Genomic DNA, 46,747 nt, shown 5'->3' with positions numbered 1-46,747 from the left:
AGCCCGACTGCGCAGATGGTACTGCAATTTGTGGGAGAGTATGTCGTCGCCTTTCTTTTGAAAACCCTTCATCATTTACGATGAAGGGTTTTTTGCTTTATAGCACTATTGGTATTGTTAAAAGCTCAGGCCTTTTGAAATCCTGTCCGGTGTAATAGGGTTTTTTGTTTTATAAATGTTTTTACAAGATAAATGTTTATATGAGTTAAAACCAAATTAGTATTCATTACGTACTATGTAGTGATAGTTATAGATTGCTGATTTTTATGGTTGCATATTTTTAACTTAACTTAAATTTGACTAATATTAGCATATATTTAACTGTTATAAAGTTTTCTTATGGAGCTATTGTTGTTTACAGGTGACTCTTGTTTTAAGAATTATAAATCATTGTGTTGTTTTTTATTCGTATTTCTTGCATTCTCTGTATCTGCATATGCACAACTTCAGGATTTTGATATAGAAATCACTGTTTCAGATGAAACCTGCAACGGAAATGGGAGTATGTTATTTACAATAAATAATGCTACACCGGGCTCCGGTTTTGAATATACCGTATACAAACTTCCTGATCAAACAAATCCCATTTCTATTTCTTCTGCTAATACTTTAGGTAGCTTGGCTGAAGGTGAGTATAAAGTTGTTGCTGTTCAATCATTGGGACAAGAGAGTAATACCGAAATAGCACAGGCTACTATTGTAAAGATTCCTGCACCATTAGATTTTTATGTTAGTGCTACAAATCAGGCTTGTGTAGAAGGTGCTAACATGATCGTAACTGTGACGGAGGGTACCGGTGTATTGTATGAAATAACATCGGGACCTGTAGTAAGACCAGCACAAAATTCGAATGTATTTGAAGGTTTACCGGCAGGTATATATATAGTTAGGGTGTTTAATGAATGTGGGAATGCCGATGTCACGACTTATACGTTAGCTGCCAGTCCAGGCCCGCCAGCTATTTCTGCTCCTGAATATAATAGTGATGTTAACGGGGATTGCGATACGGTTACTGTGGTAAATACTATTTCTTATGGAGAGGGTATTGCTATAACCTATCCTTTGACTATAGAGTACACATTCACTCCTTCAAATGGTGAGCCTCCCACTGTAATTGAGCAAACTTTTGAGAGCGGTGATTCAATTGAATTATCATTGTCACAAACATTTTCTGTTGGAGATTCAGAGTATTCTTATACGTTGAAAATTACAGATGGATGTAATAGTGAATATACCAGCGATGCTATGAGCTTAAATCCTGAGGCCTCGATCAGTCATGTTCCTAATATAATCCTGCCGTGTGGTGAACATTACCTTACGATTTCTGTGGCAAATTTTGTTCCTCCTTTTACCATAAATTTTACTGATTCTCCTGAAGGATTTGATCCAACTGCTTTTAACAATACACACCCGGGACCTTTTAATGAAAATGGAGCCATTATATATGGTGATCCGGAGACGGCTGTTCCGGAAGGAGAATATGCAGTTGAGATTATTGATCATTGTGGGAATACCATGTCGTACGAGTTTGAGATAAAAGATGAAATTGTTGAACCTTCAGCGGGGGGAAGTAACAATGATTGTTATTCCGAGTTTGGAAGAATTGCTGTTGCTGTACCTGATCGTAAAATTGTGTCTGCTTTTGTCATTGAAGCACCGGATGATTATGAGGCTTCTAATACCCTGCCTAAAGATGTATCGGCCAATATTAATAACAATGGTAATTTGATCCTGACTAATATTCCAAAAGGAGAATATAAATTGAAAATTACTGATGAATGCGGAAAAGAATATGAAGTAACTGTTGTGATTCCTGATTTTGAGGAAAAGGATTTTTTAGCTTCTTCTGTTAGTAGTTGTATTGAAAATAGTGGCGGAATAAGGGTAAGTAGTGGAAATGGAAAGCTGACGTCTTTAACGATGACTGATGCGCCTGCTGAATTTGACCAGACATTGCCTTTTGATGTAACTAATTATATTGATAGTACAGGCATATTCTTTATGGATGGTTTACCTGCCGGAAGCTATACATTTACAGGTATCGATATTTGTGGCATTGAAAGAACGGTTTCTGTAAATATAAAAGATAGTTCATCTGCTGGTAATGCAGTTACTTTTGTGCGTAATTGTGGTAACTATGATTTGAGTCTAACGGATAATGTTACTAATAATTTAGGGGATCCGCCTACTTACTGGTTACAGAAATTAATTGATCCTCAAACTAACATATGGGGGCATCCTGTAACCGGGGTTATTTTTACGGAAGGTACCGAACCTACAGCAAATAATTCGATGTCATTAGTAAATGGACAAACTTTAACCGCCCTCGAATATGAAGGAATGTTCAGGGTAATTAAATATTTTGAAAATTATGTGAGCCCTCAAAATATCAAGTCTTGTTTTGGCGCTCTTTCAACATTTGAATATACCGATGGTGTTAATGTAAAAAGCGTTTATAATCTTTCCTGTTATCAAAACAGTAATGATATTTACGTAGATGCTACAGGACTTGCGCCTTTGCATTATAGTGTAATCAATAAAGATGATATGCCATTTTCTTTAGATAATGGTAATAATAATATATTTTCAGGTCTCGATCCTGGTAAGTATGAATTTTTGGTTGAAGATGCCTGTGGTTTTGTCGGTAAAATAGAAGTTGATATCAGGCAGTTGCCGGAACTAACTAATGCACATGATCCGGGCGATATGGTTTTGTGTGTTAATGTAACTGACAGTATGATATCCGAATTTGATTTACAAACACAAACGCAACTGATCTTAGAGAACCAGCCGGCGGCAATATATACTGTAACGTATTATTTAAGTGAAGAAGATGCTGAGAATGGTATTAATGCCATACCAACCCTGCATACCAATACAACTAATCCAGAGACGATATACGCCCGTCTTATCCATAATCATATTCCATTATGCCATGATGTTGTTTCGTTTCAATTGAGGCTCTCAGAATATCCCGAGATTAAAATGAAGAAAGACTATATTCTTTGTTCGGATGATAATAGTGTAACTGTTTCTGCTGATCAGGGTTATAATAGTTATGAATGGTCTACGGGTGAGACTACACGTACGGTTAAAATAACTCAACCGGGTAGCTACTGGGTTAAAATTGGTAATATGTATGACGGGATTGTCTGTGCCAAAGAGGCTACCATAACAGTAACTCTATCCGGGCCACCTGATACATGGTCTTTAGATATTCAGGACTGGACAGACAATCAGAATTCCATAATAATTAATGCAAGTGGCCCCGGCAGTTATGAGTATTCACTTGACAATGACACATATCAGGACAATCCTTATTTCAACGGACTTAAGCCGGGTATTTATACTATATATATCAGGGATAAAAATGGTTGTGGAGTTGTTTCGGAGGAATTGGTACTATTGAATTATCCAAAATTCTTTACACCTAATGGTGATGGAATTAACGAAAAGTGGCGCCTTGAGTATTCCTGGTTTGAACCTGAAGCAAGAATCTTCGTCTATGACAGATATGGTAAACTATTATCTGGCTTTACGCCTACTGATCCAGGATGGGATGGTACTTTTAATGGAAAGCCATTACCTGCAACAGATTACTGGTTTGTGGTAATCAGGAAAGATGGTAAAGTTCATAAAGGACATTTTTCAATGATCCGTTAACTATTAAAAGTGTGGAATTTCTACAGCAAGTTGTGGAATTCTACAATTATGAGATATTGTTGAAATTTTATTTTATCTTCTTAATTGCTTGTTTGTTAGTTGTTTATGTGTATTTCATGCTTTGTTCTCTTTTTTGGTATGGTTATTTCATATGTATTAAGTATCAAAGCAGGAATGATTTATGAAAAACTTTTTATTCTCAATATTTATTGTAGTAAGTTTTTCATCCTACAGTTCTGCTACGGTAAATGATATTAAGTTGTTTTACTTATTTCAAGAGGTTCTTTTTAAGAAGATTGAAGCTAATCAAATACCTTCGCAGGTGTTAAAAAAAGCAAGTGCCAGGTATAGCGGTTATTCTCTTAATGAAGTCTTTGTGAATGAAAACAATGAATATAAACTAGTGTTGAAAAAGAATGATAAAATAATTAATGTTTATTATAAAGACACTGGTGGTTTTATAAAAGAAGAAGCTAAGTAAGCTAAAAATATATAGTAAGGTGATTGAAGAATTTTTTCTTCGAATAGAAGGAGACGGGAGCGTCTCCTTTTGTTTTTTCTTAACATCTACTAACCCCCAAAACAGTTACATTTGTAGATATTATTTTTATAGCTCATGAGTTCTAAGATACTGGTAATTGATGATGATACTGCTTTTTGTGTAATGTTGAAAACCTTTTTGCAAAAAAAAGGTTTTGATGTCACAAATGCATTTAACGGACAGGAAGCAGAAGAATACATCAATAAGCAGGTTTTTGATGTTGTTTTAACAGATATAAGACTTCCTGACAGCGATGGTCTCAAAATACTTAAACGGGTTAAAGAAATCTCTCTCGATACTCAGGTTATACTCATGACAGGATATACCGATATTAAGACAGCGGTAAATTCGATTAAAACAGGAGCTTTTGATTATGTTGGCAAACCGATTAATCCTGATGAGATACTTCACACCATAGGTTTGGCGCTTACCAAAAAATCGGCCAAAGAAAACCCTTCGGTCAAAATCAAAGAAAAGAAAAATGCTACTTCTTCTTTGTCTTTTGTAAAAGGCATAAGCAGTGATTCATTACGATTGCATGAACATATTGAGCTTGTAGCACCAACCAATATGTCGGTGCTGATTATAGGCGATAGTGGAACCGGAAAAGAATATATCGCACAATCCATACATTTGCTTAGTAAAAGAGCTAAAAAGCCTTTTATTGCTGTAGATTGTGGTGCAATACCCAAAGACCTTGCGTCGAGTGAATTCTTCGGTCATATTAAAGGTTCATTTACAGGAGCTGTTAATGATAAGACGGGGCATTTTGAGGCGGCTAATGAAGGAACTTTATTTTTGGATGAAGTTGGTAATCTTTCGTATGAAGTACAGGTACAGCTTTTAAGAGCGCTTCAGGAACGAAAAATAAAACCGGTTGGAAGTAATCAGGAAATTCAGGTAGACATAAGAGTAATTGCAGCTACCAATGAAGATCTTACAGAGGCTGTAAAACGTGGCGATTTTAGGGAAGACCTATATCACAGGTTAAATGAATTTTCTATTAAGGCACCGCGCCTTTCAGAAAGAAAACAGGATATCATGATGTTTGCTAATCATTTTCTGGCTCAGGCCAATAATGATCTGGAAAAGGATGTCGAAGGCTTTGATGCAGATGTTACAAAACTCTTTAAAAGCTATGAATGGCCAGGTAACTTAAGAGAGATGAAGAACATTATCAAGAGATCTGTTTTGTTGACAAAGTCAAACCTGATCCATTTAGAAGTACTGCCTTATGAAATGCTTGAAGCATCTAAAGATGAAGGCTCACTTTCCGGTTACGCTAAGGCAGATGAAGAACAGGTGATACGACTTGCACTCGAAAAGGCTAATTTCAATAAATCTAAAGCTGCCGTTTTACTGAATATTGACAGGAAAACGCTTTATAATAAATTAAAGCTTTATAATATAGAGCTTTAATTCATTTCATTTTCATAGGCTTCGCACAATACAACGAGTCGGCTGCAAATATCGTTTACATAGTTCTGGATTTCGGGCCATGTCATCTCATGGGTTCTGTCCTCTAAGGGTTCCAATAATGTATAGATGCTGTGCACTTCCATTTGCTTAAGCATAGGAATCATTTTATGTGCAGTTTCAGATAACTCTTGTTCGTTTTGGGCTTCAACAGCATTTTGTAATGCGCTGCAATTTTCCTTTACACTTTCTATAAATGTCCTCAGTATTGTTTTCAGGGATTCAGGGTCATTGTAAGTAAATTGCGCGAGACTTCGTAAATTATATAGTGGTGCTTCTTCAATTTCGTGCTCAATACTTTCTTTGACTACAATAGCTGTTTTACTAACGGCTGCTCCACTTATAGTTTCCGCAATTAAGTCAAGTAATTGTTTTAACTGAACAGGTTTTGGGTGGCTTGCATTAAATCCTCCATCAACAAAATCTTTTTGCGTAAGATCTCTTTTGCCGGATAATGCAATAACAGGGATTGATGCTACGTCCTTATCAGGATTGGTGCGAATCAGCCGTACCAACTCGAAACCATCGATAGAAGGCATTTGGATGTCTGTAAGTATGACGTCGAAATATTCTTTTTCCAGTATGGAAATTACTGACGAAGCATTTATTTCAGTTTGGACTACAGCAGGATAGTTTAAAAATAATTCTTTCATTAGCGCCAGCTGCATATTGTCGTCATCTACGATCAGGATTTTCTTTCCTTTTAAGTACGAATAATTATCATCTTCATCTTGTGATGCGTTTTCGCTGACAATGAAATTAGACTCAGAAGGTGTACACGGTATTACGATAGTAAATATTGAGCCCTGGCCTTCCTCGCTCTCAAGAGTAATTTGGCCGCCAAGAAGGTCAATTATTTTTTTAGAGATAGTAAGGCCTAATCCGGTACCTCCAAATTTCTTTTCTATACCGGAATGTGCCTGAGTAAACTCCTTAAAAACATCATCATGTTTTTTTCTTGAGATTCCTATACCGGTGTCAATTACTGAAATAGTAATATTTTCTTCGTCGATCTTAGCAGTTACTTCAACCGATCCTTCAGGTGTAAATTTAATAGCGTTGCTAACAAGATTTGTCAGTACCTGCTTAATGCGGTAAGGGTCTGAAATAAAATTAGCATTTAGGTCTTCTGTAATGTACCAATTAAGCTCAATGCCTTTATTTGTAGCCATTGGCTCGAGGGTTTTACAAGTATTCTCTATAACATTTTTAATGTTGAAAGGTGTCTTTTCTATAGATATCCTGTTGTTTTCAAGTCTTGAAAAATCTAAAAGATCATTTACTAGCTTAAGGATATAGTTTGCGGATTCATTAATGTTATTAAGATACTGCTTTTGTTTACCGGTTACCGCTGTGTCTTTAATAAGGTCATGGAAACCTATAATGCTGCCAAGAGGAGTTTGCAGGTCGTGCGTTACAGTAGCCATTAACATGGTCTTTGTTCTCAGGAGTTCTTCATTTTCCTGGTTTAAAATCTCAAGTTGCCTTCTGTACTTTTGGTTTATGCTCAAATCACGTATAATGATCCATGCAAACGTAATTAAAATAAGTAATGCCAAAGCTCCTATCCAGGCAACGTTCTCAACCAGTTTTTGCATGCTTAACTGAGATTTTCTTATTTGCTGATATGACTTTTGCAGAAACTCTTCTTCAACTGATGTCAGGATTTTTCTTAACTGATCTGATATAATACGGTTTTCATCCAGTAAATGTTGTTCCTTTTCAAACATCATTCTGTCTTGTTCTTTCTCTTTTAAAATAAGGTCAATAAGCACTTTTGAGTATGCCATTGCCAGAGAATCATTCGGTACGGTAGGTTTGCTTAATGCTTCTCTCAAACGAGGAGAAAGAATAGCGTTTACGGATTGTTTACCCGGGTATGATTTTGTAGCCTGAATAGATTTTTTAGTATTTACAATTGAATCTTTAGTATGGTAAATACCTTCAATGGCCTGGCTGATATTTTTTTTTCTGCCGTATTGCTTATGGTAGGCTATAATTTCGCTGATACTGTTTCGCTTGCGGTCTATCAGTAATTTTATAGAATCAAATTTGGCTATCTGTACAGGGTCAACATCCTTTTTAATGGAGTCAATTTCAAGGTGTATGTTGTCTATAAGAATACTGTAATTCTGAAAATCGGCCTTTTTCTCGGTAAGGATAGAATTTCGTCCAATAGCTTCAGAGGCATAAAGATTTGCTATTGTAGTACTGATGCGAAGAATCTTTTGTTCTTCGTTAGTTTTTGCAGGGTTGGCAAGTTTAGAAATCTCTGTGTATACAAGCCAAACGGATAATACTGCCATTGCTAATAGCAGTACGTATCCGGTTATAATCTTATATTTTACAGCTTTTGGTTTTTGTACCATCAGATAAAAGTAGTAGTTTTTAATATCTTATAAAAACGGTACAAAAATATTTAAAGTATAATTTTTAGCCTTAGCTTTTTACCATTATCCTTAAAAAATTGATTTCATCTTTAAGGTGCTGAATCTCTGCTCTCAGGCTTTCAACAAGGATGTTGTAAACTTCTTTATTCGCGCCATTTAGCATTTGGCTATCGTCAGAGTCAATTTCGGTAATAGTTTCGTTAAACATGTAAGAGATGTTTACGTTAAGTATCCTGGCTATCTTAAGAAGCTTTACAACGTTTAGCCTCCTGTCATCTTTTTCAAGACGGCCATAGTTACTTTGTGTAACATCAAGCTGTTGCGCCATAGTTTCCTGAGTTATGCCTTTATCTTCTCTTAGTTTTTTAATTCGTTGCCCAATAATGTTCATAAAAGTTATTTTTAAAGATGCTTAATAAGTAAGGTTTGACATAAAAGTAGAAAAGAAGAGTATGTCAGAAAAAGTATCGGACAAATATTCGATATAATGCACTTTTTTTCCCACGAACGGTAGATAAAAAATAATTATATATCTATTTTTTGATAGTTATAAATTAATTATTCTTTTGGGGTTGCGTTTTATGGAGTTAGTTAGTTGATGCTTTATCTGGTGAAAGAATATTAGAGAATGATTTTTTTATCTCTTACAAATTGTTGGTAAGTCTTTGTTTTTAAGTCTTTTTTAATCTCTAAGAATCGGTGTTTCTGTGATTGATTTCAGACTATATATAATAGTATTGAATGTTTATTGCTAAAGGGAGGCTAGCCTAATATAAAAAAAGCGTATTTTTTTAATATTTAATAAATGATTTTTTAAGCGATAAGTTTTAGATGAGACAGATTCTTTTTTTTGCTTTAAAGTAAGCATAAAAAAAACCCGCATTTGCGGGTTTTTTTTATTGTGCGATAATTGATCTTGAAATTACGATTTTCTGTATCTCAGATGTCCCTTCGTATATCTGGGTGATTTTTGCATCACGCATAAGTCGTTCTACGTGGTACTCTTTTACATATCCATTACCTCCATGTATCTGTACGGCTTCGATGGTAGTATCCATAGCAACCTGAGAAGCGTATAGTTTAGCCATAGCACCACTTAAATCGTAGTTGTTGTGCTGATCCTTGTCCCAGGCAGCTTTAAGGCAAAGGTGGCGTGCAGCTTCGATAGAAACAGCCATGTCTGCAAGTTTGAAAGCGATTGCCTGGTGGTTACAGATTTCTGTACCAAAAGCTTTACGCTCTTTAGAGTATTTTAAAGCTAACTCATAAGCTCCTGAAGCAATACCCAAGGCCTGTGAAGCGATACCGATTCTACCTCCGGCTAATGTTTTCATTGCAAACTTGAAACCAAATCCTTCTTCGCCAATCCTGTTTTCTTTAGGAACTTTTACGTCAGTAAACATTAATGAGTGAGTGTCAGATCCACGAATACCAAGTTTTTGTTCTTTTGGACCTATTTCAAATCCTGGCATGCCTTTTTCAACAATAAGTGCATTGATACCTTTATGTCTTTTCTCAATATCTGTCTGAGCGATTACAAGGTAAACATCTGCAGTACCACCATTAGTGATCCAGTTTTTAGTACCATTTAAAAGATAATGGTCTCCTTTATCAATTGCAGTTGTTTTTTGTGAAGTAGCATCACTACCTGCTTCCGGCTCAGAAAGACAGAAAGCACCAATTACTTCACCTGTAGCGAGTTTTGTAAGGTATTTTTGTTTTTGTTCTTCAGTACCAAACGTCTGAAGACCCCAGCAAACAAGAGAGTTGTTTACCGACATAACTACTGAAGCTGAAGCATCAATTTTAGAGATTTCTTCCATTGCCAGTACATAAGAAATTGTATCAAGGCCGCTTCCCCCATATTTAGGGTCTACCATCATACCAAGAAATCCAAGTTCTCCCATTTTTTTAATTTGTTCAGTCGGGAAAATCTGTTTCTCGTCTCTTTCAATTACACCAGGAAGTAATTCGTTCTGCGCAAAATCACGCGCAGCTTGTTGAATCATCAGGTGCTCTTCAGTAAGTTTAAAATCCATAATAATTAAATTATATTTTTTGTTTTATTGCGTCCAAATGTAGCTATTAAATGTGAATTTTTCAATATGAATGCGTAATTTTAGCCTCGCGATGAAAGAAAACTATAACGTTATAGGAGTAATGTCAGGAACTTCGCTTGATGGCGTAGATTTGGCACATATTTTTTTTACTAATAATAATGGTAAATGGGAGTTTGCAATAGCGGAAACTATTACAGTTCCATATTCCGATCTATGGGTAAAACGCCTTAAAGAGGCTGTAGGGTATAGTGAAGATGAATTGACCCTTCTTAATAAAGAATATACTGCATTGCTTGGCAGTGTTATAAAGTCGTTTATAGAGGGTAATGGAATTAATGATCTAGATGCTGTTTGTTCTCACGGTCATACTATATTACATCAGCCGCATAATGGTTTTACGTTGCAGATAGGCAATCTTCCTGAAATCGCTTCTATTATTGGAGTGAAGGCTGTTTGCGATTTCAGGGTGCAGGATGTTCAGCTCGGGGGGCAGGGTGCTCCATTGGTACCGATAGGAGACAGAATACTTTTTTCCTCGTATCGCTATTGTCTTAACTTGGGCGGCTTTTCAAATATTTCATTTGAAGAGAAGGGCCAACGTATTGCTTTTGATATCTGTCCGGTAAATACCGTTCTTAATTATTATGCTAACCAATTAGGTTTGGAGTATGATGACAGGGGGTTGATAGCTGCAAAAGGGAAGATATTGTTGCCGCTTCTTTCAGAATTGAACTCGCTTGAATTTTACAAACTTCCGTATCCCAAATCTTTAGGGTTTGAATTTGTTAAAGAAATGATATTGCCCTTAATGGATAGCTATAATGCTTCTGTAGAGGAAATAATAGCAACTTTTACTGAGCACGTTGCCCAACAGATAGCTAATACGGTTATGGGTATAGGCCAGGGAGAACTTTTGGTAACAGGGGGAGGAGCCTATAATGATTTTTTAATCGGAAGGCTAAAACAATTGCTTCAGGATACAGTCATAGTTGTTCCGGATGATAAAACCATACAGTTTAAAGAGGCGCTTATTTTTGCCCTACTTGGTGTATTAAAGTTGCGAGGTGATGTAAATGTTTTAAGCAGCGTAACAGGAGCAGCACACGATCACAGTTCTGGTTCTGTATATGAGTCTTAAAGTATTCCCATTTTCTTAATAGCCTCAATTAGCTCGTGGTCATCACCGCCTTTTCCCTGAAGCAGCATGTTTTTCATTTGTGCTTTTCTTTTTTCAATGGCACTTAAGGAAAGCGGTACATAATTAGGGATGTTTTTGGTTAATATACCTTCGGATAGACGCATAAGTATCTGCTTGTCATAGTTGTCAAGCTTATAATTGTCAAATACTTTGTCTTTTAAAGATTTTACAATTTTATTGCTAAGGTAAGTGTCACCTCCATAGATTATCTTAAATGCATTTAGAAACTCATCTATGTCAATGTCGCTTTTGCATAATATTCCCTGAGGATTGATTTCTTTAATGAGTCTGTCCACCAGCGATGCTTCGCTATGCATTGTTAATATAATTATGATACAGTCAGGTATTGTTTTACGGATAAGTACTCCTAAATCAAGTCCTGAAAATATATTTTGCTCCGGATAAGGAGGAAGGCTAAGATCCAGGTAAGCAACATTAAATGCCGTACCGCCGTTTTGAGATGCGGTAATAAGCTTGTAGGCCTGTTCACAATCCAGTGCTTTAGTGAAAATAAGATTGTGGTCTTCGAACTCTTCGTCCGATAGTACATTTACATATCCGTTAACGGTCATTGGATGATCGTCAACAATTAAAATATTTAAATCTTCTCGCATAAGCTTCTCATGGTTCCAACAAAATTAACAAAAATTACGGGAAAACCGTAAAATTGTCAGGTCAAATGTTTTTAAATTGCGCAAAATTTTCTCTGTTAAGAAGTGCAATATTCATACCTGATAGTAGATGATAACAAAGATAATGCCAAGGAAACCTTAAAGAAATTTGAGGATTTCCCGGAATTCTATTGCGTTGGAGTTGCTGAAAACAGAGAGGATACAATCAATAAAATTTTGGAGCTGCAGCCACAGTTGGTTTTTCTGGAAATCTGTCCTAAAAACAAGAAAAGCAACCTTTCTTTGGGTATCATCTCTGAGTTGTACCGTTATATAGATAATGTCCCATATTTTATTGCTTTGACGGCTTCACCTAAGTATGCATTTGAAGCAATTCAGGCAGGTGTGTTTGATTATTTATTGGCTCCATTGAATCAGTTCGATTTAAGAAAAAGCCTTTTGAAGTTCCAAAAAACGAATCCTGCTGTTGCTAATAGTACAATTTGTATAAAATCATACGGAGATTATCAATTTGTTTCTTTGCACGATATAGTTTATTTGAAAGCTGATAATAACACCACTGATTTTCATCTTCAAAACGGGCGCAAACTTACGGCGTATAAAACCCTGAAACATTATGAGGCTAATTTGCCGTTTTATTTTTTCAGGATTCACAATAGCTATATTGTGAATAGTAACTTCATTTCAAGAATTAATACGGGTAAATCATTATGCTACTTGAATAATAGTGATTTGTCTATCTCTTTCTCTAAAACTTTTAAAGATAATATTGATACTATTATCAGGAAGATAGCTCCCGATTATCTTTAAAGAATCCAGCCTTTAAGAATTTTAACTAAAAATTATTACGTGTTTTTAAATCGTAAAAGTTTTTTGGACTCTATTCATTTGTTTAATAGTGTTTTGTATTGATGTTTTAAGTTGTGCTGTTTTTGTTAATTAACATTTTTTTTAGATTACAATTCTTCATTTACCCTTCAAATCGGTCGAGTTACTCGTGTATGGGTGTGTTCTACTAAACCTGCTGTAAATCATTGTGTCAGTACGGTTTTAACGAGTAGTTTTGCTTCAGAATCAAACGGGAAATACGAGGTTCTGAACAAAGAATTTAAAAAATCATAACATCTAATAAAAACCTTACTATCATGAAAAAAATTATCCTTACACTTTGCTTAGTTGCTTTTGTTGGCTCATCTCTAGTTTCTTGTTCTGCTGATGACAGCGAAATCCAGGATACTAAAGCAGGATCTTTTGATATAACTCTCCCTATTGATAATGGTGATAAAGATCTTCCAAAACCTCCAATCAGAGCGTAACTATATAATATAAAAATCATTATTTTTGAGGCTGCAGTTTATTATAAACTGCAGCCTCAAAAATTATAATGATACGCCAACTTCAATTATTATTAATAGGGTTATTGCTTTTTGCCACTTCATGTAAAAAAGCAACTGTCCAGAATGGAAGCTCTGATAGCCATTTGGATAGTATGGTTATGTTGTCTCGTAGAGATGATATAGACAGGGAAAAAAGAGTAGCCTATGCTGATACGCTTTTTAATGCTGTTTCCGATAACAGAAATGATTCTCTTACTCGCTATTATATGAGGGAGGCGGTAGTGAGTTATTATAATCTTGATGAATATGATAAGTCAATACATGCCAGTAAAAAGGTTTATGACTTTGGTAAAAGAGCCAATGATACTTTATCTATGGCTAAAGGGCTTCACTTTACAGGTGTTTCTTATTATGGAAAAGCAAATAACGATAGTGCTCTTTATTATTATAAAGATGCAGAAGATTTATATGTAAAGTTTAAAGGAGCAGAGGCCAGGTCGGTAGGCGAAACCATTTTGTATAAGGCTTATGTTTATTATGATGCAGGTTTGTTTGCAATGTGTGAATCAGAGGCTTTTAAGGCTCAAAAGTATTTACGTATTGACAATAAAGCTACAGATTTATACAATTGTTATAATCTTATTGCTTCTTCTCTGGATGGACAGGATGATAATGATGAAGCGATAAAATATTACGAGATGGCCTTTGATGTTATCGATGATTTTGAGAAAGAAGGATTTAGTGGTGGCCAGATTGCATTAAACAAAGCTTCCTGTTTTAATAATATGGGAGGTGTTTATGTGAAAATGGGGCAAAACAAAAAGGCTATCGAAATTTATAACCAGGCGTTAGGTATGCCGGGCGTTAAGGAGCAATCAGGGCTTTATGCAAAACTGCTTAATAATCTGGCAACAGCCAAATATAAATCGGGTGACAATTCTCAGCTTCCTGAACTTTTTTATGAATCGCTTGCGATACGTGAGGAACTTGAAAAAGAAGCCGGGATTATCGCGAGTAATGTGAGTCTCGGTGAATATTTTTTGTATAAAAAAGATACTGTAAAAGCAATCAGTTATCTTACAACAGCCTATGCTAAAGCGAAAGCTAATAAAAGTAATTCTGATATATTGTCAAGTCTTAAGCTTCTTACGGCTATAGATAAGGTTAATAATGATTATTATATGCGGAGGTATATAAAAGTTAACGATAGCCTTCAGAAGATTGCGCAGAATACCAGGGATAAATTCGCGCGAATTGAATTTGATACTGCCAGAATTACAGATGAAAAAGAGGCTCTGGCTAAAAAGAACAGCTTTATTATAGGGGTTTCCATAGTAGTTGTGTTATTTATTGCGGCGATATTTATAATCTATTACCTAAATTCAAAAAATAAAGAACTTTTGCTTGTTCAGGAGCAGCAAAAAGCAAACGAAGAGATTTACGAGCTTATGTTTGAGCAGCAGGGGAAAATAGAGTCGGCAAGAACTGAGGAGAAATCACGTATTGCTATGGAACTGCATGATGGTATTTTGAATAATATATATGCAGTCCGGCTGAATCTCGAGTTTATCAATAAAAAAGCAGATGAAGAATCTGTTTTAATGCGAAAAGGGTATATTAAAGAGTTACAATCCATTGAATCGGAGATACGGGGAGTTTCACACGACCTTAGCCGAAATGCACTTTTCAATCAGGAGCAAAGTTTTGAAAGTATGCTGGGCTTTATGATTACCTCACAAAAAAATACATTTGATACAGAATTTGAAGCGGACATTGATCCATCTATAGATTGGGAATTGATGTCTAATATTTGTAAAGTAAATGTGTACAGAATAATCCAGGAGGCATTACAAAATATAAATAAATATTCGGGGGCAAGCCATGCAAAAGTAACGGTTAGTCATAAAGATAATAATGTTATTGTTACGGTTGCTGATAATGGAGTTGGTTTTGTTCCTGAAAAAGCTAAAGGAGGAATCGGTTTAAGAAATCTGAAGAAACGTGCCGATGCTCTTCAGGGAATATTGCAAATTAAATCGCAGCCAGGGAAAGGGGCGGTTGTTGAATTCTCATTTCCGGTTTAATTATTCTGTTTAAAATGAAGAATTCACATTTATATGTTTCATATATTTGTGCCGATTTATAAAAATACAAACAAATGAAAGATTTACTAAGTAAATTTGAAAATAAACAACCTGAAATAGTATTCAACTGGAAAGATTCTGAAACGGAAGCTGAAGGATGGACAGTAATTAACTCCCTTAGGGGTGGTGCTGCCGGTGGTGGTACAAGGATGAGAAAAGGACTTGATATGAACGAAGTGCTTTCGCTTGCTAAAACAATGGAAGTGAAGTTTTCGGTTTCCGGTCCTGCAATCGGTGGAGCTAAATCGGGCATTAACTTCGATCCTGCCGATCCTCGTAAAGAAGGAGTTCTTAAAAGATGGTACAAAGCGGTTTCTCCACTACTAAAAAGCTATTACGGTACAGGTGGTGACCTTAATGTAGACGAGATACATGAGGTTATCCCAATGACTGAAGAGTGTGGTGTTTGGCATCCGCAGGAAGGTGTTTTTAACGGACATTTCAAACCAACTGAAGCTGATAAAATCAACAGAATTGGGCAGTTACGCCAAGGTGTTGTAAAAGTTATCGAAAACCCGGCTTTTTCTCCTGATGTAAACAGAAAATATACTGTAGCCGATATGATTACAGGTTATGGTGTAGCAGAGGCTGTTGGTCATTACTACAAAATTTACGGAGGTTCTATCGAAGGTAAAAAAGCAATCGTTCAGGGCTTTGGTAACGTAGGTTCTGCAGCGGCTTTCTACCTTGCTAAAATGGGTGCTAAAGTTGTAGGTATCATCGACCGTGATGGTGGTGTTATGAACAGTAACGGATTCACTTTCGAAGAAATCACTAAATTGTTCCTTAATAAAGATGGTAATAAGCTTGTTGCTGATAACATGATTCCGTTTGAGACAATCAATGAGGAAATATGGAAAATGGGTGCTGAGATATTCGCTCCATGTGCTGCATCAAGACTTGTAACTAAAGAGCAGGTAGATAACATGATCGCTAACGGTCTTGAGGTTATCTCTTGTGGTGCTAACGTTCCGTTTGCTGATAAAGAGATCTTCTTTGGTCCAATTATGGAAGCTACAGATAGCAAAGTGAGCCTTATTCCTGACTTTATTTCTAACTGTGGTATGGCAAGGGTATTTGCTTACTTCATGGAGAAAAAAGTTAGCATGACTGATGAGGCTATTTTCTCAGATGCTTCAGAGATCATTGGTAAAGCAATTGCTAATGTTCACGCTCTTAACTCATCTAAGCAAAACATAAGCCACACGGCATTTGAAATTGCACTTAAGCAGTTAGTATAAGTTATACGATAAATAAAAATAGTATTTTTGAATGACAGATTAACCTCTGTCATTTTTTTATTTATGACATACAAAGAAACTACAGAATGGATGTTTGCCCAGCTGCCAATGTATCAGCTTCAGGGGGCATCAGCTTATAAAATAGATCTGACCAATACAATTCTGCTGGCAGAGCATTTAGGGAATCCTGAAAAGGACATTAAGACAATTCACATTGCGGGAACCAATGGAAAAGGCTCGGTGTCGAATATGCTGGCTTCTATATTCCAGGAGGCCGGTTACAAAACAGGATTATATACTTCGCCGCATTTAAAGGACTTCAGGGAACGTATTAAGATTGATGGAGAAGATATCTCTGAAACATTTGTTGTTGATTTTATAGCAGCTAATAAAACCTTTTTTGAGGCCAATCATCTTAGTTTTTTTGAGATGACTGTTGGTTTGGCTTTTGATTATTTCAGAACTCAAAAAGTTGATATAGCAATCATAGAGACAGGTCTTGGAGGAAGACTGGATTCTACGAATATAATTACCCCTTTAGTGTCGGTTATTACCAATATAGGCATGGACCATACACAGTTTTTAGGTAATACGCTGAACGCAATTGCAGGTGAAAAGGCGGGTATTATAAAAAAAAGTATTCCTGCGGTTATTGGGGAGTATAACGATGAGACAAAGCCTGTTTTTGTAGCTAAGGCTAAAAAGTGTAATGCTCCTTTGTATTTTGCCTCTGATGAGGTTGTTCAGGATTATCCGTCAGATCTAATCGGTGATTACCAATCACAAAACAGGAAGACGGTACTAAAGACTATTGAGCTGCTACAGGATGAATTTCAGATTTCTGAAAACGCTGTAAAAGAAGGGTTGCTTCATGTTGCCCGAAACACAGGCTTTATGGGCAGATGGCAGCAGCTGCATAGTAAGCCTACAGTAATTGCCGATACGGCTCACAATAGTCATGGGTTAAAGATTGTGATGTCGCAGTTGCAAAAACAGGAATACGAAACGTTACGCATTGTTTTTGGGGTTGTGAATGATAAAGACCTGACAGAAGTTTTGCCTTTAATGCCTAAACGGGCAGTTTATTATTTTTGCAGGCCGGATATACCACGCGGACTGGATGCAAAAAGTCTTAGTGAAGCAGCCAAAGGATTTGGATTGAATGGTAAAATTTACGGATCTGTACCGGAAGCATATCAAAAAGCACTGGAAGATTCGGTTGAAAACGACTTTATTTATGTTGGAGGAAGCACTTTTGTGGTGGCTGAGGTCTTATAGCTACTAAGGTGATAAAAAAAATGCATTTTTTTTCACTTCGTAATGTTTGTGCATTGTGTTTTGTAACAGAAAGTTATTGAAAGCTTAACGGATAAAGCGGGTTTGGATTGAAAAATAATTAATTTTTTTTCCGGATTATGTTTGCAAATATCAAAAACCGCCCTATATTTGCACTCGTAATAATGAAGCAAACATCGCGACTGAAGTTACAAAATACGGGCGATTAGCTCAGTTGGTTCAGAGCATCTCGTTTACACCGAGAGGGTCGGGGGTTCGAATCCCTCATCGCCCACAAGAAAAGCCGAAACGCAAGTTTCGGCTTTTTTCATTCTCAAAAGTGTGGAAAGATTTCTTTCAGACACTTTTGAGAATGAAAAAGTGACCCACCCATAAGGTGGGTTTGGCTTTCTTGTAGCATTAACTTCTTTTGGGATGAACGGAGTTAATCCTCATTGCCTATCACTTATAAACTCTTCAGGAAACTGAAGAATTTTTTGTTTTATTAATTACTCTCTACAAGTTCTATATCCATAGTTTTTATAAGTCTGTCTTCAAAGGTATAAACGTGCTTTACTGTTCCGTCAAACATTAAATTTCCTTCAAGGTCTTTTACGTTCTGATGTACTCTCACTTCCAGGCTTCCGTTTTCTCTTTCGGAAAAGCCGACAGGTTCAACTTTCGGGTTTATTTCCGTCCACTGCCTTGTCCAGTATTGTTTTATTTCCTCGTGGCCGCTAATATAACCACCTTCCCATGCTTTAGACCATTGAACGTCTTCCTGCATGGTTGCAAGTGCATTGTCAATGTTCCTTTCGTTAAATGCGGTGTATGCTTTATCGATAGTGTCTTTGAATTTTGTCATTTTGATTGATTTTGATTTCTGCTAAGATAGGAATTATCCATTTTTGAATATGGGATCAGTGTATTGTTTATAATCATTTCCTCAGATTATTCCTATACGTATAAGTACGCGTTTTTGCTGTTGCGTACAAACCCCTGTTTTTAATCATGATGGTTTTAGGTAGGTTTTTTTATCATAAGTTTACCGTGGATTGGTAACACTTTCCGGTATTCAACTAACTTTAAATTACTAATTTATGAAACAAAAAATTACTTTTCCAACTTCCTTTGTTGTGTTGGCAGCTATGGCATTTGCTGTATGTAGCTGTCGTAAAAACGACAATACTGAGGAAGGTAAAGAACTCACTGCTATGGCTGAAACTCCTGTTAGCGGTGCATTTCAAAACCACCGTGATTCAGTACCTACTAAGGATCAGTATGGTAATCCTTTATTTGTTCTGAGCCATGATTATCCTACAGAGGTTAAAGATGTCGTTAATCCTTCGTGGCAGCAGGCGCTTAAAGGTAAACCTATCTCCGAATCGAATGTGTTTGCGTATATGGATTCATTAAAAAGCTATATAGCTCCTAACGTCAAACCTTTTTTTACTGATAATAAGAATTGGACGTCGGCTAAATATGGTTGGTTTAATGAACCCTGGATAGGTTCTGAGAGAGAGGCTATACTAGGGGCTTATCTGGGCAATGGCAATCCGGCGGGAATGTTTAAAAGCCTAAAAGAAGATGAGGCCGGGTATGCATTAGTGTTCTACGATTCTGTTGCCGCATATACTGTAGGTCAGCTATGGGGTAAAACGGGTGAGAAAGTTAATCTTACTAAAGAATCGGGGCAGTTTAAAGAAGGAAGTATTGTTGTGAAACTTGCTTTCTCAAATATTAATGCGCCTAACTGGCCTGTACTTAAAGGGGCTGAGACCTTAAGTGTTTATGATACTATTGCAACTGCTGAAAATCCTAAAAAAGGGTATCAGGTTCGCAAAGTGAGCTTCTTCCAGATGGATGTGATCGTTAAAGACAGTAAGACTGCACCTAAGACAGGTTGGGTTTACTCAACTTTTGTGTATGATATGGATGCCAAGGGTGATTTTTGGGATAAAATGGTGCCACTTGGCGCTATGTGGGGCGACGATCCGGATGTAAACAGTCCTATTACTCCTCCGTATCCTAAGTTGAAAGAAACGGTAATCAATCCTAAAGCGCCTTTTTATAGTAAAGAAACCCTTGGTTGGGGCGGAAGGTTAAGTGGTCCTAACGATGGTGCTGTAGCTCTGGAAGCTGTTGATGTAACAACGGGTAAAGTTTATAAGAATCTGGCATTGTCTTCTTGTATGAGCTGTCATAGCCCGGCTCAGGCAAAACTAAAATCGTTCCTGCTTCCCGGTCCTAAGCAAACTACGAATAACTTAATGGTATACACACCGGGTAGTGCTGACTGGATGCTTTGGTTCAGGGATAATTATGGTGATGTTCCTTTTGATGAAGGACAAATAGCACTGGATTATGATATGGCAATGGCTGCCAAATCAATTCCGGCTTATAATGCGGCTATGGCGAAAACGGCTACATCGGCAAAGAATGCCAGAGTTGCTGCTGTTGACAATGAGACAGCTGCTACCGTTAAGGCTTTTACAAAATACAGGCATCGTAATATGAAAAAATAGGTAGTGCCCTATTATTGGTTGTTTATTGATTAAAACCGCCCTGGCAGAATTGTTGGGGTGGTTTTTTGTATCTTGTCTTGTTTGTTAAAACTCCTCTTTAGCTTCAAAAGTCATAGTTTTTCGTGTAACCGGATGCACGAACTCAAGATAGGCAGCATGCAGGTGCAGCCTGCTGGCAGCTGTGCCATACAGGTCATCGCCCACAATAGGTGCATTTAGTCCGAGTTCATGGGCAGCGTGCATACGTAACTGATGGGTGCGTCCTGTATGTGGCCAAAAATGGACTTTCGTGGTTGTTTCTGTTCGCTCAACCGCTTTCCAGGTAGTATGAGCCTTTTTTCCAAAGTCAAAGCAAACTAACTGTCTTGGCCTGTTGTCAAGGTCGCCACGCAAAGGCAGTTTTATTTCTCCATCATCTTCAGCAATCACTTTTGAGAGTACTGCCGAATAGCGTTTGTTTACGGTGCGTTTCAGGAATTGTTTCTGGATGTCTTTGTGTGCATCTTTCGTTTTTGCAACTACTAATAATCCTGAAGTTGCCTGATCCAGCCTGTGGATGATAAGCGGTTCGATACCGTTAAGTATATATTTTAATCGTGTATAAACCGAATCGTTTATCAATATTCCCGGAACCGATAAAAGGTCGTCAGGTTTGTTTACTACTACAAAACTGTCGTCTTCATAGATTATTTTAAGTTCTTTGCCTTCTCCGATATTTATCAAAAACGGATTTTCATCGGTTTCTATGCCTTCGAGCATATGTTCTAATATAGGTTTGCATTTGCCGTTGCATGCCGGGTAGAACTGTTTGTGTTGGCGTATCTCCGATTTAGGAGGAGAACCCCACCAAAATTCCGCCATGGCTAAGGGTTTATAACCATGCAGGAATGCATATTGCAAAAGTTTTGGAGTGGCACATTCACCTGCTCCTGCAGGTGGTTTTCCAAATACAGTATTCCCAAATATTGACTGAAGGCTTTTAGTTTTGCCGTCTTTGTTCAAGAAAGAATATTGTTCAAAGAGTTGTAATTGTAACGCGGCAGATTTCTCTTTACGATCTTTTTTTAATGTTTCAATTCGATCCTGATATATTGAAAGTTTCTGCTGAACTTCTTCCAGTTTTAGTTTCCATTTTTCGGTAAGTAACCTGAACTGATGATTGTCATAATGACTAAAGCGAATTAGATATGCGTCAAAACGATTATAGTCTTCTTCGCTGATAACATTCTTTCTTCGTTCACGTAAATCTTTACGATAGGCTTTGTTTATTTTGAGCTGTTTCTTAAAAGTCTCAGTTTCTTTAGCTGCCTGTAGGGTAAATGATTCTAAATCGACTTTGAGTGACAGATACTGTTGATCTGCTTCAATTGTTTTTACTTCGTCATTAATGCTGTTTAGTATATACTGTTCTTTTAAGAAAAAACTATCTTCAAGAAGCATATCAAAAACAGGCGGGACAAACTTTGGATGATCGTTAGAATCTGCAAGTTTTCCTGAGAAAGCTGACAAGTATCCTAGTTTACCTTCGCTGTCCTGTATTACAAGAACACCAAACATTTTGCCTATAACCAATCCTTGCTGATCTTCTTTAAGCCCAAAATTATGGTCAAGATCGGTAAGACTTTCCAGATATTGCTGCAATTCTTCGGCGGCAATTTTAGTCAATGGATGAGGTTCGTAAAGAAACGGGAACGTAAAGCGTTCCGGTAAAGCTATGCCTGTTATTGTTTCTTCGTTAAAATATGTAATCCTTTCGGAAGCGTTCCTGCTCAATGTGAGTGTGTTTAGGCTGCGAAATTAATTTATCTGATTCATTAATTCAAATGGCTTTTTAGTTTTAACAGGCTTGTGGTTTGGAGTGTCTTTATTTTATAGTATTTTGGCTAATGATACCTGAATGATTTTTTATATGGAGGATGAAAAATTCATTTTCTGTCTTGAAGCAGTTGATGATATTGAAAAAACCGGGGTTACTGAGGTGGTAACAATTCTCGAAAAACTTGCTTTTGAGCAGGGGATAGGCAGTATCTATAAAACCTGTGATACTATTGAAGGGCTTGAGGATAGCCTAAATGCTCTTTTGTATGATGATCATAATTTTAAGAATTATGAGATCATCTATCTTGTGATGCCGGGAGAGCAGAATACAATTTGTCTTAATGGTTATTATTATAGTATTGAAGAAATTGCTGAATTATTTGAAGGGAGATTAAGAGGTAAGATCCTCCATTTCGCTAATGAAAAAGCTCTTGATCTAAGTTCGGATGAAGCACAGTATTTTTTAGATATTACAAATGCAAAAGCAATTTCGGGCTATGGTCATGCTTATGGTAAGCAAAGCAGCAGCGGTCTTGACAGGGTGTTCTTCGGACTATTTGAAGATAGCGATGATGTTATTGATATTGTGGAAGAACTGCATCAAAAATATTATGCGTTGTGCAAATTGCTTGATTTCAGATTGTATTATTAATAGAAATGCTCCTAAAAAAGGAGCATTTCTTTTATATCAGTTCAAGGGTTCTTTCGAGAGCCATGCCTCGGGAGCCTTTGATAAGTATTGTTTTTTTCTCAGGTTTTAAACTGCTAAAGTTCTCCTTAAAGGTGTCATAATTTTCAAAGAAATGCATGTGGGTTGCCTCAGCTTTACTATTGTAAAAATCTTTACCGACAAAATAAACTTCAATTCCTTCTTCATTCACAAGCGACTGAACAATTTTAGCGTGTTCTTCGTGACTTTCCTGACCTAATTCAAACATATCTCCCAGAATGGCGATTTTGTAGCTTTCTTCAGTGTCAAGCTGAAGGAAGTTGGCGATAGCGGCCTGCATACTGCTTGGGTTGGCATTATAGGCATCCAAAATGATATTGTTGCTATTCTTTTCAAGTAATTGCGAACGGTTATTTGAAGGAATATAACCTTCAATAGCATCTTTTGTTTTTTCATCACTTACTTTAAAGTGATGTCCGATAGTAATGGCAGCGCTTATGTTTGTCGCGTTATAAATACCTATGAGGTGTGATTTTATATCCTGTCCGTTATATTTTATCGTAACCATTGGATTGGCTGATGCAGCATCAATTCTTACGTCGCAGTTGTAGTTATCTATTGCAAATGTATAATGCGACATATCTTTGGTCTTTTCACGCTGAATAGGGTCGTCAAGATTTACAAAAGCAGTTTTGATATTCTCCTTCAGATAATCATATAATTCGCTTTTGCCTTTAATAACGCCTTCATAGCCTCCAAAACCTTCAAGGTGCGCTTTTCCAAAATTAGTTATATAGCCAAAGTTTGGTTCTGCTATAGAGCATAAAAAGGCAATTTCCTTTTGGTGATTAGCACCCATTTCTACGATACCTATTTCAGTTTCGTGGGTAAAGGATAATAGGGTAAGAGGTACTCCGATATGGTTGTTAAGATTGCCAATTGTGGCAGTAGTGTTGTATTTTTTTGAAAGAACAGCGTTGATAAGTTCTTTGGTGGTGGTTTTTCCGTTGCTGCCAGTTAAGGCTATTACCGGAAGGCCAAGTTCACGACGATGATGACGTGCAAGATTTTGTAATGCCGTAAGGCTGTCCGGGACCAAAAGCATATTGTCGCCTGTTTTATAAGCAGGATTGTCAATCACTACATATTTTGCACCTTTTGAGAGCGCTTCAGCAGCAAAGGTATTGGCATCAAAATTATCTCCCTTCAGGGCAAAGAATAACGAGTCCGGAGCTATTTTTCGGGTATCTGTTGCTATGCTTTTACATTGCAGGAAATAGCTGTAAAGTTCTTTGGTTTCCATGGAAAGTATATAAAAAAATAAAAGCCCTAAGATAGGGCTTTTATTGTATTTACATAAGATGAAACTTAATTAGTTTCTAGCTTTCTTTTTGCTTGATTTTGGACCTACTTTAGACATAGCGCAACGGAATCCGATGTAGTCTGTAGCCATATCCTGTGGGAAGTATCTTCTTTGTGCAGGGTCTAGCCAGTAAGCTCTGTCTCTCCAAGATCCTCCTTTGTATACACGAACGTTATCGTTTACAAGAGTAGTTCTTTTTGAAGATTTGTCATACTCTCTTAGCATGTTACCAAGGCTATCTTTAGTTACAAGGTGTTTTGGAGAGTCATACATTCTTTCTGATTCTTTTTCAGTACCTTTTTCTTCATCAGTACCACTAAAATCGTAGTAACGTGTAGATTGTCTGTCACCATCTCTGAAGTTTCTGTTGTCACTTCTTGTATAGTTTTGTCTTAGGTATGTATCGTCAGTTGTAATTTGCTCCTGAGAGATTTGACCAGGTAGGTTTCTGTATTGGATTTTACCGTTAGCAAGTGTATCATACTGAATGTTGTCAGTAGTTACGATCTCAGCTCTTCCGTCTTCACCAATTTTGTTTTTCATATAAACGTTTCCTCTGTAGTAGTTGAAGTCGTTAGCTTCGTCATCTACGATAGGACGATAAACGTCAGCTACCCATTCTGCAACGTTACCAGACATGTCATACAGACCAAAGTCGTTTGGTGGGTAAGATTTAGCCGGAGCTGTGATATCAGCGTTGTCATCAGACCATCCTGCAATTCCTCCGTAATCACCTTTACCTTGTTTAAAGTTAGCAAGCTGATCACCTTTAGAAGTTCTTTTTCCACTACGAGTGTAAGAACCTTTCCAAGGGTATTTTTTATCTCCTCTGTAAAGGTTGTACTCACGGTTACCTACAAGAGCAACAGCAGCATATTCCCATTCAGCTTCAGTTGGAAGTCTGTATTCAGGAAGAATTATACCTGAAGTTCTTTGTGCATATACGTTAGTAGCACCTTCTTTGTTTGCTAATTTGTTTCTTTGGCCTTTAAGAACGATTTCCTCGTTACCACCGTACGATTTAGTAGGGCTTTCTAGGTAAGCCTCAGTACTGAATGTAGTTTCAGCAGTTACGTCAAGTACTTTTGCGTCTCTTTTAAGGTATCCTTCTCTTTCAAGTACAGATTCGTTAACACGGTCTGTTCTCCATTTAGAGAATTCTACAGCCTGTATCCAGTTAACACCTACCACCGGGAAGTTAGAATATGCCGGGTGTCTTAGGTAGTTGTTTGTCATTGTTTCATTGTAACCAAGAGCACTTCTCCATACTAAAGTGTCCGGTAAAGCACCAACATAAATGTTTTTATAGTTCTCTTCTGTTGGAGGGAAAACCCTTTTTAACCAGTCAAGATACTCCATGTACATTACGTTAGTAACCTCAGTTTCGTCCATAAAGAAAGACTGAACGTGCTGCTGTGTTGGAGTGTTGTTCCAATCGTGCATAACATCGTCCTGAACTTTACCCATAGTAAATGTTCCACCTTCTATCTCTACAAGCCCCGGAGCAGTTTCCTGCTTTTTGTACTTAGAGTTGTGTTGGAATCCACCTTTCTTGTCATTGATCTTCCAGCCTGTAGCAGTGGAATTACCATTTGACCCTTTTTTACTGCACGCAGTAAAACCAAATGCCATCGCAAACGCGAGAAGCAACTGTAAAGCCGTGATTTTGTTAACTTTCATCTTTCAGTAGGTAAATAAATTTCGTGGCGCAATATAATAATTAACCGTTAAACCGCAACACGTTTTTAAAATTTTTGTAAAAAATCTAAAATTATGTTAAATCTCTTATTCTATAACGCCTATTTTGAAGTAATATTGCAGGCGGACAAAAGAAAAAATTTTCCTTTTGCTGTAATATATCTCGCATAGCTGCGTTCTCTCAATGATGAAAAACAGATTATTCTTTTTTACTCTACTATATTCAATTGTTTCTTTTGCGCAGCAAAGGGGTGAAATTGTCTTGAACTGGACAGATAATGTTAAGTCTTTTCTTGTAGAAGAGGCTTTAGTTTTGCCGGAATTTCAGGCTCAATATCTCGATTATGACGCGAATACAAAACAATTGTTTTTCTCTTATTCTTTTCCTGTTTCCGGTCCGGTAGATCAAAAATCATTGCAAATCACTAATGTGGTTTATGAAAGTATGGCTTCGGATAAGTTGGGGACACTTTCTGCATCATCTGTCCCGTCGGCTATTAATGCTTCAATAGCTGCTTCGAAAGCAAGAGATAAATGGATGGCCGGAATTAGGCTGTCTCCTATTATAAAAGAAGGTGGGGGGTATAAAAGGATCAAATCGTTTACCTATAGTTATAATGCTTTTGCCGGAGAAACGGTTACCTATGGGGTTAATGATTTTAATGTTATTTCAAATTCAGTACTTTCTTCTGGAAGCTGGTTTCGTTTTTATGTAACAAAATCAGGAGTGTATAAAATATCACGTGGTTTTCTTCAGCAATTAGGTTTAGATGTTAATGTAGATCCCCGTAATATTAAAATATATGGTAACGGCGGTAGAATGGCACCTCTTAGGAATAGTGTTGATTACCCTGCCGATCCGGAAGAAAATGCGATAACTTTTATTGGTGAAGAAGACGGTAAGTTTGATAGTGCTGACTATATTCTTTTTTATGCTGAAGGTGTTGATAACTGGAGTCAGGAAAACGGCTCGCACAATAATCTGTATGCGGATAAGTCATACTATTATGTTACATCGCAGGGTGGTCCGGGTAAGCGTATAACAACTATGGGGCAGCCTTCGGGAGCGCCTACACTTACTACGGCAGTGTTTGATGAATATCAATACTATGAAAAGGATCTTGTTAATATCGCGCGACTTGGACGTAAATGGCATGGAGATCCTTTTAATGTAAATAATGAACAGGAGTTTAAATTTACCATTCCTGATATAGAAGCTGTCGCAGCTACTGTAAAAGTTAGTGCGGCTGCAAATGCTCCTGTGCAAACCTCTATGGTAATAAAAGTAAATGGTCAGGATCTTGGTGCGCTTCGCTTTAAGGTGCCTGGTGAACATGATGCTGCTGATGACGGAGGTGTTACTGTTAATGTGGGTGATAATGGTCCGGTGTCTGTTTCGTTCACTCCCTCAGGAAATGATATAACTGTAGGGCTTACTTATAATAACAATGGTGCTCCGAGTGCTAATGCGTGGTTAGATTATGTTGTGGTTCAGGCTAAGAGAAAATTGCAGGGTAACGGGAAGCAATTTCGTTTCCAGTATAATGATGCAGCGACCAATAATGGAGTAATACAGTATAATCTGTCTAATGCGACAGGAATAAATCAGGTTTGGGATATTACAGATATATATAATGTAGGTAAAATACAAAACGAGGGACTTCAGTCGCAATTTTCGTTTAAGTCTACATTAGGAGAGGTAAGGAAATATATTACGGTAGTTTCGTCAGATTATTATACGCCTCTGCGCGATAGTCAGACACGTGTTGCAAACCAAAATATAAAAGGAACTATTTTTAATGGTGCTAATGGGCAGTTTCAGGATGTGGATTATCTTATTGTTACTTCTGCCAGTCTTAATTCTTCTGCCGAAACCCTTGCAAATCTTCATCGAAAAGAAGGCATGAATGTAAAGGTTGTTAATCTTGAAAATATCTATGCAGAATTTTCTTCAGGAAAACAGGATATTGCTGCTATTCGAAATTTGGTTAAGTACATTTATTTGAATGCATCGTCTCCGGAGAAAAGAATAAAATATGTAAATCTTTTCGGGGATGCGTCGTTTGATTATAAGAACAGGATTCCGAATAATACTAATGTAGTGCCCATAATGCAGGGGTATGATCCTTCACCTTCATTTTTAAATTATAGTACAGTAACGACATTTACATCTGATGATTTTTATGGCCTCATGGATCCGGAAGAGGGTGCTATGCTTGATTCCGGGAGCGAAGGGCTTGATGTCGCTGTTGGAAGGATGCTTGTGAATGATAAAAAGCAGGCGGATGAGATGGTGAATAAGGTTGCGGAATATAAAGCGTCTGAGGCGTATGGCAGATGGCGTAATGATTTTATTGTTATTGCCGACGATCTTGATGGTAGCGGTTCTTTAGGTTTTGTGGATACGCTGGATGATATGACGAATGAGCTTATTGCGGCAAGGCCTTTTGTGAATGTCAGGAAAATATATACAGATTCTTATGTGCAGGAGTCTTCGGCGGGAGGGCAGCGCTATCCTCAGGCTAAAGAGGAATTGATAAGGGCGATTAATTATGGTGCTCTTATTGTTAACTATTTAGGGCATGGTGGAGAAGATGGCATGGCAGGAGAGCGTATCTATGAAAAAAAAGATGCTGATAATCTTACTAATAAACATAAGTACCCTGTTTTTATAACGGCTAGTTGTGAAATAACCAAATTCGATAATCCTTACAGGCCTACAGTAGGGGAATATACTTATTGGAATGCTCAAGGTGGTGCTATAGGTTTGATAAGTACTACAAGAGCGTTATATATTACTGTTGCTGAAAACTTTACGCCGTTGATGGTGAAAAATCTTTATGCTTACGGACAGGATGAGTTTCCTTCGGTAGCGGAAGCGCTTCGTGTTTCTAAGGTAACTATGAATAACAAAAATATCAGGATGGTGTGTTTTATTGGGGATCCGGCGCTTAAGCTGGCTATTCCTAAGCCTGAGATAGTTCTGACGGAAATAAATGATATTCCCGTAGCAGATTTTACGGGAGCTCTTAATTCCTTAGCTTATGTAAAGTTGGAAGGCAAAGTAGTGAATGGCTCGGCGACGGCAACTAATTATAATGGAGAGCTTGAGGTAACTGTTTTTGATAAAAATATTAACAGGCAAACGCTTGATAATGATCATATGGGCAAAGTGATTCCGTTCTCTACGCTTGGTGAGACAATATTTAGGGGTAATGCATCGGTTACTAATGGTTTGTTTGAGTTTGGGTTTGTGGTTCCGCGTGATATTAAGATACCTGTTGCAGAGGGGAGAGTGAGTTTGTATGCTTCACGAACAACAAAAACAGATGACAGGCAGGGGTATAGTACTACTGTAAAAGTGGGAGGTGTAAATCCTAATCCGGAAGCAGATACGACAGGCCCAAAAGTAAGGCTGTATATGAATGATGAGTCATTTGTTTCAGGGGGTATTACAAATGCTTCACCAATATTTCTTGCTTTTCTTGAAGATGAGCATGGTATTAATACAGCGAGTGGTATTGGACATGATATTGTTGGGATTCTCGATGGAGATGAAAACAATCCTTATATTATGAATGATTATTATGAGGCGGAAAAAGATAACTACCAAAGAGGTTCGTTGCGTTTTCCGTTTAGTAATCTCGAAAAAGGACTGCATACCATAACGCTTAAGGCGTGGGATGTGTATAATAATCTTGTTACTGCTGAAATCCAGTTTGTAGTTGTAGGTGATGAAGGGCTTACGCTGGATAAGGTGCTTAATTACCCTAACCCTTTTGTGAGCTATACCGAATTTTGGTTTAACCACAACAGGCCTTTTGAGCCTCTTGATGTACAGGTTCAGATATTTACCGTGACAGGTAAGGTGGTTAAAACAATAAACCAATCTGTTACTACCGATGGGTTTTTGTGCCGCGATATAAAATGGGATGGAAAAGATGATTTTGGCGATCGGATAGGTAAAGGAGTTTATGTGTATAAACTCACTGTAAGGTCGACTGTTACTAATAAAACAGCAGAAAAGTACGAAAAGCTTGTATTGCTGTAAAAAACATTATATTTGTGACCCTTTAAATTTTTAAAATAAGAATGAAAAAGATTGTATTAATAGCGCTGTGCCTTTTAGGAGTGCAGTTTGCCAAAGCCCAGGTGACTGATAGTAGAGTGATTACTACAGCAGTTCCTTTTTTAACAATAGCCGCTGATGCCCGTGCTGCCGGTATGGCAGATAACGGAGTAGCAACGTCTTCGGATGTTTATTCACAACAGTGGAACCCGGCAAAATATGCATTTGCTTTAAAAGAGCATGGTCTATCATTTAGTTACACTCCTTATCTGACAGATATCGCTAATGATATATCTTTGGGTCAGGTGACTTATTATAACAGATTTAATGAAAGAAGTGCCTTTGCGGGTAGTCTTCGTTACTTTGGTTTGGGTGATATTGAACTTCGTCAGAATCCTGATGATCCTGCAGTAGTTAGGTCCCCAAATGAACTTGCTGTAGACTTGTCGTATTCACTTAAGCTTGATGAGCAGTTTTCAATGGCTATAGCCGGACGTTTCATCAGCTCTAACTTAAAAATACCTGAATCGGCAGGAGGGGGTGATGCCAGTGCAGCTACAACTTTTGCTTTTGATGTAGCCGGTTTCTACCAGTCTGAAGAGATTGCTTTTTCTGATTTCAATGGACGTTGGAGAGCAGGTTTTAATTTTCAGAACCTTGGTCCTAAATTAAGCTATGATAACGATCCGGAAATGAGTGCAAACTTTTTGCCTTCTACAATGAAGCTTGGCGGTGGGTTTGATTTTATTTTCGATGAGTATAATAAGTTAGGTGTTAATCTTGAGCTGGCAAAACTTTTAGTACCTACCCCTAAGGAGGTAACTGATAGAAATGGTGATGGTAATATTAATGCAGACGATCAGGCAATTGTTAACGAGGAATATAATGATATAGGCTGGGTGTCTGGTATCTTTAAATCATTCGGTGATGCGCCGGGAGGTTTTAGTGAAGAACTTAAAGAAGTTACTTACTCGGTAGGTGCTGAGTATTCTTACCAGGATGCCTTTATGTTCCGTTTGGGTTATTTTAACGAGAACGAACTAAAAGGGGCTCGTAAATTTTTCTCTCTTGGTGCCGGATTCAGATATACGGTAGTTAAAATTGACGTGTCTTACCTGTTCTCTGCTTCTCAGGTTAGAAATCCTCTTGAAAACACACTTCGTTTCTCACTTAGCTTCAACTTCGGAGACGACTGGGACGAATATTAGTATAATATATAAAATAAGGGATTCATTTGAATCCCTTATTTTTTGTTTAATAACAAAGGCTTTTGAGTTACCCCAAAAAATAAACAAAATACTTAGCTTATTTTTTTTTGTTATTGATGGGAAGTAGTATTTTTGCCTTTCGCAAATTTGTGTGAGGAAACTATTTGCGGTCACAGAAAACATTTTTTATAAAATCACATCAGCAACAATAATTTAGCCCAATGAAAGAAATAACAAAAGAGGTTTATCTGAAGTGGTATGAGGATATGCAGTTTTGGAGAAAATTTGAAGACAAACTTGCAGCTTTATACATTCAGCAAAAAGTTAGAGGTTTCCTTCACTTATATAACGGACAGGAAGCTGTCCTTGCAGGAGCATTGCATGCAATGGATCTTTCAAAAGATAAAATGATTACAGCTTACCGTAACCACGTTCAGCCAATAGGTATGGGGGTGGATCCTAAGAAAGTTATGGCAGAGCTTTTAGGTAAAGCAACAGGTACTTCACAAGGTCTTGGTGGTTCGATGCACATTTTCTCAAAAGAGCATGGATTCTACGGAGGTCACGGTATCGTAGGTGCTCAGATACCTGTAGGTGCAGGTATGGCATTTGCCGATAAATATTTTAATACAGGTGGTGTAACCCTTACTTATTTTGGTGATGGTGCTGCACGTCAGGGATCGCTTCACGAAGCTTTCAATATGGCGATGCTTTGGAAACTTCCTGTAGTTTTTATTGTAGAGAATAACGGTTATGCAATGGGTACTTCTGTTGAGCGTACTGCTAACCATACAGATATCTGGAAACTTGGTCTTGGTTATGAAATGCCATGTGGACCTGTTGACGGAATGAACCCTATTAAAGTTGCTGAGGCAATGCACGAAGCAATGGAAAGAGCAAGAAGAGGAGACGGACCTACGTTCCTTGAAATGAAAACGTATCGTTACCGTGGTCACTCAATGAGTGATGCGCAGCACTATAGAACTAAAGAGGAGGTTGAAGAGTACAAAAAAATCGACCCTATTACTCAGGTTCTTGATATTATTAAAGAAAACAACTATGCAACTGAGGCAGAGATCGAGGCTATCGATCAGAGAGTAAAAGACCTTGTTGAGGAGTGCGAAAAATTCGCTGAAGAGTCTCCATATCCGGACTTAAGCGTAATGTACGACGTTGTTTACGATCAAAAAGATTATCCATTCTTACCACATAAACTATAATTACCATGGCAAAAATCATTACAATGCCGCGCCTTAGCGACACAATGACCGAAGGTACTGTGGCTACGTGGCTTAAGAAAGTTGGAGACGTTATTAAAGAAGGCGATATCCTTGCTGAGATTGAGACTGATAAAGCTACTATGGAATTTGAGGCTTTTGATGCAGGTACGCTTTTACATATTGGAATTAATGAGGGCGAAACTGCACCTGTAGATTCAGTTCTTGCTATCATCGGAGAAGCCGGAGAAGATATTTCAGGTCTTCTTAACGGTAATGCAGCTCCTGCTGCTGAGGCTAAAAAAGAAGAGGCCGCTGCTCCAAAAGCAGAAGTTGCTGCTGAAACTGCAGCTCCTGCTGCATCGGCAGAACTGCCTAAAGGTGTTACTGTGGTAACAATGCCTCGTCTAAGTGATACAATGACTGAAGGTACTGTTGCAACATGGCTTAAAAAAGAAGGCGATACAGTAAAAGAAGGTGATATTCTTGCTGAGATTGAAACTGATAAAGCAACAATGGAGTTTGAATCATTCCATTCAGGTGTGCTTCTTAAAATAGGAATTCAGGAAGGTCAAACAGCATCTGTAGATAGTATGCTTGCTATCATCGGGCCTGCCGGAACAGATGTTTCAGGTATTGATGCTAATGCTGCTGCGCCGGCTCCTGCAAAATCTGAAGCTACGCCGGTTGCTGAAACTAAGAAAGAAGAAGCTGCTGCTCCACAAGCTGACGCTGCTCCTGTTGCTAATGATGGAGGAAGAGTATTTGCTTCTCCGCTTGCCCGTAAAATTGCCGAGGATAAAGGTGTTAATCTGAATCAGGTAAAAGGTTCCGGAGAAAACGGACGTATCGTTAAGAAAGATATTGAAAACTTTACTCCTGCTGCTGCCCAGCCTGCTGCTTCTGCCGCTCCGGCACAATCGGCTGCTGCTCCTGCTGCTGTAGCTTACACGCCTGTAGGTGAAGTGGCTACTGAAGAAGTGAAAAACAACCAAATGCGTAAAACTATTGCGCGTCGTCTGGCTGAATCTAAATTCACTGCTCCGGAGTATAGCTTAACTATTGAGCTTGATATGGATAATGCTATTGCAAGCCGTAATGTTATCAACGCTGTTCCTGATACTAAAGTATCATTCAACGATATGGTTATCAAGGCTAGTGCTATGGCGTTACGTAAGCATCCGCAAATTAATACACACTGGAAAGATGATGTTACTGTTTACAACAAACATATCAGTATAGGTGTTGCTGTTGCTGTTGAAGACGGACTTGTGGTTCCGGTACTTAAGTTTACTGACATGATGAGTCTTTCTCAAATTGGTACTGGGGTTAAGGATCTTGCCGGTAAAGCAAGAAACAAAAAACTTACTCCTGCCGAAATGGACGGAAGTACATTTACAGTTTCTAACTTAGGTATGTTTGGTATCCAGGAATTTACATCTATCATCAATCAGCCGAACTCAGCTATCCTTTCAGTAGGGGCTATCGTTCAGAAGCCAGTTGTTAAGAATGGACAGATTGTAGTAGGAAACACTATGACAGTAACGCTGACTTGTGATCACCGTACAATTGATGGTGCTACGGGAGCTCAGTTCCTGCAAACCCTGAAACAATATATCGAGAATCCGGTTACTATGCTGGCGTAAGCTTGCAGTAATCAAAATATATACCCGTTCTGGATTCAGGACGGGTATTTTTTTGTAGAATTGTTTATGGGGAAATTAAGGGAATTGCTTTTTGGTGAATATAATAGCCTGGAAAGGGCGCTTAAAAATCCTAACAGGGTTAAGAGGCTTAGTCTGCATTTTACTGCAAATATTGATGATTTTGCTGAAGATTTTTTAAAGTTCAGTAAATTAAGTTCTTTATATGTTTTAGTGGCAGGTAATTATTCAAAGCTTCTTCCTGAACAAATAGGAGAGTTGAAAACATTAACTGAATTAACGATAATTAATGTGCCGTTTAAGGAAGTTTCCTTTATGGATTACGAGATTAGATAGATTGAAGCGTTTGTGTTTAAGAGGATTTGATTTTTTAGAGCTTCATCCTGATGTAAAAAAAATGGATAATCTGAAGGAGCTGAGTCTTGAGAATTATGATTTTACAATAATTCCTGAAGATATAAGGGATCTTGAAAATCTACGAGTGTTGAGTTTTAATGCCGACTGGTTGTTAAAGGTTGAGGAAAATCAACTTCCTGAAAAGCTTGAAGAGCTAAATGTTTTCCGTCAGCAGATCGACGATAAGGTATTGAAAGAGTTAAAAGAAAAGAGACCGCTGCTAAAGATTAATTTTTATGATAGATGATATACTCAAAAATGAAATTGAGCTTTTGATTTCTAAACGTAACCTTATTTTTGAATCTTAAATCAACTTGTAAATTTTTCTTATTTTAGCTGAATACAAAAAACAAAACATGAAAAAACTTATATATGTTTCCCTTTTATCCTTGGGATGCGTAGGGATGATTTCTGCCCAGAAAAAGAAGACTGCACACACTCCTTATAAGGTAGAAGAGGCATCAGTAATAACAACGCTTAAATTTCTTGCGTCTGATGATTTGAAAGGCCGTGAGCCGGGTACGCCGGAAATGGAAATGGCTGCTCGTTATCTGGAGGATGTGCTTCAAAAGAATGGAATAAAACCTTATTTTTCAACATACAGGGATACACTTTCCAATATGACTGTGCCGGCTTATAATATTGTTGGTGTTCTCGAAGGAACTGATCCTAAATTGAAAAAAGAGTTTGTTGTAATTGGGGCGCATTATGATCACATCGGGCTTGCAAAAGAAACTGTAAATGGTGACAATATTTATAATGGGGCCGATGATAACGCAACAGGTACTACAACCGTTGCAGAACTGGTTAATTATTATGGCAAGGTAAAATCGAATAAACGCAGTATTTTGTTCTGCTTTTTCTCGGGTGAGGAAAAAGGTCTTTTGGGGTCAAAGCATCTTGCTGCTAAGCTGAAAGAGCAGAACTTTCCTGTTTACACCATGTTGAATTTTGAAATGACAGGTGTGCCGTTAGGGGATGGTTTATTAGCTTACTTAACAGGTTATGGGCGTAGTAATATGGCAGATAAGTTAAATGAGTATGCCGGTAAAAAGATAATTGGCTCAAATGCTTTTGAGATGCAATACCAGTTGTTCAGGGCATCGGATAATTATCCGTTTTGGCAGGAATTTAATATTCCTGCACATACATTGTGTACTACTGAGATGACGGCTTTTAAATATTACCATCAGCTAGGTGATGAATTTGATGTTATGGATACTAAGCATATGACTGATTTTATACAACAGATGATACCAGTGGTAGAAAAAACAGTAAATGCGCCAAGTAAAGAAATTGTATTGAAAAAATAATGAAGAATATAATTATAACAGGTACAAGCAGAGGGATAGGGTATGAGTTGGCTCTTCAGTTTGCAAAAGCGGGTCATAATGTACTTGCAATTTCCAGAAAAATACCTGAAGCCCTAATTGAAAATCGAAATATCTCATGTCTTAAAATAGATCTTGCTTCAGGAGAAGGGTTAGAGCGTATTTCAGACTTTGTTGAAAAAACATGGAAAACGGTAGATATTCTAATCCATAATGCAGGTGCTTTGATATTGAAACCATTTGCTCAAATATCTGCTGAAGAATTTGAGTATATCTATAAAGTAAATGTTTTTGGAGTAGCTGCCCTCAACAGGGTTATACTGCCTTATATGCCTAAAGGAAGTCATGTAGTAACCATCAGCAGTATGGGAGGAGTTCAGGGTACAATGAAGTTTGCCGGACTTGCCGCTTATAGTTCCAGTAAAGGAGCTGTGATTACGCTTAGTGAACTTTTGGCGGAAGAATACCGTGAACAGGGAATCTCGTTTAATGTACTGGCTCTCGGCGCTGTAAATACCGAGATGTTGCAGGAAGCTTTTCCTGGGTATGAAGCGCCGCTTTCTCCTAAACAAATGAGTGATTATATTTATAATTTTGCGCTAACCGGCAATACTTATTTTAATGGTAAAGTACTGCAGGTGTCAAGTACTACGCCTTAATACGTGAAACATATACTTTCCCCTTATTTGCCTGAACATGCTACAGATGCAGCTTTTGAGCTGATAAAACATTATGGGGTTAACCTGAAGATAGTTAATGAAAGGGTAACGCGTCATGGTGATTATAGGCGGGATCATAACGGATTACATCAGATAACTGTGAATGCCAGTCTGAATAAATACCGTTTCCTGATTACGCTTATACATGAAATTGCGCATTTAGCTGCTTTTGAGAAGTATGGAAGGAATATTAAGCCTCATGGGGATGAATGGAAAAGTACTTTTCAGAAGCTAATGGTGCCTTTTATTCGTCCTGAGATATTCCCGAATCAGTTATTGCCATTACTTGCCAGGCACTTTAGAAATCCGAAAGCAAGCAGTGATACCGATGCTACTCTTGCAATTGCTTTAAAACAATTTGATGATAGGTCGGAAAAGAATTATATATTTGAACTTCCTTACGGAAGCCATTTTAGAATACACAATGGCAAGATTTTCAAAAAGGGGGCCCAAAGGGTTAAACGATTTGAATGTCTTGAGATTAGTACCGGCAGAGTATATCTTTTTAATCCTAATGCTGAAGTTGAGCTTGTGCCCTAATGTGTTAAATGAAAATTAAACGGCTTTGTTTTTTGCTTATTAAGTAGAAACTTTACTTAAGGAATTAAAACCAAAAGAATGAACACAAACTATTATGCGGTATTGATGGCTGGCGGTGTTGGCTCTCGTTTCTGGCCTGTAAGCACTACACAGTTTCCTAAACAGTTTCATGATATGCTGGGTACGGGAGAAACCCTTATTCAAAAGACATATAGCAGGCTTACTAAACTTATACCGCAGGAAAATATACTTGTACTTACTAACGAAATCTATAATGATATCGTGTTGGAGCAATTGCCGGAGCTTACTCCTGATCAGATTGTTCTAGAACCGGCAATGCGCAATACTGCGCCCTGTATACTTTATGCTACGCTGAAGATAAAGAAACTAAATCCTGATGCCTTAATGGTTGTTGCGCCAACAGATCATTGGATTGAAGATGAAGATGCTTTTCTTCAAAATCTTCAAAGCGCATTTGATTGTGCCGGAAAAGAAGAGGTACTAATGACTCTTGGTATAAAGCCTACTTTTCCAAATACAGGATATGGTTATATAGAATATGATTTCAAAACGGACAGGCAAATTAAAAAAGTAGAGCAGTTTAGGGAAAAACCTGATTATGCTACCGCGAAATCTTTTTTAGCGCAAGGGAATTTTCTTTGGAATGCCGGTATTTTTATTTGGGGCGTTAAAGCTGTAACTAATGCTTTTCTTAAGTTTCAGCCGGATATGTATGAGCTTTTCATGGCAGGCTATGAGAGTTATAATACTGCAGAGGAAAAGCGATTTATTGGGGCTAATTATATTAAGAGCAATAATATTTCTATTGACTACGCTGTAATGGAAAAAGCATCTAATGTTTATGTGCTTCCTGCAGATTTTGACTGGAATGATCTTGGCACATGGGGGTCTTTGCATGATAAACTTGATAAGGATGAAAATAACAATGCTGTAGTTAATGCCAGAGTATTTATTGAAAACGCAACCAACAATATAATTAGGACGGATAAAGGTAAAACAGTTATTGTTGACGGTCTTAATAACTACATTGTAGTGGATAAGGAAGATATATTGCTGATTTATCCTAAGGAAAAAGAGCAGGAAATAAAGAAAATAACAGAAATTGTTACATCAGCTGCTAAAAAAGTATAATAAGTGTAAGATTTTTTGTTAAAAAATGTAGGTTTTTTCTAGGTGTCTAAAGAAATGAATATCTTTAGCATACTTAAACTGAACCAGCATGACTGAAAAATTACCTTCTTACAGGTTATTACTCAATGTAATAATCCTGTTTTTCTCATTGAGTGCATTTGCGCAACTCCCCGTATTCAATTTTACGGTTACAAAGACTGATGAGACTTGCTTAAATAACGGAGTACTTAATTTTGCAGTTTCAGGACTTCAACCCGGAGCTACCGTAACCTATAAAGTATATTTGCTTCCGGATACGGTTAACGATGTGATTACCACAACCAATACTACTGTCCCGGGACGTACTTCGGGTAATTATACAATAGTTGCTACTCAGTCTCTTAATGGACAAACAAGTACAAATACACAAAGTATTACTATTAATAATCTGATCGTACCACTTACTTATGGTTTTACTGTTACAAATTCACGCTGTGGTAACGATGGTGCTATTACTCTGACAGCTACCTCTGGTTATCCTTCTACCTATGAAATTATAGCAGGGCCGGTTATTAAACCTCCTCAGGCCTCAAATGTTTTGACGGGGCTTCCGGCCGGTTTATATTCTGTAAGGGTGACAGACACTTGTGGCGAAGCGGTAGTGGTAAGTATTACCGTTACTCAGTCTACGACTGGTATAATTATTTTAGATCCTGATTTTAGTGATATTCCTGAATTGCCGGGTTGTAATACTATTACAGTATTAAATCATATAGGGGCGAGCCAGCCTAATATCATATTCTTTCCTATTACTGTCCAATATACTGTTTATCCTCCGGGAGGTGGTACACCTATCGTTACAACTTTATCAAATGTAATGACAAGTGATCTGAGTTTTGATATGCCTTTTTACAATAATCAGCAATACTCTTATAGCATAAAAATAACTGATGCCTGCGGAAATATATTTACCAAAAATTCGATGGCGATTAATCAACAGTATTCGGTTCAGGTTTTGGATGAAGTTGAAGGGTGTGGTAATAATTTCTTCAGTTTACAGGTCGCTAACTTTGTTGGACCTGTAAATGTAACTTTTACCAGTTCACCAGCCGGATTTACCCCGTCAGCTCTCAATATAAATCATCCTAACTTTGATGTGCCTGTGATAGAGTATGGCGGAGACGGAGCTTATGCTCCGGAGGGAGATTATACGGCAGTAGTTGTAGACGCTTGCGGTAGGTCGGTTACGTTAAATTTTACACTTAACGATGATGATTTAGATGAGCCGCAGGTAACCGGAGATATGGCCGCTTGCGGTGGAGATGGTTCGATAGGGATATCATTTCCGGATCGTGAGGTAGATAGCGTTATCCTTACATCGGCTCCGGCAGGATACCCGGGACCTTTCCCTTTAGATGTAAGCGCGGGTATTGATGCTGATGGTTTTTTTAACATGGTAGATATTCCTCCCGGCACTTATGTTTTTGTAGTAACGGATGAATGTGGGAATGAATATGATGTAGTGAGGGAAGTTACATCGGGTGCATCTTCGGATAATCTAACGGTGCTTCATCGTGCGGGCTGTGCTTTAGGATACGGATCGGTTAGAATTGCAAGTTCATTGGGGTTGACGGGGCTTGTTATTACTGCTGCACCTACTTCATTTGGACAGACTCTTCCTTATAATGCTTCAGTTAATGTCGCTTCTGATGGTAGATTTTACATGAACTCATTACCGGCAGGGAATTATACTGTGCAGGGTACTAATATTTGTGGACAGGTACTTACTTTAAATTTTGTGGTTTCGGGATATGGAATGTCGGTCAATACTGTTGATGTGGCCAAGCATTGTGGATCTTTTGACCTCTTTTTACAACATGTGAGCAATGGTAATTATGTTCCGGGCTATTTCCTTCAAAGATTAGACCCCGTTACCGGCAATTGGGAACATCCTGATACAGGTGTAGATTTTGTTGAAGGAACTGCTGTAAATTCATTAAATTCTTTACCATTAGGAAATAACCAAACGGCTTTAAGTCTTGTTTATACGGGTGAATTCAGGGTGATAAAAACATTCTTTGTTTATGACAATGGCAGTATCGCTAACATTCGTTGTTATCATGTGCTGCATACATTTAATTTTGGAGGTGGTCCTGAGATAATTGATGCGTATAGTTTTCCTTGTACTAATGGTTTGACTGAAGTTGCAGTTATAGCAGATGGTATACCTCCATTAACTTATAGTATAACTACTAAGGACGGACAACCATTTACTGTAAACAATGGTCAGTCTAACCTCTTTACCGGATTAGAAAGCGCAACATATAATTTTAGACTAACTGATGTTTGTGGAAATATCAGGAATATTTTACTGGATATTGATGCACTTGATCCTATTACTATTCAGGCTGAAGGATTTTGTGAAGGAGAAGATAGTAAACTTTTTGTGCCTGAATTTACTTTTCTTGATTATAAATGGTTTAAAGAAGGTGCTCCCGGAGTTGTACTGAGTACTACTGGTACGCTTAACTTCCCCGATTATGAATCGGCAACCGATGGAGGGGTTTACCATCTTAGTGTTACAAGCGATAATCCTTTGTCGTGTATGAACCAGGAGTTGAGTTTTTCATTGTTGGAAAACACATTACCAAATGCAGGCCAGGATATAACTACCCAGTTTTGTAATAATGGTGAACCAACAGATCTTAGGAGTTTCTTAGAAGACGGGATTGTTACAAATGGCGACTGGGAAGATGTGAATAATACGGGTATGCTGACAAATCATACATTAACTACTGCAGGATTGCCTGAAGGGACATATCAGTTTAGGTATATAGTGTCAGGGTTGTGTAATTTGTCTGATAATGCCATACTTACGCTTGATGTGAAAAATATTCCTCAGGCTCCCTCAATCAATACGGTTTCACCGGTTTGTGAAGGAGGTAATTTACAATTGGGAACTACAGCGGTTGCAGGGGCTACTTATCAATGGAATGGTCCCAATGGATTTACGTCTGATCTTGAAACGGTTTTAATAAATGCGGTTTCCCTTGATAATGCAGGGACTTACACCCTAAGCGCTACAATCAATGGATGTACTTCTTTGCTGAGCAGTGTAGACGTCGTTATTAATCCTTTGCCAAAAGCAGGATATGACGCTACTGTGCCTATTTGTAATGAAGGTAATGCGGTAGATCTTGTGTCTTATTTATCAGGTTCATTTGATGAGAATGGTGTTTGGGAAGACGTTAACGGAACAGGTGCATTAACAGGAAGTAATTTTGCAACTTCAGGAATTGGTGAAGGGACATATCAGTTCAGGTATGTTGTTACCAATGTTTGTAATGATACTGATGATGCTATAATCGAGATACAACTTAAAAACATTCCGGATGCTCCCGTGCTAAATCCTGTGGCCCCAGTTTGTGAGGGTACAGATATTCAGCTTTCTGCCGATACGGTTGCTAATGCTGTATATCAATGGACAGGCCCTAACGGATTTACTTCTGCTGAACAAAACCCGCTTATTGCGGCTGCGGGTATTCAGGCAAGTGGAGATTATTCTTTGAGTGTTTTAGTGAATGGCTGTGCCTCAGATGTTACTGTAGTACCGGTGATGGTAAATGCTACTCCACAATTTATGATTGAAGGTAATACGGAATTATGCGAAGGGCAGGCATCTCTTCTTACAGTTATGCCAGCTAATTTTAACGGCACAACAGCTTCTTATCAATGGTATCTTGAAGGAAATCTTCTGGGTGAGACTTCTGCTAATCTATCAATATCCCAAATAGGTAATTATGAGGTGATTGTTGATAATGCCACTTGTACAGCGAGCCGTGAAATAGTTGTTGTAGTAAATGATAATCCGTTTGAGTTAGAGCTAGGTTCGGGTTGTATGAATTATGATTATATGCTTTGGGTAGAAAATATAAGCGATATTAATGGTGCTACGGTTGTGTGGACTGGTCCTCAGGATTTTAATTTCATTGGCCTGCAGGCAAATATTACCAATAAGCCTGAAGGTGATTATACTGCAACAGTTACCAATGCTGAGGGTTGTACTGCTGTAGCTACTATAACTATTGATAATACCTCATGTATCATTCCTAAGGGAGTTTCTCCTAATGGTGATGGTCTGAACGATACTTTTAATCTCTCTAACCTTGATGTTGTTGAGCTGAAAATATTCAACAGGTACGGACTTAAAGTATATGAGGCTCATAATTACCTTAATGAATGGCATGGGCAGTCGGATAAAGGTACACTGCCTACAGGTACATATTATTATATGATAACCCTTTCCGCTGGAAAACAGGTAACGGGCTGGGTCTACCTTCAAAGGGAGGAGTAAATTAATAAATTAAATTATTTTGGATTTTTAGGATGTAGTTGTGAAACGATAATTGTTTTAGTGATTATAGGTTTGATTTTTGTGAATAATTTAAAATTTTAACCAGTAACGCAACTATTGATTTTTATTAGCATCTAAGAAATAGGCATGGAAGTTTAGACCTTAAAATGACAAAAGATTTGTAATCCATTGGAATATGAATTTTCAAAATGGAATAAGGTTTAAGTTTTATTACACTTTTATTCAGGTAGAAATACTGCTGCCTGAATAAAAGTTAAACAGCCTTAAGCAGCCTACTACTGTATTAATACCTTTTTTGAAGGAAGGGTTACGATAAAGAATGCTATGAAAACCAAAATCACCAACTATGAAACAAACCAGCAAATCTGCACTAAAAGTTTTTTTATGCTTTTTAGTGCTTTTTTTATGCCATGATCTTAGGGCGCAGTTGTCGCCATTTACAATCGCTGTTACATCTTCTCCGCAAACTTGTCTTGGTAATGGCTCATTAAGTTTTGTTGTTACAGGCGCAAATCCACAGGCATCATTGGAATTTGAAGTTTATCTGCTACCTGATGCTGTTCAGCCGGTAACTACCGTAACAACTTTAATCGCTACAGGTCTTGTGTCAGGTAGTTATAAAGTTATAGCTACGCAAACACTTAATGGGCAATCTAATTTTGCCACAGCAAATGCAACAGTTTTAGATAACACTGTGCCTTTTGCATATACAACAAGTGTCCTTAATGTAAATTGTCAGCATGAGGGTAGTATCACAGTGAATGTTACTTCAGGTACCGCTACTGCCTATGAGATAATTTCGGGGCCGGAGATTTTTCCACAACAAGCCTCAAATATCTTTTCCGGACTTCAGGCAGGACAATATGAAGTGAGAGTGTATGACAGCTGCAATGATGCTTTGGTAACTACAGTAACAGTATCTGATCAGGTTTCGCAAATATATTTTTCAGCTATAAATGTGGGAGAAGGAGCTTTACCTTCATGTAATACTATTAAAGTTAACTATAATATTAATAGTCAGGGGAACAATTCAGAAATTGCTTTTCCTCTCACGATAAAATATAAAATATATCCGCCGTCAGGCGGAACTCCCGAGATTGTTAATCAAACAATAGCAACAGGCGGAAGCAATAATTATATATCAGCTGAAATACCTTTTTATTACGCGCAGACTTATAATTTTGATGTTGAGATTACAGATGCGTGTGGTAATGTTTTTGTTAGTCCTAATAATCAGGTTTACAAAGTTTTTGATCTGAATTTAAGTGAATCAAGTCCATCGTGTAATGCCTTTTTTATTAATTTGAGCGTTAATAATTACGTACTTCCCTATACGGTGGATTTTATTTCTGCTCCTGCGGGATTCAATCCATCCCAGTTTAATACTTCACATCCGGTTATTGCTACGTCAACAACTACTTATGGTACGCCTCAAAATCCCTTACCTCCAGGTGCTTATGTTATTCAGTTAACTGATGCCTGTGGACACATTACTCAGCGTACCATAACTTTAGCAGAAGGAGGTACTCCTTATGTTCAGGTGTCGCAAGGAGGAGATTGCTTTTATAACATTGGGATTCAGTTGCCTAATTCAAGAGTTTTTGCTTCAGCAACACTCATTTCGGCACCGGCATCTTTTGGAACTGTCCCGCAGGATCTATCTTCTTTTATCAATGGCTCATTGTTATTTTTAACAGGAGCGACAGTTGGAAATTATACATTTGAAATTACGGATGTATGTGGAAATGAATATATAGTAGATGCTAATGTGGCTTCATCAGGCGCTTCTGTTCTCTATGTTCAACAGGCTTATGGTTGTGTGTCAGGGTTAGGTTCGATGATGGCTTACACAGGAGGTAGTGAGCTGGCTTTTCTTCGAATTACAAATGCCCCTGATACATTTACAGGAATATTGCCATTTGATGTTTCATATAATATTGTAAATGGAGTGTTTTACATGAATTCTCTGCCGGGAGGTTTGTATGAATTTGATGGTTTTGATGTGTGTGGTAATTTAAAAACACTTAGCTGTGAAATTATAGCGAGTGGGGAAGAGGATGTTCCGGCTGAAGTTATATACCATTGCGGATCATATGATATAGATTTGCATGATGGCATCACAGATGCTTTTTCTACTTATTTGTTGCAGGTGTTTGATGAAGAAACAGGACAATGGAAAGATCCTCAATGGGGGACGCCAAATGAAGGTTTTTATCTTGAGAATAATAAAATAACTTATAATTTTATATATAAAGGAGACTTCAGAATTATTAAACGAGGGCTTAATTATATAAATGGTTCAGAATATGATCCTGATGGCTCGGTAGGTCTTATGGAATACTGTACTACTGAGATTTTTGCGTTCAGTTTTAGCGGAGCACCGGAAATAAAAGGAGCTTATGCTTTTCCATGTTCCAATGGGCTTTCGGAAGTGATTATAGATGCAGAAGGAAGCTCGCCATTATTGTATTCCATTAGCCAGAAAAATGGAGAAGTGTATGTTGTAAATAATGGTGAAAATATGGTGTTCACTGCTCTTGAAAATGCTGTTTATAATTTTAGTGTGATCGATGAATGCGGTAATATCGCAAATATCCAGTACGATATAACTAATCTTAAACCTCTTGCTATTCTACAGGATGGTTTTTGTGAAGGAGAAGCCAGTGCGCTATATGTAAAGCAATATACTTTTCTTACTTATGAATGGTGGAAAGAAGGTGCCCCTGAAACAATTCTCAGCACTACTAACAGACTTGAATTTCCAAATTTTACTCCCGACCAAATGGGAATTTACTACCTAAAGATTGTGTCTACTACCCCAGGGTCTTGTATAGATACTGTAATACTGCATGCTATTGAACTTCCAAAAGCTGCCGATGCCGGTAGTGATGCAATGGTTGTACATTGTAGTCAGGTTGATAGTATTAATCTTAACGACTATCTTTCAGAAGGTCATACAGCAGGTGGCGTTTGGGAAGATAAAACTAATACCGGGTTTTTAAACGGAAGTGTTTTTTATGTAGGGCAGACTACTCCGGGTATTTATGAATTTAGTTATACAGTTTCACAATGTGATACGAGCGATCAGGCAATCATAACTTTGGATGTGAAAGAGAGGGAGGTATTGGATATTACTGCAGGATGTATTGATTTTAAATATACTCTCAGTATAAACGACATATCTGATGCTATAATCGTGTGGGAAGGCCCTGATGGCTTTTCATCATCATTGCCCGTTGTTGATATTTCAGGTGGTGCAAAAGGAAAATATACTGTGACGGTTACTAATTCCGAAGGGTGTGTTGCTGAAGCAGCTGTAGAAGTTAATGACACATTTTGTGATTTGCCCAAAGGAGTTTCTCCAAATGGAGACGGATATAATGATTTCCTTGATCTTTCAAGCCTTAATGTGTCTGAAATTGATATATTCAATCGTTATGGATTGCTGATTTATAAAGGCGAGAATTATAAAAAAGAATGGTATGGGCAGACCGATACTGGTGGAGAGGCTCCAACAGGTACTTATTATTATGTTTTAAAGCTCAGCTCAGGAAAACAGGTAACAGGCTGGGTTTACCTTCAGAGGGAGGAGTAATAACAACAAAAAAGCGCTTAGATAATCTAAGCGCTTTTTTTTATTTTTTATCGTCATGGTTTTGGCCAAGATGAGGATGGTGTCCTTCATCTTCTTCGGCTTCAGCTAACAGGCTTTCGCGTACTTTTTTGAAAAGGTCAGATGAATAAACAAATTCAACTATAGATTTGTTTCTTGTTTCAAGTATCTGTTCGTTGTTTCCTTCCCATTCCTTGATTCCGTTTTTCAGGAAAACAATCTTTTCTCCAATTTGTAATACCGAGTTCATATCGTGAGTATTAATTACCGTAGTGATGTTATACTCTTTGGTAATTTCCTGGATCAGCTCATCAATAACGATAGATGTTTCCGGGTCAAGACCTGAATTTGGTTCATCACAAAACAGGTATTTTGGGTTGTTTACAATTGCCCTAGCAATGGCAACCCTTTTTTGCATACCTCCTGAGATCTCATTAGGGAATTTTTTATTGG

At 37.7% G+C, this 46,747-nt stretch carries 32 protein-coding genes and 1 tRNA gene (1 of these 33 only partly in view); 24 read left to right on the top strand and 9 right to left on the bottom strand.

Annotated features, from left to right (window positions below):
* Window positions 1–339 precede the first annotated feature (339 nt).
* The 3 genes from DEU42_RS06915 to DEU42_RS06905 all read left to right on the top strand — a co-directional run bounded on the left by DEU42_RS06915 (window position 340) and on the right by DEU42_RS06905 (window position 5,623).
* The gene (locus DEU42_RS06915) at window positions 340–3,663 is read left to right on the top strand and encodes a T9SS type B sorting domain-containing protein (protein ID WP_114757546.1); all 3,324 of its coding nucleotides are present in this window, start codon (window positions 340–342) and stop codon (window positions 3,661–3,663) included.
* A 181-nt stretch (window positions 3,664–3,844) separates the two neighbouring features.
* Window positions 3,845–4,144 (top strand): hypothetical protein, encoded by a 300-nt coding sequence (locus DEU42_RS06910; RefSeq protein WP_114757545.1) that lies wholly within the window; start codon window positions 3,845–3,847, stop codon window positions 4,142–4,144.
* Between the two features lie 135 nt (window positions 4,145–4,279).
* On the top strand, window positions 4,280–5,623 hold the full coding sequence (locus DEU42_RS06905) for a sigma-54-dependent transcriptional regulator (protein ID WP_114757544.1): 1,344 nt from the start codon (window positions 4,280–4,282) through the stop codon (window positions 5,621–5,623).
* Here the strand turns inward: DEU42_RS06905 and DEU42_RS06900 are convergent.
* From DEU42_RS06900 to DEU42_RS06890, 3 genes are all read right to left on the bottom strand, one after another.
* Complete coding sequence (locus tag DEU42_RS06900; RefSeq protein ID WP_114757543.1) at window positions 5,620–8,049, bottom strand: ATP-binding protein; 2,430 nt, start codon at window positions 8,047–8,049, stop codon at window positions 5,620–5,622. The genes DEU42_RS06905 and DEU42_RS06900 overlap by 4 nt on opposite strands.
* A gap of 70 nt (window positions 8,050–8,119) precedes the next feature.
* Complete coding sequence (locus DEU42_RS06895; protein ID WP_114757542.1) at window positions 8,120–8,461, bottom strand: helix-turn-helix domain-containing protein; 342 nt, start codon at window positions 8,459–8,461, stop codon at window positions 8,120–8,122.
* Between the two features lie 505 nt (window positions 8,462–8,966).
* Window positions 8,967–10,109, bottom strand: a complete 1,143-nt coding sequence (locus DEU42_RS06890) for an acyl-CoA dehydrogenase (RefSeq protein WP_114757541.1) — start codon at window positions 10,107–10,109, stop codon at window positions 8,967–8,969.
* A gap of 70 nt (window positions 10,110–10,179) precedes the next feature.
* On the opposite strand from DEU42_RS06890, the gene DEU42_RS06885 reads away from it, so the two are divergent.
* Window positions 10,180–11,268 (top strand): anhydro-N-acetylmuramic acid kinase, encoded by a 1,089-nt coding sequence (locus DEU42_RS06885; protein ID WP_233506635.1) that lies wholly within the window; start codon window positions 10,180–10,182, stop codon window positions 11,266–11,268.
* On the opposite strand, the gene DEU42_RS06880 is transcribed toward DEU42_RS06885, so the two are convergent.
* On the bottom strand, window positions 11,265–11,942 hold the full coding sequence (locus tag DEU42_RS06880) for a response regulator transcription factor (protein WP_114757539.1): 678 nt from the start codon (window positions 11,940–11,942) through the stop codon (window positions 11,265–11,267). The genes DEU42_RS06885 and DEU42_RS06880 overlap by 4 nt on opposite strands.
* Before the next feature lie 102 nt (window positions 11,943–12,044).
* On the opposite strand from DEU42_RS06880, the gene DEU42_RS06875 reads away from it, so the two are divergent.
* The 6 genes from DEU42_RS06875 to DEU42_RS06855 all read left to right on the top strand — a co-directional run bounded on the left by DEU42_RS06875 (window position 12,045) and on the right by DEU42_RS06855 (window position 18,252).
* Window positions 12,045–12,770 carry a LytR/AlgR family response regulator transcription factor gene (locus DEU42_RS06875; RefSeq protein WP_114757538.1) on the top strand — a complete coding sequence of 242 codons (726 nt, stop codon included), beginning with the start codon at window positions 12,045–12,047 and terminating at the stop codon, window positions 12,768–12,770.
* A gap of 335 nt (window positions 12,771–13,105) precedes the next feature.
* Window positions 13,106–13,276: a hypothetical protein gene (locus tag DEU42_RS17440; protein WP_158537859.1), complete on the top strand. Its 171-nt coding sequence runs from the start codon at window positions 13,106–13,108 to the stop codon at window positions 13,274–13,276.
* Window positions 13,277–13,344: 68 nt separating this feature from the next.
* Entirely contained in the window at window positions 13,345–15,381 is a 2,037-nt protein-coding gene (locus DEU42_RS06870; RefSeq protein ID WP_114757537.1) for a tetratricopeptide repeat-containing sensor histidine kinase, read from the top strand.
* A 74-nt stretch (window positions 15,382–15,455) separates the two neighbouring features.
* Complete coding sequence (locus DEU42_RS06865) at window positions 15,456–16,682, top strand: Glu/Leu/Phe/Val dehydrogenase dimerization domain-containing protein (protein WP_114757536.1); 1,227 nt, start codon at window positions 15,456–15,458, stop codon at window positions 16,680–16,682.
* A gap of 63 nt (window positions 16,683–16,745) precedes the next feature.
* On the top strand, window positions 16,746–17,960 hold the full coding sequence (locus tag DEU42_RS06860) for a bifunctional folylpolyglutamate synthase/dihydrofolate synthase (protein WP_114757535.1): 1,215 nt from the start codon (window positions 16,746–16,748) through the stop codon (window positions 17,958–17,960).
* Between the two features lie 217 nt (window positions 17,961–18,177).
* A tRNA-Val gene (locus DEU42_RS06855) sits at window positions 18,178–18,252 on the top strand.
* Between the two features lie 210 nt (window positions 18,253–18,462).
* Here DEU42_RS06855 and DEU42_RS06850 read toward each other — a convergent pair.
* Entirely contained in the window at window positions 18,463–18,822 is a 360-nt protein-coding gene (locus DEU42_RS06850; RefSeq protein ID WP_114757534.1) for a nuclear transport factor 2 family protein, read from the bottom strand.
* Window positions 18,823–19,057: 235 nt separating this feature from the next.
* On the opposite strand from DEU42_RS06850, the gene DEU42_RS06845 reads away from it, so the two are divergent.
* The gene (locus tag DEU42_RS06845; RefSeq protein ID WP_114757533.1) at window positions 19,058–20,482 is read left to right on the top strand and encodes a hypothetical protein; all 1,425 of its coding nucleotides are present in this window, start codon (window positions 19,058–19,060) and stop codon (window positions 20,480–20,482) included.
* An 84-nt stretch (window positions 20,483–20,566) separates the two neighbouring features.
* Here the strand turns inward: DEU42_RS06845 and DEU42_RS06840 are convergent, their stop codons facing one another.
* Window positions 20,567–22,255: an RluA family pseudouridine synthase gene (locus DEU42_RS06840; RefSeq protein WP_114757532.1), complete on the bottom strand. Its 1,689-nt coding sequence runs from the start codon at window positions 22,253–22,255 to the stop codon at window positions 20,567–20,569.
* Window positions 22,256–22,391: 136 nt separating this feature from the next.
* On the opposite strand from DEU42_RS06840, the gene DEU42_RS06835 reads away from it, so the two are divergent.
* Entirely contained in the window at window positions 22,392–22,952 is a 561-nt protein-coding gene (locus DEU42_RS06835; protein WP_114757565.1) for a DUF6642 family protein, read from the top strand.
* A 31-nt stretch (window positions 22,953–22,983) separates the two neighbouring features.
* On the opposite strand, the gene DEU42_RS06830 is transcribed toward DEU42_RS06835, so the two are convergent.
* Complete coding sequence (locus DEU42_RS06830; protein ID WP_114757531.1) at window positions 22,984–24,273, bottom strand: UDP-N-acetylmuramoyl-tripeptide--D-alanyl-D-alanine ligase; 1,290 nt, start codon at window positions 24,271–24,273, stop codon at window positions 22,984–22,986.
* 69 nt (window positions 24,274–24,342) lie between these two features.
* Window positions 24,343–26,013 (bottom strand): gliding motility lipoprotein GldJ, encoded by a 1,671-nt coding sequence (gldJ, locus tag DEU42_RS06825; RefSeq protein WP_114757530.1) that lies wholly within the window; start codon window positions 26,011–26,013, stop codon window positions 24,343–24,345.
* 202 nt (window positions 26,014–26,215) lie between these two features.
* On the opposite strand from gldJ, the gene porU reads away from it, so the two are divergent.
* From porU to DEU42_RS06765, 12 genes are all read left to right on the top strand, one after another.
* Complete coding sequence (gene porU, locus DEU42_RS06820) at window positions 26,216–30,082, top strand: type IX secretion system sortase PorU (protein ID WP_317047566.1); 3,867 nt, start codon at window positions 26,216–26,218, stop codon at window positions 30,080–30,082.
* Between the two features lie 41 nt (window positions 30,083–30,123).
* Window positions 30,124–31,308, top strand: coding sequence for a type IX secretion system outer membrane channel protein PorV (gene porV / locus DEU42_RS06815; protein WP_114757529.1), 1,185 nt, complete (start codon window positions 30,124–30,126; stop codon window positions 31,306–31,308).
* A 221-nt stretch (window positions 31,309–31,529) separates the two neighbouring features.
* Window positions 31,530–32,528, top strand: coding sequence for a pyruvate dehydrogenase (acetyl-transferring) E1 component subunit alpha (gene pdhA, locus DEU42_RS06810; protein ID WP_114757528.1), 999 nt, complete (start codon window positions 31,530–31,532; stop codon window positions 32,526–32,528).
* Between the two features lie 5 nt (window positions 32,529–32,533).
* Complete coding sequence (locus tag DEU42_RS06805; protein WP_114757527.1) at window positions 32,534–34,171, top strand: pyruvate dehydrogenase complex dihydrolipoamide acetyltransferase; 1,638 nt, start codon at window positions 32,534–32,536, stop codon at window positions 34,169–34,171.
* Between the two features lie 66 nt (window positions 34,172–34,237).
* Window positions 34,238–34,525, top strand: coding sequence for a hypothetical protein (locus DEU42_RS06800; RefSeq protein ID WP_114757526.1), 288 nt, complete (start codon window positions 34,238–34,240; stop codon window positions 34,523–34,525).
* 61 nt (window positions 34,526–34,586) lie between these two features.
* Entirely contained in the window at window positions 34,587–34,832 is a 246-nt protein-coding gene (locus DEU42_RS06795; RefSeq protein ID WP_147278074.1) for a hypothetical protein, read from the top strand.
* A gap of 109 nt (window positions 34,833–34,941) precedes the next feature.
* A complete protein-coding gene (locus DEU42_RS06790; RefSeq protein ID WP_114757524.1) occupies window positions 34,942–35,898 on the top strand; it encodes a M28 family peptidase in 957 nt (318 codons plus the stop codon).
* The gene (locus tag DEU42_RS06785; RefSeq protein ID WP_114757523.1) at window positions 35,898–36,575 is read left to right on the top strand and encodes an SDR family NAD(P)-dependent oxidoreductase; all 678 of its coding nucleotides are present in this window, start codon (window positions 35,898–35,900) and stop codon (window positions 36,573–36,575) included. Before DEU42_RS06790 ends, DEU42_RS06785 begins: the two co-directional genes overlap by 1 nt.
* Window positions 36,576–36,578: 3 nt before the next feature.
* Complete coding sequence (locus tag DEU42_RS06780) at window positions 36,579–37,175, top strand: SprT-like domain-containing protein (protein WP_114757522.1); 597 nt, start codon at window positions 36,579–36,581, stop codon at window positions 37,173–37,175.
* A gap of 78 nt (window positions 37,176–37,253) precedes the next feature.
* Window positions 37,254–38,327, top strand: coding sequence for a mannose-1-phosphate guanylyltransferase (locus DEU42_RS06775; RefSeq protein WP_114757521.1), 1,074 nt, complete (start codon window positions 37,254–37,256; stop codon window positions 38,325–38,327).
* Between the two features lie 88 nt (window positions 38,328–38,415).
* Window positions 38,416–42,660 carry a gliding motility-associated C-terminal domain-containing protein gene (locus DEU42_RS06770; RefSeq protein ID WP_114757520.1) on the top strand — a complete coding sequence of 1,415 codons (4,245 nt, stop codon included), beginning with the start codon at window positions 38,416–38,418 and terminating at the stop codon, window positions 42,658–42,660.
* 367 nt (window positions 42,661–43,027) lie between these two features.
* Window positions 43,028–46,276: a gliding motility-associated C-terminal domain-containing protein gene (locus tag DEU42_RS06765; RefSeq protein ID WP_114757519.1), complete on the top strand. Its 3,249-nt coding sequence runs from the start codon at window positions 43,028–43,030 to the stop codon at window positions 46,274–46,276.
* Window positions 46,277–46,316: 40 nt separating this feature from the next.
* Here the strand turns inward: DEU42_RS06765 and DEU42_RS06760 are convergent, their stop codons facing one another.
* Window positions 46,317–46,747: the 3' portion of an ABC transporter ATP-binding protein gene (locus DEU42_RS06760; protein ID WP_114757518.1), read on the bottom strand. It continues 388 nt past the right edge of the window; 431 of the gene's 819 nt are visible here — the last part of the coding sequence; its start codon lies off the right edge, out of view — the gene reads right to left on this strand; it ends in the stop codon at window positions 46,317–46,319.

The organism is Flavobacterium sp. AG291 (assembly GCF_003350375.1).
Lineage (GTDB): Bacteria > Bacteroidota > Bacteroidia > Flavobacteriales > Flavobacteriaceae > Flavobacterium > Flavobacterium suzhouense.
The sequence above is the reverse complement of the archived record's forward strand: the minus strand, read 5'-3'. Positions and strand labels throughout refer to the sequence as shown.

Coding starts and splice junctions, on each gene's coding strand:
- DEU42_RS06915 (WP_114757546.1), top strand. CDS start 340: ATGGAGCTATTGTTGTTTACAGGTGACTCTTGTTTTAAGAATTATAAA.
- DEU42_RS06910 (WP_114757545.1), top strand. CDS start 3,845: ATGAAAAACTTTTTATTCTCAATATTTATTGTAGTAAGTTTTTCATCC.
- DEU42_RS06905 (WP_114757544.1), top strand. CDS start 4,280: ATGAGTTCTAAGATACTGGTAATTGATGATGATACTGCTTTTTGTGTA.
- DEU42_RS06900 (WP_114757543.1), bottom strand. CDS start 8,049: ATGGTACAAAAACCAAAAGCTGTAAAATATAAGATTATAACCGGATAC.
- DEU42_RS06895 (WP_114757542.1), bottom strand. CDS start 8,461: ATGAACATTATTGGGCAACGAATTAAAAAACTAAGAGAAGATAAAGGC.
- DEU42_RS06890 (WP_114757541.1), bottom strand. CDS start 10,109: ATGGATTTTAAACTTACTGAAGAGCACCTGATGATTCAACAAGCTGCG.
- DEU42_RS06885 (WP_233506635.1), top strand. CDS start 10,180: ATGCGTAATTTTAGCCTCGCGATGAAAGAAAACTATAACGTTATAGGA.
- DEU42_RS06880 (WP_114757539.1), bottom strand. CDS start 11,942: ATGCGAGAAGATTTAAATATTTTAATTGTTGACGATCATCCAATGACC.
- DEU42_RS17440 (WP_158537859.1), top strand. CDS start 13,106: ATGAAAAAAATTATCCTTACACTTTGCTTAGTTGCTTTTGTTGGCTCA.
- DEU42_RS06870 (WP_114757537.1), top strand. CDS start 13,345: ATGATACGCCAACTTCAATTATTATTAATAGGGTTATTGCTTTTTGCC.
- DEU42_RS06865 (WP_114757536.1), top strand. CDS start 15,456: ATGAAAGATTTACTAAGTAAATTTGAAAATAAACAACCTGAAATAGTA.
- DEU42_RS06860 (WP_114757535.1), top strand. CDS start 16,746: ATGACATACAAAGAAACTACAGAATGGATGTTTGCCCAGCTGCCAATG.
- DEU42_RS06850 (WP_114757534.1), bottom strand. CDS start 18,822: ATGACAAAATTCAAAGACACTATCGATAAAGCATACACCGCATTTAAC.
- DEU42_RS06845 (WP_114757533.1), top strand. CDS start 19,058: ATGAAACAAAAAATTACTTTTCCAACTTCCTTTGTTGTGTTGGCAGCT.
- DEU42_RS06835 (WP_114757565.1), top strand. CDS start 22,392: ATGGAGGATGAAAAATTCATTTTCTGTCTTGAAGCAGTTGATGATATT.
- DEU42_RS06830 (WP_114757531.1), bottom strand. CDS start 24,273: ATGGAAACCAAAGAACTTTACAGCTATTTCCTGCAATGTAAAAGCATA.
- gldJ (WP_114757530.1), bottom strand. CDS start 26,013: ATGAAAGTTAACAAAATCACGGCTTTACAGTTGCTTCTCGCGTTTGCG.
- porU (WP_317047566.1), top strand. CDS start 26,216: ATGATGAAAAACAGATTATTCTTTTTTACTCTACTATATTCAATTGTT.
- porV (WP_114757529.1), top strand. CDS start 30,124: ATGAAAAAGATTGTATTAATAGCGCTGTGCCTTTTAGGAGTGCAGTTT.
- pdhA (WP_114757528.1), top strand. CDS start 31,530: ATGAAAGAAATAACAAAAGAGGTTTATCTGAAGTGGTATGAGGATATG.
- DEU42_RS06805 (WP_114757527.1), top strand. CDS start 32,534: ATGGCAAAAATCATTACAATGCCGCGCCTTAGCGACACAATGACCGAA.
- DEU42_RS06800 (WP_114757526.1), top strand. CDS start 34,238: ATGGGGAAATTAAGGGAATTGCTTTTTGGTGAATATAATAGCCTGGAA.
- DEU42_RS06795 (WP_147278074.1), top strand. CDS start 34,587: ATGGATAATCTGAAGGAGCTGAGTCTTGAGAATTATGATTTTACAATA.
- DEU42_RS06790 (WP_114757524.1), top strand. CDS start 34,942: ATGAAAAAACTTATATATGTTTCCCTTTTATCCTTGGGATGCGTAGGG.
- DEU42_RS06785 (WP_114757523.1), top strand. CDS start 35,898: ATGAAGAATATAATTATAACAGGTACAAGCAGAGGGATAGGGTATGAG.
- DEU42_RS06775 (WP_114757521.1), top strand. CDS start 37,254: ATGAACACAAACTATTATGCGGTATTGATGGCTGGCGGTGTTGGCTCT.
- DEU42_RS06770 (WP_114757520.1), top strand. CDS start 38,416: ATGACTGAAAAATTACCTTCTTACAGGTTATTACTCAATGTAATAATC.
- DEU42_RS06765 (WP_114757519.1), top strand. CDS start 43,028: ATGAAACAAACCAGCAAATCTGCACTAAAAGTTTTTTTATGCTTTTTA.